This is a genomic window from Labrys okinawensis, from assembly GCF_047345005.1.
GTDB classification, from domain to species: Bacteria; Pseudomonadota; Alphaproteobacteria; order Rhizobiales; family Labraceae; genus Labrys; species Labrys okinawensis.
The window spans coordinates 506,211-560,784 of the sequence record NZ_CP178864.1; the positions used below are offsets into that span (position 1 = coordinate 506,211).

Here is a 54,574-nt window from a genome sequence, read left to right on the forward strand (position 1 = left end):
CTTCCTTGATCATCTTGTGCAGCACGTTGCAGAACAGCCGGACGGCGCCGGTGGGCAGGCGGTCCGAGCGGTAATTGTAGCGTGCGTCCTGATTGATCGACTGGAAATAAGCCCTGAAGATGAAGGACGAGCCGTCGACCAGGAAGACGTGATCGCCTTGTCCGGGTGCGCGGGGGGGCGAAGTCATGGAAGCCTCATCCTGGGTGCTGATTCTTGGATCGCGATCATACTCGCTGGAACGGAGAAGGATACTGGGAGCGCGGACATCACAGCGACGTGCAAGCGTGCCGCTGTGGTGTCCGCGCTTCCAGTGATTGCGCCCCACCTTCTGCGCGCCTACATTGACCTCATGGCAATATCTTCCGAAGAGCTGGAGCGCTATGCGCGCCACATCGTCATGCATGAGGTCGGCGGCCCTGGGCAGCAGGCGTTGATGCGGGCTCAGGTGCTGGTGATCGGTGCCGGAGGGCTCGGCGCGCCGGTGCTGCTTTATCTGGCGGCGGCGGGCATGGGCACGCTCGGCATTGTCGACGACGACGTTGTGTCCCTTTCCAATCTGCAGCGCCAGATCATCCATTCGACGCCCGATATCGGCAGGCCCAAAGTCGAGACGGCTGGTGAGGCGATCGGCCGGCTCAACCCTCATGTGAAGGTGGTGCCCCACGCGCTGCGCATCGACCCCACCAATGCGCCGGGCCTGATCGGGGACTACGATCTCGTCATTGACGGATCGGACAATTTCGACACGCGTTATGCCGTCTCCGATGCCTGCTTTCATGCACGTAGGCCCCTGATCATGGGCGCGCTCGGCGTGTTCGACGCCATGCTGACCACGCTGCGCCCTTTCGAGCGCAATGCGCAGGGGGAGCCGAACCCGACCTGGCGCTGCCTCTTCCCGCAGAAGCCGCCGCCTGGCGCCATCCCGAGCTGTTCGGAGGCGGGCGTTCTCGGGGCGCTTGCCGGCGTGCTCGGCTCGATGATGGCGCTGGAGGCGATCCGCGAGATCGTCGGGTTCGGCACCGGCCTGGTCGGCCGCCTCATCCATCTCGACGCGCGCGATATGCGCTTCGGCGAGACCCTCTATGGCTGGGATCCGGACAACCCGCTGAATGGCGAGGCGATGCAAGCAAAAGGCGCTGACACGATGGCCTTCACCGGCTGAGTGTGGCAAGCACGGTGGATGACAGAGTTCCGCCCCTACAGCCGCGTTTTCCTGCGCGCCCTCACGCTCGAAGCCCATATCGGCTACTACGCCCATGAAAAGGGCGTGACCCAGCCGCTGGTCGTCGATGTCGAGCTCACGCTCGCCGGCGAGAGCTTCGGCGATGACGATATCCATGGCACGGTCGATTACGACAGGGTGGCGAAGATCGCCCGCGAGCTTGCCGGCGAACATGTCGATCTCCTCGAAACCTTCGCCGAACGCCTCGCCACGCGCTGCCTGGCGCTTGCTCTGGTGAAGGCGGTGCGCGTGCATATCGAAAAGCCGCGCGCCGTGCCGGAGGCGATGGCGGGCGTGGAGATCGTCAGGGTGAAGTGAGCCCGGGAGCGCCGGCTTTCCAGCCGGATCTTGGAGACAGCGCGTCCGAGAAGGGGCGCACTTGGTGTACCGTTCTTCAGACCGGTATCTTCGCCACGCCGGTCCAGGGCATGCCGTTACCGCCACATCGACTGAAGTCAATGTGGCTGAAGAGACCCAGGCTTGGGATCGCAGGCATCTTGCCTGCCCCTCTTTTCTCCCAAACGGCGCTGTTCAAGGTGCAGGCATGGAAGCCTGCGATCCCAGGGTTCCAGATTACAAATTGGCAAGCACGGGTTCCCCCGCGAGCCGACGCTCTCTATTTTGCGCTCGAATCCTGATCGGGTTGGGAAGCCAAATGGAAAAATTGATCGAACGCGGGCTGGTCGCTTCGCGCTGGGTGATGGCGCCGTTCTATCTCGGCTTGGTCGTTGCGCTGTTCGTCGTGCTGCTGAAATTCTGCCAGGAACTGGTGCATTACATTGAGGGGTCATGGTTCATCTCCGACGAGGAGACGGTGACCGGCGCGCTTCAGCTTGTCGATCTGGCCCTGCTCGCCAGCCTGATCCTGATCGTGATCTTCTCCGGTTATGAGAATTTCGTGTCGCGCATCGACGGCACCGATCATGACAGCTGGCCGTCCTGGATGACCCAGGTCGATTTTTCCGGCCTCAAGCTGAAGATGCTCGCCTCCATCGTGCTGATCTCGGCCATCCAGCTCCTGAAAGGCTTCATGCAGATCGAGAAATTGAGCGATCGCGATCTCTATTGGCTGGTGGGCATCCACATCGTCTTCATGGTCTCGAGCGTCTTGCTGGCCCTATCGGACTGGCTGCAGGCCAAAGCCGGACATGGAAACAATTGAGGGTTCAGGAATGCGGCTCTTGCCTATCCTCAGCTTCAAGGATTGATAAGCGAAAGTCCGAGATGGCAGGCCTCACGGCGCTGCCAGCACCTGCCGGCAGGCTGGCGGCAGTTCGGCCATGACCATCTGGTGGGGCGGCGGCGGATTGGGGTTCAGCTTCGGGTGCAGCACCGCGTCCGAGAACCAGTAGTCGAGTTCTTTGCCGCAGCCGTCGCCAGGCCCCGGCGGGGTCTGGGGCTTGCAGGTCGGGCTGTTGGCCGGGCAGAGGATGCGCACGTGGAAATGATAGTCGTGCCCGTAGATCGGCCGCACCTTGGAAAGCCACGCGCGGTCGGCCCCAGCGTCACGGCAGAGCGCCTTCTTGATAGCCGCATTGGCAAAGATGCGTTCGACCTGCGGGTCCTGCGCGGCGGCCTTGATGATCGCCATCTGGCCCGGAGTCCAGGCCCGGGAGACGTCGAGCCTGTCGGATCGCACCATCATCACCGCGCTCATCGTTTCGCGCTCCTGTCGGGAGAGCGTGTGGTCAGGCATCGGCGTTAGCCAGATGTCGGCGTCGAGGCCGACCTGATGGGAGGCGTGGCCGGTAATCATCGGCCCGCCGCGGGGCTGGGCGATGTCGCCGATCAGGATGCCCGGCCAGCCGGCCACGCGGGGAGCCTGATTGGCGAGTTTCTGGATGAAGCGGATCATCACCGGATTGCCCCAGGCCCGGTCGCGCGAGGGGCGCATGACCTGCCAGGTCGGCCCGTTGGCAGGCAGTTCGACGCCGTTGGAAAGGCAGCCCTTGGCGTAGAAGCCGATGGAGTTGAGGCCGAGATTGGCCGGCGTCGTCTTGCGGCCGAAGAGCTGCTTGGCCGGGGTCGCCGGCGTGACGGCGGTGAGCGGGGCCAGCTTGTAGCCGGGCGGGGTGACGTCCTGCGCCAGGGCCGGCGCACTTCCCATCGCGGCCAGAAGGGAGAGAAGCGGCAGGCACCCCTTCAGGGACGGGATGGCGACGAGACGGCGCATGGAGAACCCCCGCAAGTTTGATTCGCTTGCCGATCCTAACCGGTCTTCCGGCCGGCGACAGCCTTCATGCCGTGATTCAAAATGGGACTCGCAAGCGGTGCGGGCAGCAACCAAAAATTAGCCCTCTCGATTCATGCTTTGTTCAGATCGATCGTTTCGGGATTCCGAACGCAGCCTGTGCCAAATCGCATGGCGGCGGCAGTCCAGAACGGCGAATGTCAGTGAGCCACATCGAGGAGCCCTGTCATGCCTACCCTGCGACTAATTGCCAAATACCGTTGGATTGCCGTTTTCTTCGCCCTGTTTGCGGGCACCCTTTTCCAGGCGGCGCCGGCCGCGGCGGGCGTGATCGCCAAAGTCGATATCGCCACCCAGAGCATGACCGTCATCGTGGATGGTAATGTCGAGGCGGTGTGGGCCGTTTCGACGGCGCGCAAGGGCTATTACACGCCGCGCGGCACTTACCAGCCCAAGGCTCTGCAGCGCATGCATTATTCCAAGAAGTACCACAATTCGCCGATGCCCTATTCGGTCTTCTTCAAGGGCGGCTATGCCGTGCACGGCACCTACGAGATCGGCCATCTCGGCAAGGCCGCCTCCCATGGCTGCATCCGTCTTGCCCCAAAGAACGCCGCCGCGCTCTACCAGCTGATCCGCACCCATGGGATCTCCTCGACGCAGCTGGAGATCAGCTGAGTCGGGGCGGCTCTTCGGATCCGGCCTTTCGCGAGGCGGTACGGGCAAAAGCCGGGCTTGAAGACCGGCCCCCGATACCGGCGGCCGAGCATTCGAGTGTCGCGGGATCGTGAACACTCGCCGGCTCTGACTCCAAACCGTCTGAGCGAGATGAGAGGGTTCAGAAGTCCCCTCGCCCTCGAAGTCCCCTCGCCCCGTTCTATTTTTGGACGTCTCATCTCGCCGAACCAAGATCAATTTCCACGAATTCCGCCCGTAATTCCCTCGAATCCGCATGGCAGCCGTGCACATTCGCGCGAGAGGGCCTTCCTCGTCTTGACGCCCGGCCCCGGCGTTCCTAGCTTCAGGCAACGGATATTTGCGTGGCGATTCCGCCATCCCCGCAGTGGAGAATTCTCAAATGGGTGCCAACACGATCAAGGTCACGGATGCGTCCTTTGCGGACGACGTGCTGAAGTCTTCCGAGCCGGTCGTCGTCGACTTCTGGGCCGAGTGGTGCGGGCCCTGCCGCATGATCGCGCCGGCGCTCGACGAGATCGCCACCGAAATGGCCGGCAAGGTCAAGATCGCCAAGCTCAACGTCGACGAGAATCCCCAGATCGCCTCGCAGTTCCGCGTGATGTCGATCCCGATGCTGATGGTGTTCAAGGACGGAAAGCCTGCCGCCCAGAAGCTCGGTGCCGCGCCCAAGAGCGAACTCTCGCGCTGGATCTCCGCCGCCGCGGCGGCGTAATTCCTGGGATCACCGGCATCCCGCCGGCTCTTGGAAACGATGCGCTTTGCGGCAGGGGAGAGCCGGCAGGATGCCGGCGATCCCAGAGGCGGCCTTCGTGCCGCCTTTTCTATGTCCGCAACATCGCCCGCAAATCGTCGGCCGTTCCAAGCCTCAGCCCACAGCCTTCGATGGCGCGTCGTGTCAGGGACACCATCTCGCCATTGCTCTGCGCCACGGTGCCGTCGGGACGGTAGAGATTGCTCTCAAAGCCGACCCTGGCATGCCCGCCCAGCAGGGCCGCGCTGGTGACACAGGCCGTTTCCCATCGCCCGAAGGCGCAGACGCTCCAGGGGCCGAAGACGGGCTGTCCTGGCGCCAGGAAGGGCAGCAGGTCCCTCGGGCCGGAAACCTGACCGGGCGTGTAGCGGCCCAGCACATAGAGGACCGCGATATCCTCCCACGGTAGCAGCCCCCGCTTGCGCAGTTGGTCGAGTTGCTGCGCTTCCTGCGGTGTGTAGAGGATGATCTGCGGCGTCACCTCTTCCCGCTTCAGCCAGGTGAGAAAATCGGCGAAGGCGATCTCCTCGCTCGCATCCGGCAGCAGTTCGCGCAGCGCCAGCGACACGGCTTCCGGCCGCACCGCCTGCACGACCGCCCGCTGCTCGGCCGGCGCATAGAGGCCGAGCGCCTCGCTGGTAATCTGGATGACCAGCCTGTCGCCCACCGCCGCGCGTATGGCTGCGATAGTGGTACGATAAGCCTCGGCATCGAGCAAATGCCCGCCATCGGGCTTGCGGACATGGGTGTGGATCATCGCGGCGCCGGCCTCCAGGCAGTCGGCGGCCGTGTGCACAAGCTCCAACGCTGTCATCGGGAGGGCGGGCTGGTCGGCCTTGCTACGCCGCCCGCCATTGGGGGCGACCGCCAGTATAACGGGGAGTCCTGTCGCTTGCGCTTCCATCGTGATCGATCCAATCCATGAAACATTTGTATTGAAATATTCTACAATGAAACATATGAATCGCTAGTAATCAAGCATACGCAGGCTCGCGTCATGACACATGGCCCGCTCTCGGCCCGGATCATCGAGGCATTCGACGCCATGCCGCCGCAATTGCGCAAGGCGGCGCGCTATGTGCTCGACCGGCCGCATGACGTGGCGCTGCTGTCTATGCGCGAACAGGCCCGCCGGGCGGAGGTTCCTCCCGCCACGATGACACGTCTTGCGCGCCATCTGGGATTCGCCGGCTATGAGGACGTGAGGGAGATGCACGCCCGGGCGCTGCGGGGTGACCAGCCAGGCTTTGCGGGCAAGGCGGGTGCCCAGTTCGTGCGTCAGGCATTGGAAGGCGACAGGGGGATGGCCGCTGCGATGCTGGCTTCCCTCCATCGCCAGATCGAGCATCTCGGCAGCGAGGACAGCTTCGATGCCCTGGCTGCCGTGGCGGACAGGTTGGCCGGCGCCCGCCGTATCTACAGCCTCGGGCTTAGGGCGAGCCATCCCGTGGCCTGGCAACTCCATTACATGCTGTCGCTTGTCGGGGAGCAGCCCATCTGTCTCGACGCCATCGCGGGTATGGGCGCCGACGCTCTCGCCGATGCGAGCGAGGAGGACGTGCTGCTGGCCGTCAGCGTCCAGCCTTACACGCGCCTCACCGTCGAGATTGCCGACTACGCAGCGCAGCGTGGTATCGGCGTGCTCGCCATCACCGACAGCGCCGTGGCGCCGCTGGCGCGCATTGCGCGGCAGGCCATCCTGGTCCCGACCGACAGCCCCTCCTTCTTCCACACCATGGCGCCGGCCTTTATCCTCGCCGAGATCCTGGGCACCCTCGTCGCCGGGCGTGGCGGGGAGGCGGCGCTCGCCGCACTGGCGCGCAAGGACGAACATCTGAGAGCGCTCGGCATCCATTTCAGCAAGGCAGGCAGTAGGCAGCCATGACCCATATCCTCCACCGCTCCATCCAGGCCGCGATGCCGGTCGCCGTCGGCGGCAAGGGCATCGAACTCTTCGACCGCGACGGCAAGGCTTATATCGACGCCTGCGGCGGCGCTGCCGTTTCCTGTCTCGGCCATGGCCACCCGGATGTGCTGGCGGCGCTGCACCGCCAGCTCGACATCCTCGCCTATGCCCATACCGGCTTCTTCACCAGCGCGGCCGCCGAGGCGCTGGCCGATCGCCTTGTCGAGGAAGCACCTGCCGGCCTGGATCATGTCTATCTGGTCAGCGGTGGATCGGAGGCGGTGGAGGCGGCCCTGAAGCTCGCCCGCCAATATTTCGTGGAGAGGGGCGAGCCACAGCGCCGCCACGTCATCGCGCGCCGCCAGAGCTTCCATGGCAACACGCTTGCCGCGCTGGCTGCCGGCGGCAATGAGTGGCGCCGTGCCCCCTTCAAGCCGCTGCTGATCGAGACGCACCATATCGATCCCTGCTACGCCTATCGCCTGCAGGCAACAGGGGAGAGCGACGAGGTCTATGCCGAGCGCGCCGCGGGCGCCCTCGAAGCCAAGATCCAGGAGCTGGGTGCCGACCAGGTGATTGCCTTCGTCGCCGAGACCGTGGTCGGCGCCACGGCCGGTGCGGTGCCGCCGGTCGCCGATTATCTCAAGCGGATCCGCGCCATCTGCGACCGCCACGGCGTCCTGCTCATCCTTGACGAGGTGATGTGCGGCATGGGCCGGACCGGCACGCTGCATGCCTGCGAGCAGGACGGCGTCTCGCCCGACCTGATGACCATCGCCAAGGGCCTGGGCGGAGGCTACCAGCCGATCGGAGCCGTGCTGCTCAGCGGCGAGATATTCAGGGCGATCGCCGAGGGATCGGGCTTCTTCCAGCACGGCCACACCTATATGGGCCACCCGATGGCTGCTGCCGCCGCCCTTGCCGTGCAGGACGTCATTCGCCGCGACGGCCTGCTCGCCAATGTCGCCGCCATGGGTGAAAGGCTGCAACGCCGGCTTGAGGAGCGCTTCGCCAACCACCACCATGTCGGCGACGTGAGGGGGCGCGGCCTTTTCCGAGGGGTGGAATTCGTGGCGGATCGCGCCAGCAAGCAGGTCTTCGATCCCCGCCTGAAGCTGAATGCCCGTGTCAAGCGCGAGGCGATGGCTCGCGGCCTGATGGTCTACCCAATGGGGGGCACTATCGACGGCATTCGTGGCGACCACGTCCTGCTGGCGCCCCCTTTCATCGTCTCGGAGGGCCAGGTGGACACCATCGTGGAACGCCTGGGCGAGGCGGTGGACGCGGCGGTGGCGTCGCTGGGGTAGAAGCGATACTCGCCGACGCGCGCTTGGGCGATGGGGCAGGAACTATAGCGTCTTGCGGTAGCGGCTACTAATCTCAGCCTGTCATTCCCGGCCGTATCCTCACAAGCTTTGCTTGTGAGTGCGCTCTGGAGCGCAGCGAGGGAGGGTGAGGGGAAGGGAATCCAGGGGCAATGGGAGTGACCGTTGGCCCCTGGATCCCCTTCCCTAGGCCTGCGGCCTCGCCGGGGATGACAGCGCCATTCTACGCCGATGGATCAAGGACGGAGCCGCTGATATCCCAATCGGCACGCCTTGCCTTTCAGCTCAGCGGTAGCCGGCGAAACACTCCGGGACGGTCGGGGTCGTGATATTTGTTGTAAGGGCCCTGGTCGAGGAAGAGCCGGTGCAGGCGCTGCAGCTTTTCCTGCGACAGGGTCACGCCGAGACCCGGTCCCTCGGGCACCGGCACGACATTGTTCTGGGGCCGGAACGGGCCTTCCTCGATGACGTCGAGAGGCTGCATGCGGAAGAGCGACTGGTTGGGCTCGCGGATATGCGGCATTGCCGCGCATAGATGCAGGTAGGCGGCGCTCGCAACGCCCGAATCGCCCGAATAGCACCAGAAATCGAGGCCGAGCTGCTCGCAGGCGCCGACGAAGCGCACCGTGCGGCCAAGGCCCCCATGGGTGGCGATATCAGTGACCACCGCATCGGGGACGCCGAGATCGGCGGCCTGGCGCAGATCGAGGCTGTGCACCGAGAAGGGAATCGAGGTGTGCTCGCGCAGGGCCTTGAGGTCATAGAGCGAGCCGCAGGGGTCTTCCCAGTTGCGGATGTTGAGCGGCTCGATCTCGCGGGCGATCTGGCGTGCCGTTGTGAGGGAATGCGCCATGTTGCCGTCGATGCGCAGCATGGTGCCGGGGCCCAGCGCCTCGCGCAGCATTTGCAGCATGCGCACGCTGGGTGCGATATCGGCCGTGTAGAACTTGCCTTCGAAGAAGGTGGTGCCATGCGCCTCCTTGAGGCCGAGGCAATAGTCGACCACCTCTTCCGGCGTGGTTTCTCCTCCATAGGGCCCCGCCTTCTCACGGAAGGAGAAATAATCGGTGACGGGGATGGCCCTGCGCACCGCACCGCCGAGGAGATCATGGAGCGGCCGGTTCCAGAGCTTGCCGCGCAGGTCCCACAGCGCCATCTCGATGCCCCCGAAGGCGCGCACCAGGCCGTAATCGATGTTGTTTGAGATGCCCTGCCAACTCGGCAGGCAGATCAGCTCGGCACTGGCGATGTCGATGGCGTCGCGCCCGATCAGCCGCGGGGCAAGGGTCGCATTGATGATCTCTGCATGGGCATGGGAGGGGGCTTCCCCGATGCCGGTGAGGCCCTCATCGGTCTCGATCTCGACGATCGTCTTGGAGAATCCCGCGAGCGATCCGTAGGACCATAGATAGGGCGCCTCCAGGGGGATGTTGACGGGGGTTGCCCTGACGGCGGTGATCTTCATCCAGCACTCCTATTTTGTATAGGCATAATGCGGGACGAAGAGCTTGGGAAGAGTATGCGGCTGCTTCTGCGGAGCGAGGCAATCTTGTGCCGACCTCCAGGTCGGCACAAGATTACGACGCCACAGGAAGTAATGCCGACCTGGAGGTCGGTACCCGGAACCGCATCCATGCCGAAATGGCAGGCGGCGGCCCGTTACGCCTCAGTCGGCCAGGACGCGGTCGCCGCGGCAGACATTCACATTGTCGAAGGTGGCTTCGTAGCCGTCGCTGAAGCGTACCTTGATGTCGAAGAGGCAATTCTCGCCACTCATCGTGAAGGTGCTTTCGCTCTTCGGACGGATGGCTTCCTCGACATTGGCCTCCTGCCAGGGGTCGCTCTCGCCGGCATTGGCGAACCAGACCTGCTGGATGGCACGACTGGAATTGCGATTCACCACAGTGAGGGTTCCGCCTGCCAGCGCGGGGGTGTACGGCAGCATGCCCGTCAGCGCCAACACGCTGCCGGCCAGGGCAATAAGTGTTAGTTTTCGCATCTCTCATTCTCGCTTGTGCGAAATGAATTCTACATGGAAGAGTAGCCCAGGGGGCAAGCAAGAAAGTGCCGGTTCGGTCGGCATTTGTCCAAACAAATCCACCATGACCGAAGGGAACTAATCCTTCAGAAACGGGGCTTGCAAGGAAACATTAGGCGACAGAGGTATCCCAATATTCTTTTGGTGGAGGCGTTGCTTGCTCAAGGCGTCTCTGGGCCATGCAACCTAGAGTATAGATCGTTATTAATCTCTACGCCTGCGTGCAAGTTGTGGGCTCTGGCCGCCAGCCGTCGATCGCCCGGCAGGCGCACCCCGTCCTGGGCCAGCATGGCGGTAAAGAGTTCTTCGATCCGGGCGGGGAAGCCGGCATCGAATGCCGCCGGATCCCACACCGTGAAGAACTGGCCGACGCCGGATGGCGGGCCGTCCGCCTTCGCGTAGGGCGAGGCGTCCTTGGAGAAGTTGGCGCCGGTCAGGCCGGCCGCGAAGAGGTCGATCATCAGGGCGAGGGCGCCGCCCTTGGCTCCGCCGAAGGGCAGGAGCGTGCCCGCCAGCGCCGCCTGCGGATCGGTGGTCGGCCGTCCCTCCGGATCGAGCGCCCAGCCTTCCGGCAAGACCTCGCCCGCATCGGCCCTTGCCCTGAGCGCCACCTTGGTGACCACGCTGGTCGCCTGGTCGATCACCAGCGGCGGCCCTTCGCGACGCGGAGCGGCGAAGGCCATGGGATTTGTGCCGAACAGGGGCTTGATGCCGCCCCAGGGTGCGATGTTCGGCGGCGAATTGGTGACGGCGAAGGCAACAAGGCCCAGCCCGGCTAGATCCTCGACGGGATGGCCGAGCACGCCGGCCGAATAGGAACGGGTCACCGTCATCGTGGCGGTGCCGCAGGCGCGCGCCGCGATGGCGAGGGCGGGAAAGCCCGCTTCAAACGCCGGATGGGCGAAGCCGTTGGCGGCATCGACATGCACGACGGCCGTCGCGCGCTGCGTCACCACGGGTACGGCCTTGCCGTCGACCTTGCCGGTCCTGAGGTGGGCGAGATAGGTGGGCAGGTAGCCGAGGCCGACCGAGCGGATGTCGTCAGCCTCGGCAAGGCGGATGGAGCGGGCCACCGGCCGGGCATTCGCGGGCGTGGCCCCGGCCTCGACGAGGGCCCGCAAGGCGTAGGCTTCGATGGCGTCGAGGGAAACGAGGGGCACGCGGGGAACTCGGTCGTGGAGGGGGCGGAGTCTGCCTCAGGGTGCGAGGTGGGTCAAATGGGCGGTTGGGCGGGATAGGGGGGCGACCTAAGCCTCCCCCACGAAGCTGGGGGAGGTGGCCGAACGAAGTGAGGTCGGAGGGGGTGTGGCCAGGATAAGGTGCAGGAAGCAAGATCCGAGGTTGGCAGTTTCTCTTACCCTTTTCTGCCCACACCCCCTCCGTCACAACTTCGTCGTGACACCTCCCCCAGCTTCGTGGGGGAGGCTGGCGTCGCGCTTCTTATTCATACGCTTACACCATCTACATAGCCGGCTTACTTCCATCACTCCACCGGCTTCAGATCCCGCAGGAATGCCACGAGCGCTGCATAGTCCTCGTCGTTGACATTTTTGTACCAATTGAACGCCATCAGTGGCACGATGTGGCTGCCATTAGGCCGCTGACCGGTCTTCAAGGCAGTGACCACTTGCGCATCTGTCCAACTGGCGATGCCATTTTTATTAGCCGGCGTAAGATTGGCGGAGGTGATCACCACTCCGCCCGGCATGCCGAATTCGTTGCCGCCGGCGCCGAGGCGTTTCATGTCGTTGCGACCCTGCACGAGCGGAGTGTGGCAATCCATGCAATGGCCGAGCCCGGTGGCGAGATAGGCGCCATAGGCGACCTTGTCGCCGTGCGGCACGTCGGCGACGCTCCCCACCGGCGGCCCATAAGCCTCAGGCAAGGGAGCCCTGTAGACCGATTTCTCCACCTTGTTGGAGACCGGCTTGACTTGCCGCAGATAGGCTACGACGGCCTTCACGTCGCTGTCCGACATGCCACGATAGAAGGCGATCGGCATGGGCGGCCCGATGATCGAACCGTCCGGCCGTTTGCCGTTTCGGATGGCATCGATGATCTGACCGTCTGTCCAGTTACCGATGCCGGTTTCCTTGTCCGGTGTGATGTTGGGAGCCACTGCGTGGAAGATCGGGGCATCGATGGCAAAGCCGCCCGCGAGTTCCTTGTCGGCAATCGGCATGCCGTCCGCCGCCTTGGGCGTATGGCAATTGCCGCAGGCGACGATCCCCTCCATGAGATAGCGCCCGCGGTCGAGCAACGGGTCCGCGCTTGCTTGCTGGTGCGGTGCCAGGCTTGCGGCCGCGAGGCCCATCAATGCCGCCGTGAAAAACGCCTTACGGTTCATCATGCCCTCCCGCAGCATGTAAATAGCTAAGGAGGACATACGCTATATAGTCTGTTCAGGCTACAATACTTCCAATCTGTACCTGTAATCGGTAATAATCATTTCGCATGAGGGCGAGTAGTACTAACGTAGTGAGCTATATTTCGGATAGGTTGTAGCTGCAAATACATGAATATGGACCGCCAGACGACGATCGAAGAAGAGCAGAATTTCGTTTGCACGGTTCCGATTCAAACGAGGAACCCGGCAGTAATGGATAGACTGGATGTCGTACATCCGCCTCCATGAATTGGCGAGAGCTGGGATAGTTGCTCAGGCCTGCCGTTGATCTTGCAAAGCAGCTATCTTTTGAGAAGCCTGCCCTTGCGTCCTCGACTAAGGCCTTGGGGCGCCTCAGTGCACGAAGCTGAGCGGCACACCCGTCTCGGGATGGGGTATCACACTCATGTCGATGCCGTAGATCTGCCTCAGGCAGTCCGGCGTCATGATCTCGGCCGGCGTGCCGCGCGCGATCACCCGGCCTTCCTTCAGGGCGAGGAGTTCGTCGCAATAGCGCGCCGCCATGTTCACGTCATGCAATACCACCACGATCCCCGCGCCGCGCTCCCGCGAGAGCTGCCGAACCAGGGCCAGCACCTCGATCTGATGGGCGACGTCGAGGGCGGAGATCGGTTCGTCGAGGAGCAGGCAGTTGGTGTCCTGCGCCACCAGCATCGCAAGCCAGACGCGCTGGCGCTCGCCGCCGGAAAGCGTGTCGACCATGCGATCGGCGAAGGCTTCGACATGGGCGAGGGCCATTGCCTCCGCCACCTTCTCGGTGTCTCGCGGCCCGAAGCGCCCAAGCGCGCCATGCCAGGGATATCGCCCAAAGGCGACGAGTTCCCGGGAGAGAAGACCGGTGGAGGGGGGCGTGTGCTGGGGAAGATAGGCGACGCGGCGGGCGAAGTCCCGTCCGCTCCAGGCCGACAGCGGCATGCCGCGCAAGGCGATGCATCCGCCGCTAGGCGCCTGTTGGCGCGCGAGCAGCTTGACGAGCGTCGATTTGCCCGAGCCGTTGTGGCCGATCAGCCCCACGACGCGGCCCGGCGCGAGCGAGAGCGTCAGCGGCTGCAACAGCGGGCGGCCGGGAATGGCGAAGCTGACGGAATCGAGCTGGAACATCGGCTCCGCGGCACCGAACTCGCTGAGATCCATGGAAGAGATGGCGTCCGGCATCGCGATCCTACTCGAATGGCAACGAAATATTCAGGACATGAGATCCACCCCCTGGCGGGGGAGGCAGAGACCCCATCGCCTGCATCAGGGATTTGGCTTTGGAGGCGATAGCGGGATTGGAGGACGAAGCGGATACCGATGTGATTTCGCCCGAGCCGCTTATCGCGATGGAAACATGGGCGATACCTTTAAGTCCGCCGCTGCGATTGGCGGTTGCCCGGCGTATTCTGGCATCGACGCTGCCTTTCCATGCCGCGAGTTCAGAGGCCGAAGCCTTCTGTGGCTTCGCGGGAGCCGCTTGTTGCACCTGCCGCACCTGTTGCGGTCTTGGTTGGTCAGCCTTGTCTCGCTTTTCCACTTTGCGCTGCGTGATGGGTCTCTTCTGGGTCTTCTGGGGCTTGGCGGCAGGCATGACCACCTCCGCCTGCGTGTTGTCAGACACGGTTGGAACATCCGGCAGCGGTTCGAGCGTTGCCGGCTTGACATCCTCGGGTTGCACCGGCGGCAGTTCGGGCTGCACGGGCTCAGCCTGCGCCGTGCCAGGCTCCACCGGCGGTGCCGTCTCGATCGGCGTGTCCGCCGTGATCTGTGGTTCGACTGTCTCAGCCTGCGCTGTTTGGGCCGGCAGCGGTTCGGCGGTCCCGGTCGGGGTGGCGGGCACGGCTTCGGCCCGAACCTCCGGCACTGCCTCCGCAGGAGCGGCTTCGGCGACGACGGCGACGGGCGGCAGGTCGATGATGACCGGCTCTGCCTCCTGGACAGCCATCGGCGGCTCGCCCGGCTGCCAGCCCCGGATGGCCCACCCCGCGGCGCCGTGGGCCGCCAGCATCAGCGTCGCTGCGCCGGCCCAGAGTGGCAACAGCGGCAATCCCGGCGAAGTGCCGGGCCGGGGGCCTTTGGAAAGCGGATCCGTCATGGCGCCGGTGCAGGTACGCGCGGTGCCGCGCCGGTATCTTCGAGGCCAACCAGCGCGATCTTGAGATAGCCGGCGCTGCGCAGGAGATTCATCACTCCCATCAACTCACGATAGGCCACGCCCCCATCGGCGCGCAGGAACACACGCTGGTCACGGTCTTTGCCCGTGAGCCGGTCGATGGCGGGCTGGAGTTGGTCGCGCGGCACGCCATTCTCGCCGAGCGCCAGGCTCAGGTCCTTCTTCACGGTGAGGAACACCGGCCTGTCGGGCCGTGGCTGGGCGCTGGCGTTGGAAACCGGCAGATCGACGGCGACATCGACGGTGGAGAGCGGCGCCGCCACCATGAAGATGATCAGCAGCACAAGGATCACATCGATGAAGGGCGTGACGTTGATATCAGCAACCTCGGAAAGATCGCCGTCCTGCTGGTCCTTGAGGGAAACACCCATGCCCTAGCCCGCTCCATGCGTACGCGCGATCGCGGGGGAGCGGACCGCTGCCGGCGCGGCGGCCTGCTCCTGCCGATCGAGGTCGCGCGAGACATGCTGCAGCACCTCGCCCGAGGCGTCCGACAGCAGAGCCCGATAGCCGGCGATGGTTCTAGCGAAGACGTTGTAGATGATCACCGCCGGGATGGCTGCCATGAGGCCGATGGCGGTGGCGAGCAGGGCCTCCGCAATGCCGGGCGCCACGACGGCCAGATTGGTGGTGTGCGATTGGGAGATGCCGATGAAGGAATTCATGATGCCCCATACCGTGCCGAACAGGCCGACAAAGGGGGCGGTGGCACCGATGGTGGCGAGCAGGCCCGTGCCACGCGTCATCGAACGGCCGGCGCGGGCCTCGATGCGGGCGAGGGCGATGGAAAGGCGCTCCTTGACGCCGTCGGCCGAGAGATCGCCAGAGCGCCGCTGCTCGCGCGCGGCCGCCTGCATGAGGTCGGCAACGGCTCCCCGCCGGGTCCAGCCGCTCTCGACCGCCTGACGCGCCGCTTCAAGGCTCTCGGCGCGTTCCAGCATGCGGGTAGCCGCCTGTGCCCGGCGCCTGGCGGCAAGAAGCTCGATACCTTTGGCGAGCCACACCGTCCAGGTCACGAGGGAAGCGAAGGCGAGGCCGATCATAACGCACTTCACCACGATATCGGCCTGGATGAACATGCCCCATGGGGAGAGGTCATGTGGCAGTATCGCCGAGAGTGGGGCAGCAAGGCCAGTGCCGCCATCGGCCTCCTGGGCGAAGGCGGGCGCTGGCGTCAGCACGGTGATGAGGCCGAGCGGGACACGCCATGCGCGAGCCTTGGCGGAAAAGAGCGCGCCAAACGCGGAGTGTCGATCTCCGATCGCCATCACCCTTCCCAACAGGCGTATCGTTTCCGGCAATGGCGGTCGGAGACCGCCACTCCATTTCCGCCGCCTTACCATGTGTAGCTAGCCTTGAAGGACGCAACCCGGCCCGGGCCGTAATAGCAGGAGAGTGCTCCGTTGCAGGCCGCGACGTAACGCTTGTCGAAGACGTTGTTCACGTTAACGGCCAAGTCCCAGTCCTTGTACTTGTAGTGTACGCCGGCATCGAACAGAACCACGGCGGGCACCTTGTAAACATTCTGGTTGTCCGCATAGGACGAACCGAGATAGCGGATGCCGCCCTGCAAGCCGAGATTCTTCAGGAAACCTTCCTGGAAGGTGTAGTCGGCCCACACCGATGCGGTGGTCTCAGGCACGATGCTCGGACGCTTGCCGATCACGGTGGGATCCGTGTTCTTCTCGATCGTGATCTGCGAGGTCGTGAACGCCGCCGTCATCTTGAGGGCTTCGGTGACATTGGCCTGCGCCTCGAACTCGAAGCCGCGCGAACGTACTTCGCCAAGCTGGTTCTGGAAGAACAGATGGGCGGTGTCGTTCGTCAGCACGTTCCGCTTCGTCAGATCATAGTAGGCGGCGGTGATCAGGCCGTCGAAGAAGGTCGGACGATATTTCACCCCGGCTTCATACTGGACGCCGGTCTGGGGCTTGAAGGGCTGGCCGGCGAAGTTGGAGCCGATCACTGGATCGAAGCCGCGGGCAATCGAGACATAGGGCGTGATCCCGTTGGAGAAAGCGTAGGATAGGCCAGCGCGGCCGCTGAGGGCGCCGGCGACGCCGCTGAAATTCGCCGTGCCCGAGCTTTCGGTCCAGACCCGGTCATAGCGACCGTTCAGTGTCAGCAGCCAGTTGTCGGCGAAGCTGATCTGATCCTGCAGATAGGTGCCGAACTGGTTCATCGTGTAATGCTGGCGGATGTAGGGAGCGCCTGTTGCCCCCTGTGGGGCGCCGTAGGCAGGGTCAGTCGCACTGATCGGCGTGGCGTTGAACAGGGCCTGCGACTGGTTGATGTTGTAGTATTTGTAGTCGATGCCGAACAGCACGTCGTGGGCCACCGGGCCGGTGTCGAACTTGCCTTCAAGCTGATTGTCGGCCGAGACGGTGTTCACCACGGTGTGCTGCTGGAATCCGATGCGGTAGAGCTCGTTGTCCGGCGTCAGCGGCAGAGGGTTGCCGCCGCCGAAGGCGGCAGCGGGATCGTAGTAGCCATAGGGATAGGCGTAACGCTCGCGCGTATCCAGGTAGCCGTAGCGGACGTTCTGGCGAAAGGTCCAGTTGTCGTTGAAATCGTGCCTGAACTCGTATCCGAGCAGCGCCTGCGCGCGGCGATACATGTCATCAGACGGTTCGGCCGAATAGAAACTGCGGGAGATATAGCCGAAGTTCGCCGGTTTCACCGTGCCGTTATAGGGCAGGAAGCCGCCGGTGTGGTCGAGGTCCATATTGGTATAGCTGCCGAGCAGTGTCAGGCTCGTGGCGTCATCAGGCTTGAAGGTCAGCGATGGCGCGATATAGCCCTGGATGCCCTTGGCCTTGTCGACTTCATAGCCGCCACCCGCGATCTTGCCGTTCACGCGGTAGCTCCACACACCTGCATCGTCGATCCTGCCGCCCAGATCGAAGCCCGTATAGGCATTGCCCCAGGTGTTGATGCCGGTCTCGATTTCATGAACCGGCTGATCGGTCGGCCGTTTGGAGACGAGATTGAGAATGCCGCCGAGATTGCCGCCGCCATACAGGGTCGAGGACGGGCCGCGCAGCACTTCCACGCGTTCGAGCTGGTAGGGATCGATATAGAAACTGCCGAAGGCGTATTGATAGAGCGGCAGGCCGTCCAGGAAGATGCCGGTCTGGCTGGCATCGAAGCCGCGGATGAACACCCAGTTGGTGCGGGAGTCGTAGCCATAGGGCGCGCCGGTGACTCCGGCGGTGTAGGAGAGGGCCTGGTCGAGTTTCTGCGGTTGCTGAGCCTCCAACTGCTCGTGGCCGATCACCGTGACCGATTGCGGGACCTTCTCGATAGGCGTGTTGGTCTTCGAGCCGGCAGTGGTCTGCTTGGCGACATAGCCATTGATGGGCCCCGTGGGCGATTCGCCTGTCACCGTTACCGGATTGAGCTCGATGACGCCATTGTCGGTGGCCTGCGCTTTCGCCCCCGTCGCCAGGACCAAGGCGAGCATGCTCGATGCCGCCAACGCCCCCACCCGCACACATGCTCGTAAATGTCGCTCCATAATCTCCAGTCACCCCGCTTCGCGATGATACGCTTCGTAGAGTTCACCCAACCGAAGCGCTGCGGCTGGACGTTAAGACTCAAATTATCCACATTGTAAATAAGTTTAATCTAAAACTAATCAAAACTTCTGATGTCTAAAGTTCTAAAAGTGTGCAGTTTTTAGAGGATATAAACTGCACTCTAAAATTTATACGATCTCTTGCATATACTATATTCTGAGTGCGATAAGCCTGGCGATGATGAGGCCAGCTGCACTACGGCAGATGCGGCGCCGATCCGGTACGGGACAATGCGATGCGATCGAACGCGGGAGGTGGAAAAGCGATGACGCGACGGGCCATGGCCGGACGCTTGTTGGCCGGCGCTCTCGTCGCGGCGCTGCCCGTGCCGGGACATGCCCTCGACCCACAGCCCACGGGCGTACCCCGCCGCATCGTGGCTCTCGACTGGACGGCCGCCGCCATGCTGCTGTCGCTCGGCGCGGCGCCGGCCGGAGTCGGAGATGCGGAGCTCTACCGCATCTGGGTCGCCGAGCCGGCGCTGCCGCCCGACACACCCGATCTCGGACTGCGCGACGCGCCCAATCCCGAGATCATCGCTGCGCTGAAACCCGATCTCATCCTGGTCAGTCCGCTCGGCGCCGCAACCCGGCCCTTGCTCGAGCGTATTGCGCCGACTTTCGAGGTTTCGATCGCCGGTGGGGGCGACGTGCTTGCGGAAGCTGGCACACAACTTCGCCTGCTTGGCCGGCTCTTGGAGCGCGGCCCCGAGGCCGACAAGGTCATCGCGGACAGCAACGCCCGCTTCGGCGCCCTGCGTGCCCGGCTGGGGCCAGCAGCAAGACGCAGGCCCCTGGTGGTCCAGTTTCTCGATGCCCGATTCGTGCGCGTTTATGGGCACGGCAGTATGCCCGGCGCGGCGCTGGAGCGTCTCGGCCTGACGAATGCCTGGACGCGGCCGGTCAACGACTGGGGCTTTGCCCTGGTCGGTACGGAGAAGCTGGCCGCCTTTCCCGATGCCGATATCGTGGTCGTCGATCCCCTGCCCGCGGGGGTGACGATCGCGCCGGATCCGGCGAGCCTGTGGGGCAACCTGCCGTCGGTGCGGCAGGGCCGCGTCCGCCATCTGCCGGCGGTCTGGACCTTCGGCGAGATCACCGCCGCCAACCGCTTCGCCACACTTCTCGTCGATCGGTTGGGAAGCGGCGATGCGCGGTTCTGACTGGCCCACCGAAAAGCCGACGGAGGCTCGACCTTTTGTCATGCCCGGGCTTGTCCCGGCGATCCAGAACCGCGCCGGCAGAAGGCGCGGCTGGATGCTCGGGACAAGCCCGGGCATGACAAAGTTGAGCCCGGGATAACGAAGCCATGAATTTCGATCTGCGAGCGGACATTCACCGCCTTGCCACAACGCTGGTGACGTTCGTCCTGCTGGCGGCAGGGCTGACCGCGTGGTGCTGGAATGTCCAACTGCCCTTCGCGCAATGGATACAGGCGACCTTCGATCCCAACCTCGATGATCCCCAGCAGCTCGTCTTTCACTTCTCGGCCCTGCCCCGCGGCGCCACCGCCTTCCTCGCCGGCGTGGGGCTCGGCACCGCCGGCCTCCTGCTGCAGCAGATCCTGCGCAATCCCCTGGCGTCCCCCACCACCCTGGGCCTCGAGGCCGGGGCGCAACTGGCGATGACTCTTGCCCTGGTGATGGCGCCGGCTTTGCTGGTGGCGCGGGAGGCCGTGGCGATGGCGGGCGCCCTGACAGCCCTCGGCTTCGTGATGCTCTGCGCCGCGCGCAACCGTTTCTCCTCCATCGCACTGGTGCTGGCTGGGCTGGTGACGGGCCTGTTCTGCGGCGCCTTGACGGTGGCGCTGCGCCTGATCAATCAGGAATATGTCGCCGTGCTCTTCCTGTGGGGTGGCGGTTCGCTTGCCCAGCAGGACTGGTCGGCGCCCCTGGCGCTGGCGCCTCGCCTTGCTGTCCTCCTGATGTTCGCCACCCTCGCCGCGCGTCCGCTGGCGCTGCTGTCGCTGGACGATGAATCTGCACGCGCCATCGGTCTGCCGCTCGCCTGGGTGCGCGGCCTCGGTGCGGTGCTGGCGGCTCTGCTGACCGCTGCAGTCACCGCCCAGGTGGGCGTGATCGGCTTTGTCAGCCTTGCTGCCCCACAGATCGCGGCCCTTTCCGGCGCCAGGCGCTTCGGCGCCAGGCTCGTGGCGGCGCCGCTGGTCGGCGGCCTTCTTGTGTTGGCGATGGACGGAGTCGTTGGCCTGCTGGAGCTCTCCGGCATCGTCAATCTGCCCACCGGCGCCGCCACGGCGTTGCTGGGCGCGCCGCTTCTCCTCTGGTTGCTGCCGCGCCTGCGTCGCAGCGAACCACCGGCTATCCGTGCCGCCCAGACAAGGCGCATCGGCAATCCCTCCCGCCTCCTGTGGCTGCTGGCGTTCCTGCTGCCCGTCCTGCTCGCTATCGCCCTCCTGGTCGGCCATGACGGCGACAGCTGGCATCGGACGGCGCTTTCCGATTTCGCCGCTGTCGAACCCTGGCGCTTGCCGCGCACCCTGATATCCCTTCTCTCCGGCGCTATGCTGGCGGTGGCGGGTCTCGTGCTGCAGCGCGTCTCGGGCAATCCGCTGGCGGCGCCGGAGGTGCTGGGGGTCGGCACCGGTGTTGCTTTCGGCCTGGTGGCCGCCCTGATCCTGAGCGCGGCGCCAGGCCCTGTCCAGCAGACTCTTTACGGCGCGATGGGCGGCTTCCTGGCACTGTCGCTGGTGCTGCTCGCCGGCCGCCGCAACGGCTTTGCACCCGATCACATGCTGCTTGCAGGCATCGCCCTTTCGGCCTTGCTCGATGCCCTCGTCGTCGCCTTCCTGGCACTCGGCGACCCGCGCGCCAACCAGGTGCTGGCCTGGATCGCCGGTTCGACCTACCTGGCTGACTGGCCGAGTGTGGCGCTCGCCGCCGGTTTTGCCGCGGTCCTTCTCCCGACTCTCCTGGTGCTGGTGCGCTGGCTCGACCTCATGCCGTTCGACGAGGCGTTGACACGGTCCCTGGGCCTGCCTCTGCCGGGCGTGCGTCTCGCGATGATGGGCATTGCCTCGATGCTGACCGCCGCCGCGGTGATGGCGACGGGGCCACTCACCTTCGTCGGCCTAGCCGGACCCCATATCGCCCGTCTTCTCGGCATGCGCCGGGCCGCCAGCGAGGTGCTCGCCTCCGCCCTGATCGGCGCCCTCATAATGGTCGCCGCCGATGCGCTCGCCCGCACCGCCATCGCCCCACGCCAGTTGCCCACCGGCATCATCGCCGCCTTGATCGGCCTGCCCTATCTCGTCTGGCAGCTCGGGCGCAAACCCCAATGAAGGAATGAGCCCGCATGTCCGCCGCGCGACCGATCACGGCCACCGTCCTTGCCACATGCAACCTCGCGCCAGATCTGCGCCGGCTGGTGCTCGGCGGCGGGGACCTCCGTGCCTTGCTGCCCCCGCCCGGCGCCCTTGGGCCCTATCTTAAGCTGCATCTTGCCGATGCAGAGGGTTGCGAGCGCATCCGCACTTATTCGCTGCGCCATTTCGATCTGCAGCGTGGCGAACTCCACGTCGACATCGCCCTGCATGGCGAGGATTCCGTCGGCTCGCGCTTTGCCCTGCAGGCGCGTCCCGGCGACAAGGTCGGTCTGCGCGGCCCGGGTGTGATCCCCGCCCCGCCTTGCCGCTCCTATCTGCTGGCGGGCGACCACACGGCCCTGCCGGCGATCGCCCGCACGCTCGAAACCCTGCCTGGGGACGTCGCTGTTACCGTGGTGCTGGAGACACCCAATCCGGACGCGCGCTGCCTGCTCGCCTACACCGGGCGGGACATCTGCTGCCTGCAGCGCCGCCCGGGCGAGCCGAGCCGCCTGATGGATGCCGTGTCCGAAGCCACACCGCAGAAGCGCGAGGATCTCATGGTCTGGGCCGGCGCCGAGGCCGGCATCGCCCGTGCCATCCGCAAGTACGCCCGCACGACGCTCCGTCTGCCACCGGCGCGCTGCCAGATCCTCAACTACTGGAAGGCTGGGCGGGCCGAGGGCGAATTCGACTGCATGGCATGAGAGCGGAGGAGGGGCGGTCTCTGCCACCACATCGGCTCCTGCCGGTGTGACGATACCATTCTGGGAACCGATGCACTCGCAGGAGAGGAGGATGGCAGTCGGAGACTGCCACTCCGGTGTTGACTCAGCTCTGCTTCTCGGCCTCGGCCGTTGCCGGCTTTGGCCCGCCGCGGGCGACACCCACCATTGCCGGGCGCAGCACGCGCGAGCCGATGCTATAGCCGACCTGCACGACCTGGGCGACCGTGCCGGTCGCTACGGACGTGTCGGGTACCTCGAAAATAGCCTGGTGGAAATTCGGATCGAAGCGCTCGCCCTGCGGATCGATCTTCTTTACGCCGTGCTTTTCCAGCGCGCGGAGCATGGCCTTTTCTGTCAGCTCCACGCCTTCGACCAGCGTCTTGACGGCCGGATCGCTCTCGCGAGCCTCGGCAGGCGTGTTGGCCAGCGCCCGGGCCATGTTGTCGGCGACATCGAGCATGTCGCCGGCGAACTTGGCCACGGCATACTGGCGCGTGTCGTTGACCTCGCGCTCGCCGCGGCGGCGTACATTCTCGACCTCGGCCAGGGTGCGCAGCAGCCGATCCTTGAGGTCTGCATTCTCGGCCTGGAGCTTTGTCAGCACTTCGAAGGCATTGTCGTTGGTGGCGTCCTGCTCGCCGCCGGCCTGGCCCGTGCTTTCGGCCGTCGCTTCGGCCGAAGCATTCGCTTCCGCCTCGATCGGGGTCTCGACTTCGGGTTTGGTCTTGCTCGTCATCTCACCTGTTCCAAAAAATCATTCGGGCCGGATATCAGCGCCCGAAGGCCTAAAATCAAGGGTTGATTAGTCCTTATGCCGGTTTGCGAGGAGGAGTGCGGCGGCAAAGGCGCTCTCGACATCGAGGGCGGTGGTGTCGAGTACATGCGCATCGGGTGCGGGCTTCAGCGGGGCATCGGTGCGACCGGCGTCTCGCGCGTCGCGCTTGCGGATATCAGCCAGCACCTCCTCATAAGGTGGGGCATCGCCGCGCTTCTCCAGCTCCAGATGGCGCCGCCGTGCCCGGATCTCCGGCGCGGCCGTGACAAAGATCTTCACCTCGGCGCCGGGTGCGATCACGGTGCCGATGTCGCGGCCATCGAGCACCGCCCCGCCGCGCTGGTGGGCGAATCGGCGCTGCAGGTCGAGCAGGGCCTTGCGCACCTTGGGGTGGGCGGCGACGATGGAGGCGGCTTCCCCCATCTCGCGCCCCCGCAGACGGGTTTCGTCCAGCTCGGCGACGTCGAGCAGTTCGGCGATCTCAGCGGTGGCATCGGCGTCGTCGAGCTCTAGTCCCCGGTCGAGCGCCACACGGCCCACCGCGCGGTAGAGCAAGCCGGTGTCGAGATGGGGCAAGGCGAAATGCTCGGCCAGGCGCTTGGCCAGCGTGCCTTTGCCGGATGCGGCGGGGCCATCAATCGCGATGATCATGCCAAGTCGGCTCCAAAGTCCGCTCCGAGGCTGCGCATTGTCGGGATAAAGCTGGGGAAACTGGTGGCGATGAAGGCCGTGTCGTCCACGCGCACGGGTGCGCGCGAGGCCAGGCCCATCATCAGGAAGGCCATGGCGATACGATGGTCCATGCGGGTGACGACCTCGCCGCCGCCCGGAACGGCAGCCGAACCGGCAACGACGAGGTCATCGCCCACGATGCGATGAACGATGCCATTGGCGGCGAGGCCGGCGGCGACGGCGGCCAGGCGGTCGCTCTCCTTCACCCGCAACTCGCCGAGGCCACGCATATGGGTTTCGCCTTCGGCGAAGGCGGCTGCCACCGCCAGCACCGGATATTCGTCGATCATCGAAGGTGCGCGTTCGGCGGGCACCTCCACGCCTCGGAGGGCGGAATGGCGCACGGTGAGATCGGCGACGTCCTCGCCGCCCTCGACCCGGACGTTGGTCCGGGAGATGTCGGCGCCCATTTCGCACAGGGTGGTGATCAGCCCGGTGCGCAGCGGATTCATCATCACGCCCTCGATCACGATGTCCGAACCCGGCACGATTAGCGCCGCCACCAGCGGGAAGGCGGCGGATGAGGGATCGGCGGGCACGATGACCGGCTTCGGCTCCAGTTCCGGCCGACCGCGCAGCACGATCCTGCGGCCATGCGCGCCATGCGGGGTGATGGCGACCTCCGCGCCGAAATGGCGGAGCATTCGCTCGGTATGGTCACGCGTCGCCTCGGCCTCGATCACCGTCGTCTCGCCCGGAGCGTTGATGCCTGCGAGCAGCACGGCGGACTTGACCTGCGCAGAGGCGACCGGACTCTCATAGCTGATCGGCACGGGATCGGCGGCGCCGCGCAGGGTCAACGGCAGGCGGTTGCCCTCGGCGCTGGTGACGATTTCGGCGCCCATCTTGAGCAGTGGGGTCAGCACCCGCATCATCGGCCGCTGGCGAAGCGAGGCGTCGCCGTCGAATGTGGCGGTAACGCCATGGCCGGCCACCACGCCCATCATCAGGCGCGAGCCTGTGCCGGCATTGCCGAAATCGAGCGTACCATCGGGCGAAAGCAGACCGCCGACACCGACGCCCTGGACGCGCCATGAGCCTTCGCCGATTCGCGTAATGGTCGCGCCGAGCCGACGGCAGGCTTCCGCGGTCGCCATGACGTCACCGGCCTCGAGCAGCCCCTCGATCTCGGTTTCGCCTACGCTGAGCAGGCCGAAGATGAGGGCACGATGCGAGATCGACTTGTCGCCGGGCACTCGCACCTTGCCCTTCAGGCCCGGCGAGCGGTGCGCGGAAAGGGGCTTGGTCTCGATCGGGGCGGGTTTTTGCAGGCGGGCGGGCATGACCGGGCGCTTAGCATGGATGGGGGGAGGAAGGATAGCTATGTCGAGGGGCGCAACGCGAGCCTCCCCCACGAAGCTGGTGGGCGCCCTCGCGTGGCGTTTTTTCCTGATCGAACGTGACTGCTGCCCCTTGCCAAGCCGGGAAAAGCGCCCATCTTTGCGAATCTGATTGACATCGAGGCCGGTTGTCTGTAGCGGCCTCGCACTCCATTTTTCGACATTCGACAAAGGTTTACGCCGTGGCCAGACCCGAACTTGGCACGAAGCGCGTTTGTCCGACGACAGGCCGCAAATTCTACGATCTAAACAAGGATCCGATCATCTCGCCCTACACCGGCCAGGTGGTCACCATCGCTGCGCCGGTGCTGCTGCGTGGCGCCCGTCCGGATGCCGTCGTCCCGCGCGCCGTTCCGACGGAAGAGGATACCGATCTTGATCCGGTGGCTGATGCCGAACTGATCAGCCTGGAAGAGGCCGACGACGAAGCGGGCGCCGCCAAGACCGTGGTCGGCGACGATGATATCGACGTCGAGGACGATACGACTGCCGATGACGATACCTTCCTCGAGGAAGACGAGGACGAGAGCGACGACGTCACCGACCTGATCGGCGACGGCATCGAGGACGACGAGGAAGCCTGAGACGCATCCTTGCGCTGGACGAGGCGCGGTTTTCCACAGGATCGCGCCTTTTTGACGGGGAAGTGTTTTTTCCGAAATTTCTTCGTCACATCACTTGCATCGAGCCGCCACCTGTGAGAAAGGAGCGGCCCGTCGGCGGAAACGCCGAGGAATATGAAGGCGGCGCCCAAACCGCTTTCGAGACGTGGGGTCATAGCTCAGCTGGGAGAGCGCTACAATGGCATTGTAGAGGTCGACGGTTCGATCCCGTCTGGCTCCACCAAATCTTCCCGGACTACGAAAGCCGCCTCAGGGCGGCTTTGTTGTTTCTGGGGAGCAGCGCTTCCTTTGGCAATGGCTGCGATTCCATGCCGGTCTGCAGACCGGCATCGTCCGTGGCGAGCACATCCCCATCCCACTGATCCACCGCCCGTTCCCACTCGTATCGAGGGTAACGATTCGGAGCGGTTCATGATCAAGACAGCCCTGGCCTACGCGGCCACGCTCGCCTGTTTTCTCTCGATCGATGCGATTTGGCTCACCCAGATGACAGGCTGGCTCTACCGGCCGCTGATCGGTCCGCTCCTCGCCGATTCGGTGGTGCTGGCGCCGGCCGTGCTGTTCTATCTTCTCTATGCCGCCGGAATCGTTGCCTTGGCGATCCGGCCTTCAAGCCACTGGCAAGGGGCACTCGCCCGCGGCGCCATTCTGGGCCTCACCGCCTACGGCACCTACGATCTCACCAACCACGCCACTCTGAAGGACTGGCCGCTGGCGATTACGCTGGCTGACATGGCCTGGGGCACGATGCTGACGGCGATCGGGGCCGTGGTGGGCTATGGCGCGGCGAGGGCGGTGTAGTCTTCCCGGGTGCGCGGGCTTTCTGCCCGCATCTTCTCATCGTGCGAGCGCTGCGGTTCAAGATGCGGGCAGGATGCCCGCGCACCCGGGACTCGCACGTAGCCGATAATGGCTCACGCCCCACTCCCGCCCGCCCGCATGGCCGAACAGGCCTTCCGTGGCGAGGAAGAACAGGCGCCAGCGGCGCTTCCACAGGGCGGCGTCCCGGCCATAGACGTCACGCAGGATCGCGTCGATCGCCTGGCCGTGGGCGTCGAAATTGGCAAGCCAGTCCTGGGCCGTGCGCTGGTAGTGCCGGCCGCTCCACTGCCAGGCCTCGTCGAGGGTGAAGATGTCGTCGAACTGGCGGATGAGATCGTGGCTCGGCATGATGCCGCCTGTGAAGAAATGCTGGGCGATCCAGTCCGTCTTGTCGGCATGGTCGAAGCGGTAGGGTTGGCTGCGATGGCTGAACACATGCAGGAACAGCCGGCCCTCGGGCTGGAGCCAGCCGCTGATACGGGTCAGCAGCGCGCGCCAGTTGGTCATGTGCTCGAACATCTCCACCGAGACGATGCGCACGAAGCGGCCATTGGGCGTGAAGTCATTCATGTCGGCGGTGACGACCGTGAGGTTGCGCAGCCCGCGCATGGTGGCCCCGGTCTCGATGAAGGCGCGCTGGCTGGCCGAATTCGAGACGGAGGTGATCTCGGCCTTCGGGAAGCGTTTCGCCAGGGCGAGGCTGAGGGAGCCCCAGCCGCAGCCAAGCTCAAGTATGGTCTGGCCGTCCTGCAGGTCGGCATGGGCGATGGTCTCGTCCAGCGCCAGCGTCTCGGCTTCGGCGAGAGTCTCCGTGCCCTGGGGATAGAGGCAGCACGAATATTTGCGCTGTGGGCCCAGGATGAGGGCGAAGAAAGCCGAGGGTATCTCGTAGTGCTGGGCATTGGCTTCGCTCGCATGCAGCGCAATCGCGTGCTCGCCCATCATGGCTGCAAAGGGCACATCTGTGGAAGGGCGGGTGGCCAGGCGTCGACGGGTGCGGCCCACCAGGAAGTTGACGCCCCCCCGCGTCATCCAGTCCGGCAGGGGAGTGCTCTCGATCACGTCGATGGCGGAAGCGAGCATGCTCATCGCAGGGGTTCCTTGACCGGAAAAGTGGGAAAGAAGGCGCTCACCTTGGCCTGGTAGGCGCGATAGGCCTGCCCGCGCGAGCGCAGCATATGAGCCTCGAGCGGCGGCACGCCGGAGACATGGACGAGCAGCCAATACATGAAGGCGGGACCCGACAGCGCCAGCCAGCCCCACGGATAGCCGCCACCGAAGTCGATGGCGATCAGGGGGTAGGCAAGCCAGGCCAGCCATTCGAAGAAGTAATTGGGATGGCGGGAGAGCGACCACAGGCCCTCATTGCACACACGCTTGCCATTGGCGGGATTGGCCCGGAAGCGCGAGAGCTGGAGGTCGCTGAGACCCTCGCCGGCGATGGCTGCGAGCAGGAGGGCGATCCCGGCGATATCGTTCCAGCGCAGCGGGCCGGGACGGTGGCCGGCCAGAAGCACGGAGACAGCCAGGAGAAGGGAGCAGACGGCCTGGAGCTGCAGGAACCAGAACAGGCGGCGAGGAAAGGCCTCACCCCATTCCTGCGCGAGCTGATGGTAGCGCGGGTCTTCGCCGCCACTCAGCGTGCGCTTGAGGATATGGCCGCCAAGCCGCAGGGCCCAGAGAAGGGCGAGCGACGCCACAAGGCCCTGGCGCAACGGCTCGGGTGTTCCGCCCACGGGAGCCAGCGCCAGCATGGCGCCGGCAACGCCGAGCCCTATCGTCCAGGCGACGTCGGCCCAGCCCGATTTGCCCGTACGCCGCTGCACCAGCCAGGCGCAGGCCATGGTGAGGCAGAGGAAGAGGCCTGCGCCTGCCATCCAGTAAAGGAAGGGAAGGGCTATCATCGGTTTCGCGCCTCAGATGTCGATGAAGCGCTGGATCAGCCGGCCGGTCCAATGGCTCGGACGCGTGCGGCCGTCGATGGCGATCAGGCAGATGCAGCCATGCTCCGGATCGGAATGCGGCTGGTGGCGCAGGCCAGGCTCGGCCTGGGCGCAATCGCCGACCTCGAAGCGCTGGTCCTCGTCAACAAGCGCCCCTGCGAGGAGCTGCGCGAGTTCGACACCGTCATGATCGTGATGGGGCACCGTCACGCCAGGCGCGGCCCTGAGCAGAAAACAGCGTTCCCTGGTTTTCCACAGGCCTTCGATCTTGCTGATCTCGATGCCGGGCGCCGTCCAGCGCCAGGGGCCGATGTCCTGACCGGCAAGCGACTTCGGCAGCTCGATGCCGAGCGGAAAGCTCGCGGGCGTGAGGCGCGGGGCGGGAGGCGGCGGTTCAGGTGCGTCCAGCGCCGCCAGGGCGCGAGCCAGCGCATCGGAGGCAAGCGCCACCGGCGCCTGGGCCTCCAGCATGACGCCGCCGACGGTCTCGAAGCCGGCCAGACGGGAGCGGCAGGCGGGGCAGGTCTCGAGATGGGCGCCGACCACGAGGCGATGCGCGAGGCCGAGGGTGCCCGTCGCATAGGCGAGCAGGACGCCGTCGTCCGGATGATGCGTGATGGGGCGGGTAAGCGTCATGACAAGTCGTCCAAAAGCAGGCGCAGCCGCGCAATGGCGAGGCGGATACGCGATTTGACCGTGCCGAGCGGGATGCCGAGCTCGGCGGCAACCTCCGAATGTGGCCGGTCCTGAAAGAAGGAGAGCTGAAGTATCGTATTCTGCTCCGGCGAAAGCGTGGCGAGAGCGGCTCGCAGGCGCTGCTCCCGTTCGGCTGAGAGCACGGCGGTCTCGGCACTCTCCACGGCATCCTCCTCCACCGGCTGAGCCTCGGCTCCGGGCGGTGGCCCGTCGCGGCGCAGGCGGTCGACGGCGAGGTTGCGAGCGATCGTGAAAACCCAGGTGCTGGCCGTGCCCCGTTCGGGCTGGAAGTGCGCCGCCTTGCGCCAGACCGAGAGCATCGCCTCCTGGGCGATCTCCTCGGCCAGGCTCGCATTGGCGCCGCGCCGCATCAGGAAGCCCTTCACGCGGGGGGCGAAATAGGCGAACAGCCTGGCAAAAGCCTCCCGGTCCGCGCGCTGGGCGATGGCAACCACCAGGGCATCCATCATCGCGGGTGTGTCAGGCTGGGACGCCGCGGCCTCGTTCATCGTCACGACGCTCCCTTGCCGGGACGGCGTCTGCCGGATGCGAACAACAAGCATTGGGTGTGCCAGAGAGCCATACATGCCTCTGATACGCGGGATCGGCGGATCTGGATCAGTGATCCAAGCCAGAGCCTGAAACGTATAGCCGTCATCGACTTCATTGCCAAACCGGCGGGTGCTTGCGGCGTCCGCCTCATGTCCGGGGCGCGATCATGACAAGCGATGCCGTTTGCCCATCCCTGCGGATTGCCGTCGTCGGCTCCGGCATCGCTGGCCTTTCGGCCGCATGGCTCCTGTCAAAGCGCCATGACGTCACGCTCTATGAGGCTGCCCCGCGCCCAGGGGGCCATTCAAATACTGTTACCGTAACGGGCGAGCGGGGACCGGTGCCCGTCGACACCGGCTTCATCGTCTATAATGAGGTGACCTATCCCAATCTCACGGCCTTGTTCGACCATCTGGAGGTGCCGACCAGGCCCTCCGACATGTCCTTCGCCGTTTCCCTGCGCGGTGGGCGGCTCGAATATGCCGGCACCGATCTCAAGGGCCTGTTCGCCCAGAAGCGCAATCTGATCCGCCCGCGATTCTGGTCGATGCTGCGCGAACTCCTGCGCTTCTACCGTGAGGCGCCGGGCCATCAGGCCGGTCTCGGCGATCTCACCCTCGGTGCCTATCTCGATCGCGAGGGCTATGGGCGGGCGCTGCGTGAGGACCATCTATATCCGATGGCGGCAGCGATCTGGTCGATCCCGACGCGGCAGGTGATGGACTATCCAGCCGCCGCCTTCATCCGCTTCTGCGACAATCACGGCCTGCTGAAAATCTCCAATCGCCCGGTCTGGCGCACGGTGGAGGGTGGCGCAAAGGTCTATGTGCGGGCACTGCTCGACGATTTCGCCGGTCAGCTGCATCTGGGCATGCCGGTGCAGCGCGTGTGGCGGAGCGAAGATCACGTCACCGTCGAGGCGCTCGGCGCCGCGCCGGTGCGCTACGATCACGTCGTGCTCGCCAGCCACGCCGACCAGAGCCTCGATCTGCTTGCCGATGCGATGACGGACGAAGTCCATCTGCTCGGCTGCTTTCGTTACAACCTGAACGAGGCGATCCTGCATCGCGACCCCTCGGTGATGCCGAAGCGGACAGCGGCGTGGGCGAGCTGGAACTACGCCTCCTCAGGCGGGATCGAGGCGCCGCTCTCGGTGACCTACTGGATGAACAGCCTGCAGGGCATCGACCCCGGCAATCCGCTGTTCGTGACGCTCAATCCTTGTACGGCGATCGATGAAAGCAAGTTGATCTGCCGGCAGCTCTATGAGCACCCCATCTTCGACAAGGCGGCGATTGCGGCTCAGCGCGCCCTATGGTCGCTGCAGGGCGTTCGCCGCACCTGGTTCGCCGGTGCCTATTTTGGGGCCGGATTCCATGAGGATGGCCTGCAGGCGGGTCTGGCGGTCGCCGAGGCACTCGGCGATGTGCGCCGTCCCTGGCAGGTCGAGGCCGAATCGGGCCGCATCCATATCGGCGAGATGCCACGGCCCAAACAGGAGGTGGCCGCGTGAGACGGGCTCCTTCCTTGCTGAGCGGCAATCGGGCCTCCTCCCTTTACGAAGGCTGGGTGATGCACCAGCGCCTGCGCCCTGCGGCCCATCGCCTGCGCTACCGCATCCTTTCGCTCTTCCTCGACCTCGACGAGATCGACATCCTGACGCGGACCTGCCGCCTTTTTTCCCGCAACCGCTTCAATCTCTTCAGCTTTCACGATCGCGATTATGGCTCAGGTGGCTCGGGGAGCCTGCGCAGCCAGATCGAGGCGCATCTGACCGAGGCTGGCTTGCCCATCACAGGCGGTCCCATCCGCGTGCTGACCATGCCGCGCATCCTCGGCTGTGCCTTCAACCCGCTCAGCCTGTTCTTCTGCTACCGGCCCGACGGCGGGCTAGCGGCTATCCTCTACGAGGTCAACAACACCTTCGGCCAGCGCCACGCCTATCTCATTCCGGCCGAGCCGGAGGCAGACGGCACGTTGCGCCAGGCCTGCGCCAAGGACTTCTACGTCTCGCCCTTCATGGCGATGGATCTCGCCTATGCCTTCCAGCTTTCGCCGCCGGACGAAAAACTCGCTCTGCTGATCCGCGTCAGCGACGACAAGGGCCTCCTCCTCACCGCCGCCCATTCGGCGCGGCGCGTGGCCTTCAGCGATGCCGCACTGCTGCGCGCCTTCCTTAGCCATCCCCTGCAGGTGATCCGCGTACTCGGCGGCATCCACTGGGAGGCGCTGCGCCTGTGGCTGAAGGGGTTGCGCCTCAAGCCGCGGCCGCCGCCACCGGCCCGGCCCGTCACCTCAATCTCGCCCCCCGGACACCACGACCATGGCTGACATCACCACACAAATGCAGGATCTCGGCTTCAGCGATGCCTTTCCCCAAGCCCTGGCAGGACGCGGCCTGACGGCGCTGCTCTTCCGGCGCCTCCTGGCGTGCCTGCACGAGGGCTGCCTTACCATCGTGATGCCGGACGGGCAGTTCGTGACCCGTCAGACCGGCCAGCCCGGGCCGGAGGCCGTGCTGGTCCTGCACCGCTACCGCGCCTTGCGCCGTCTCGTCTTCGGCGGCGACGTCGGTTTCGCCGAGGCCTATATCAAGGGCGAGTGGTCGAGCCCGGATCTCACCGCCCTCGTCGAGTTGGTGGCCCGCAACGGCAGCGAGATCATGGATCGCCTGAGCGGCTCGTTGCCGAGCCGGCTCATCAATTGGCTGAACCACCGCCGCAATGCCAACACCAAGGCCGGCGCCCGGCGCAACATCCAGTTCCACTACGATCTCGGCAATGAATTCTACCGGCGCTGGCTGTGCAGCCGCATGCTCTATTCCGCCGCCATCTATGAGGGCGAGAATGACACGCTCGAGGAGGCGCAGGAGCGCAAGCTCGAGGCGATCGCAGCCGCCCTCGACCTTGCTCCCGACGACCGGGTGCTGGAGATCGGTTGCGGCTGGGGCGCTCTCGCCGTCCGCCTGGCCGCCGAACATCGCGTTGCTATCACTGGCGTGACGCTCTCGCAGGCCCAGCTCATCGAGGCCTGGCGAGTGGCGCAGCAGGCAGATGTCTGGTCGAGCACCGATCTCAGGCTGCAGGATTATCGGGATATCGACGGCACCTTCGACCGCATCGTGTCTATCGAGATGATCGAGGCGGTTGGCGAACGCTTCCTGCCTTCCTATTTCCGAACGCTGGCGGAGCGTCTGGCTCGGGGCGGGCGCGTGGTCGTGCAGGCGATCACCATCGCCGAGGAGCGCTTCGAAGCCTATCGCGCCAATCCCGATTTCATCCAGCGCTACATCTTCCCGGGAGGCTTCCTACCCACCAAGGCCTTGATGCGCGAGCGCCTGGAAGAGGCGGGCCTGAGGCTTGTCGCGTCGCAGAATTTCGGCCTCAGCTATGCCCGCACTCTCCGCGATTGGCGCGAGCGCTTCGAGGCCGCCTGGCCCGAGATCGCGCGGATGGGCTACAGCGAGGCCTTCCGGCGCATGTGGACCTATTACCTATGCTATTGCGAGGCCGGTTTCCGCGCGGGGGCGCTGGATGTCGGGCTGTATTCTCTCGAACATGCCGGAGATCGCGCATGAGAAGGTTTGCTCTGTCTCTGTTCGCCCCGCCTGTGCTCGCCTTTTCCGTGCTCGCCTGGCCGGCGCTCGCACAGGCAGGGGGCGGCTTCCGCGATACACTGGGCAACTGGTCGCGTGACGACGGCAACGCCAAGGTTCGCCTCGCCCCCTGCGGCGCCGCGCTTTGCGCCACCAACACCTGGATCCGAGACCCCGCCAGCAGCGAGAAGGTGGGCGACCGGCTGGAGATGAAGCTGCAATCTTCTGGCGCGGATGTCTGGAAGGGCACCGCCTATGATCCGCAGCGCCAGCGAAGCTACGCCATGACGATGAGCCTCAAGGGTGGCAAGCTCCTCACACGCGGCTGCGTGCTGGGCGGGTGGCTGTGCAAGAGCGTGAGCTGGACGCGGATGCGTTGACGTGAACTGGGCGATCGACTGGAGAGGCGCAATCTCAGGTCTTACGCCCTCTATCCCGCGTTGAACTGCTCCGTCAGATCCGCCAGCGTCGTCTCGATATGGGTGGCGGTCTTTGCGGCGGCCGCTTTCGCATCGCCCTTGCTCCAGCTCTCCAGCAGCCCTTCGTGCTCCGCCTCCGCGCGGGCGTTGCGGCTGGAATATTCCAGATGCTTGAAGATGTAGCGCTCGGCGAGCAGGTGCAGCCGCTCGACGATCTGCAGGGTCACACGTCGCTGCCCGGGCCGGATCAGCGAGAGGTGGAACGCGCGGTTACAGGCGCCGATATCGCCGGTGTGGCCCGATATGGCGGCGTTGAGCGCATCCAGGGCCCTCCGCGCGAAGAGATGGTCGGTAGGGCCGGCGCGCTCGCAGCCAAAGGCCACGGCATCGGGCTCGATCTTCAGACGCAAGGCGAAGACGTCATAGGCATCCTCGACCGAAAGCGGCGCGACGAAGAAGCCGCGATTGGTCTGCGAGATGATCAGGCCATCCTGCTCGAGCCGCGCCAACGCCTCGCGCACCGGGATCTTGCTGACCCCGAGCTCGGCCGCCAGCAGGTCCTGGCGGATCGAGGTATCCGGCGCAAGGCTGCCGGCGATGATGCGGCTGCGCATGACATCGGCGATACGCTCGGGCAGGGCCTTTTTTTCAAGAAGAGTCATGGAGCCGCACGGTTGAAGGACAAGGGGAGGCGGGTCTTCAGACCCGCCTGTGCCGGCGCAGCCTGTGATGCAGGCGAGTCCGAAGACCCGCCCCCCGATACTCTCTAAGCAGACTTTCGATGGCAGGCCAACGCTTCGCCCGCTTAGTTCCTTGTTTGGTCGGAGATTCCCGTCGGAAAACCCCTGGGTGCTTCTCCGGAATCTGCCTGGGTCCGAACCGAGCTTTGTGCAATGAAGCGGTCGAGATCGGCAAAGCTGGAGCTGCCCTCCATCGGTCCCTGCACCGTCACCGTCCTGGCGCCCGCGGCGTTGGCGTAGCGCAGGGCCTCGGACACGCTCTTGCCGAGGCGCCGGGCGACGAGGAAGGTGGCGCCGAAGCAATCGCCCGCGCCGGTGGGATCGACCTCGGCGACGACGAAGCCCGGCATGTCGGTGCGTCCGTTGCTGTCGATATGGCTCGCGCCGGCCTCCCCGCGCTTCAGCACGATTTCCTTCACGCCTGCGTCGAGCAACGCCGCGATCGCCTTCGCTTCGTCGGCCTCGCCGGAGAACAGCGACAATTCCTCGCCCGAAGGCAGGAAGAGATCGGTGACCGACAGCACGCTGTGGAAGATCGCCTTGCCTGACTCGTCGCGCAGCATCTCGCGGCGGATATTCGGGTCGAAGGAGACGGTGCCGCCGCGCGCCTTGAGGGCCGGCAGGGTGGAGCGCACCATGCCCGCAATCGCCGGCACCGGCAGGCCGGACCCCATGACGTGGAGGTGGCCGGCGGCAGCCAGCAGCGTCTCTGCTGCGGGCGTGGCGGCGATGCGGCCCACCGCGCTGTCGCGCATGTTGTAGACGAAAGCGCGACCGCCATCCGGTCGATAGCGCACGAAAGCACTGCCGGTCGCGGCGCCGGGGTGGATGGCCACCGCCGAGACGTCGACGCCGTCCTGCTTCAGGCGCTCCAGGTTGAGTGTGCCGAAATCGTCATCCCCCACCGCAGCCACGATGCCGGCGGGATGGCCGAGCTTGCCGACCTGATCGATGAAGATGGCCGGCGCGCCGCTTGGAAAAGGACCGATCAGGGGCTGCGGCTCAAGGAAGCCGTTGCCGGTGGTGGTCGCCATGATCTCCACCAGGATTTCGCCGATGGTGACGATCTTGCCTTCGATCATGGGGACCTCTGAAGGTTAGGGGAGTGAGGCGTGGGAAGCCTCCCCCTTAGCTCTGGAACAACGTGATCGGCTGCTCGCTGGCATAGATGGCGCTTTCGTCGATCGAGAACATGCGCTGATGCATCAGGAGCGCGGCGCCGAGGGCGGGGCCCTCCAGGCCGAGCGAGGAGGCCTCGATCTTCGGCATGGGGAAGCCCTCGAGCAATTCGCGTTCCATGGCCTCTTCCACCTCCCGAGCCACATAGGGGAAGATCGGCGCGACCGAGCCGCCAAGAATGATCAGGCCGGGATTGAGCACGCTGGTCACCTGGATGAGGCCCATCGCCAGGCTCTGGCCCCAGGCATGCGCCGTCTTCAGCGCCGCTGTCTCGCCCCGCGCCAGTGCCTGCAGGAGGTGGTCGATCTGGGCGTCCGCGGGGGCGCCATTCTCGCGGTAGCGGGCGAGGACGGCGTCCTTGCCTATATAGCTCTCCAGATGCCCGGGCTTGTGGCGGCCGGCATAGAAGCCGGGACCGCCGAGCACGATCTGGCCGAACTCGCCAGCAAGCCCCGCAGAGCCGCGGAACAGCCGCCCACCGATAACGACGCCGCCACCGGCACCGTTCTCGATCAGCAGGAAGGCGACGGTTTCCGAGCGGTGGGTGGTGTCACGATAGGTCTCGGCAATGGCGAAGGCGTTGGCGTCGTTCTCGACAGAGATGTCAAAATCGAGATCGGGGAAGCGCGCCACGATGCGCTCGGCCAGCATCGCCTTGAGACGGACATTGCGCCAGCCCAGAATCAGGCCGTTGATGACCAGCCCGTCGGTGTCGAGCAAAGCAGGCAGGGCCACGCACAGGCCCTTGATTCGGGCGGGATTGGCAAGCCTGCCGATCACCTCGCTGATGAGCGCCGCCATGCGGTCGATGCCGGCCTCGGGCGTTTCTGCGAAGGTGGGGAAGGGGATGGAGATGCGCGAGATCTCCTGTGCCGCCATGTCGATCGCGACAACAGTGAGGCGGTCGACGCCGATTTCGGCGCCGAGGAAGCTTGCGCCAACTGGATCGATCTGCACCTGAATGCCGGGGCGACCGGTCTTGGCGGCCGCCTCGCCGCGCGGTGTGCTCGGCCGCTCGACGGCAAGGCCCCCCGTCATCAGGCTGGTGATGATGTTGCCGGTGGTCGAGCGGTTGAGACCGAGGGCGCGCGCAAGGTCCGCCCTGCTCATGCCCGCATTGCGGAACAGCGCGTTCAGCGCCCTGATTTCGTTGAGGTGACGGACGGTCTGCGGCGTTGCCAAGGGGAGGAGTCCGGGAAAACTATGTTTGCAGTCTATTCCACGAAGGCGAAGGGGATGCAAATGGCTGGGAGCGTGGACGTCGTGCCGGCGCTTCCCGGGTGCGCGGACATCCTGTCCGCATCTTCCTGTCCTGCACCCGCGACATTTCCAAGATGCGGACAAGATGTCCGCGCACCCGGGAAGAACCTACTCACACCGTCCGCGCCGTCTCCGCCTTGCGTTTTGCCACCGCGTAGCAATCCTCGATATAGGCCTTGGCGTGGCGAGCTACCTCGACATTGTCCTTCCAGGTGTTGCGCCAGATCGCGCAGATGATGGAGAGGTCCTCGTCCACCACTTCGGAGGAGAAGCTCTCGAAGGTAATCCAGTCGTCATAGCCGGTGGCGACCAGGCCATCGAAGATGGCTGGGAAATTGATCACGCCCGAGCCGAGGAAACCGCGATTGCTCTCGCCGATATGGAAATAGCCGAGCTTGTTCCCGGCAAGCTTGATCGCCTGCACGGGATCGGCTTCCTCGATATTCATGTGGAAGGTGTCGAGGTGCAGGAAGATGTTGTCGGCGCCGGTATCTTTGATGAAGGCGAGGCCCTGCGCGGTGGTGTTGAGCAGGTTGGTCTCGAATCGATTGACCACTTCGAGATTCAGCGTCACGCCAGCCTCCTTGGCCTTGGGAGCGATGCGCGAGAGGGCGCCGACGCTGTTGTCCCAGCCCTTCTGAGTAGGCAGGCTCTTATATTTGGTATGGGCGGAGAAGATGATGCCGCCGAGCTTCTGGCCGCCGAGGTCCCGGGTGATGGCCACGGCGTCCGACAGGATCTGCTCGCCACGCTTCACCACCGCGGTGTCCTCGCTGGAGATGTCGCCGTCAAGCGGCAGTCCCATGGTGACGGTGACCTTGAGTTCGTAATCCCCAAGGCGCTTGGCGAGCCAGGAGACGTCGAACTTCTTGGGATCGAGGCGGGGAAATTCGATCAGCTTGTAGCCGAGGCGATGCGACTTCTCCATCGCGCCCTCAAGCTCTTGCTGCGTGGTGCCGCCCGTCCAGACAAAGGAATGAATGCCCAGCTTTTCCATGTGCCGTCCCTGCCCTTTTTTCGCGCCGTCGCGGCACTTCACGTGTCCAGACGGCATCGTTGCAATTTTGCGGTTGCTTATTTGTTGTGGGTAGCAGCAAAGTGAAGTCTGTTCAAGTTGTCGGATGATTCATGGATTGTCCGAACGGCAAGAATCGCAAAGACCGCCGGGCAACGGCGGGCAGGGAGGAAGGCATGGGTTCGGGAAAAGCGGTTTCTCTTGGCGGCAAGGTGATGATCGTCACCGGGGCGAGCTCGGGCATCGGCCGGGCGGTCGCACGGCGTTTTGCTGAAGAGGGTGTCAAGCAGGTGCTGGTGGCACGTTCGGCCGACAAGCTCGCAGCGCTCGCGGCCGAGATCGGCGGGGAGACGCTGACGGTTGCCGCCGACCTGGTCGACCCCGGGGCCACCGCTGCGATGATGGAGGCGGCGGGCAAGCGCTTCGGCGCCATCGACATCCTGTTCGCCAATGCGGGCAGCTATATCGCCGGCGACGTCGCCGACGGCAATCCCGACGACTGGGACAAGCTGCTCACCCTGAATATCAACGCCGTCTTCCGCACCGTGCATGCGGTGCTCCCCGGCATGATCGCCCGGCGCAACGGCGATATCGTCGTCACCTCCTCGGTCTCCGGGCATCAGGCCATCCAGTGGGAGCCCGTCTATTCGGCCAGCAAACATGCGGTGCAGAGCTTCGTGCATGGCGTGCGCCGCCAGATCGCCCCGCACAATGTCCGCATCGGCTCGCTGGCGCCGGGCATGGTGCTGAACGAATTGTGGGGCATCACCGATCCCGCCGAGATCGAGCGCCGCGCGGCCGAGCGTGGCGGGCTGCGCTCGGAGGATGTCGCGGAAGCACTGCTCTTCATGCTGACCCGCCCGCCGAACGTAACGATCCGGGACCTCGTGATGTTGCCGCAAAACCAGGATATCTGAGGCTCGCGGCCATGAGATCTCGCTAGCCGGTCGGTCGCAAAGCAATCGAGGTTGCGAGCCCGTGCCTTTCCGGACGGCCGGCGACGATATGCAGGCCAGGCCCTCGGCGATGCGACGGCAGGCAGTCGCCCGCCGATGAGGGAGGTGCTGCCCGGAATTTTGCCGGGAACCTTTCCGCGATGACCGCATCCAATGGGTCGGAACACGGGAGCATCGTGAAAAATGGCCACGCCAAAGCTCGAACCGATCAGCGCCGGCGACCTGATCGATAGGGCGATCCTGCACGACCCCGAGGCGATCCGGGCGATCACAACGCAACATAACCAGCGGCTCTATCGCATTGCCCGTGGCATATTGCGCAGTGATTCCGAAGCCGAGGATGTGCTGCAGGCTGCCTACATGAAGGCGTTCTCCGCGCTATCGAGATTCCGCCGCGACTCCAGCCTGACGACGTGGTTGACGCGTATCGTCATGAACGAGGCCCTCGGCCGGGTGCGCGAGAGAAGGCCGGCTGTTCTTCTCGAATCCGACCGTGCGATCTTGGGAGGCCAAGTGATCCCGTTTCCCACCTTGTCGGCCGAAGCCGATCCGGAGCGAGTCATGGCGCAAAGGCAGATCCAGGCTCTCATGGAAAAGGCCATTGACGAGTTGCCCGATGCCTATCGGGTCGTCTTGGTTGCGCGAGTGATCGAGGACATGAGTCTCGAGGAGACGGCGGAACTGCTCGGTATCCGCCCGGAGACGGTGAAGACACGCCTGCATCGGGCCCGCCGTCTGTTGCGGGAGGCCCTCGAGCGGCAGTCCGGACCCTTCCTGATGAACGCTTTTCCGTTCGATGGCTGGCGTTGTGAGCGCATGACCCAGGCCGTCATCGAAAAGATCCTGTCCAAGGCCTGAAATCTGGGAACCCTCTGGTCCGGAGTGCATCCAATCTCCCGCAAAGCCTATCCAACTCGGGAGAGATTTCATGTCGATTGCCAAACTTGCGGGAGCGGCCGCCCTTTTCGCTATCCTCACCGCCGCCGCGCCGGCGCAGGCCGCCAAGCTCACCGATCCGCAAATTGCCCATATCGCCTACACAGCCGGCGTCCTTGATGTCGAAGCGGCCAAGCTGGCGCTGAAGAAATCGAAGAACAAGGAGGTGATTGCCTTCGCCACGAACATGGTGCGGGATCATGAAGCCGTGAATCAGAAGGCACTTGCCCTGGTGAAGAAGCTGAAGGTCACGCCGGAGGACAATGATGCGAGCAAAAGCCTGGTTAAGCAGGCCGATACCCAGCGGGCGACAATGGCGGCCCTCGAGGGTTCCGCCTTCGACAAGGCCTATGTGGACAACGAGGTCGCCTACCACAAGACCGTAGACGGTGCCCTCGAAACCACCCTGATCCCCAATGCCACCAATGGGGAACTCAAGAGCCTGCTCCAGACCGGCCTGAAGATCTTCCAGGGCCATGAGCAGCATGCCGAACATCTCGCGGGCATGCTGAAATGAAATGCCACGCCCTGACGGTCTGCCTTGGCATCGGAGCAGCCCTGGCGTTCGCGTCTATCGGCGCGAACGCTTTGGCGGCCACCATCAAGGTCAAGATCAACGATGTTGCCTTCGATCCAGCGGTAGTCTTCGCTCATCCGGGTGACGTCATTGAATGGCAGAACGGCGACTTCATCGACCACACTGCCACGGCACGCAACGGCCAATGGGACATCACCCTGCCAATGGGTGCGACCAGGCGCCTCAAGCTGACGCGACCAGGCGAACTTCCGTATTTTTGCAAGTTTCACCCGGGCATGAGGGGAACAATTCACGTCACCGGCCCTTGATGTCATGGGCGAGGCAGCGCCGTTGCGGGCAATCGAAAGCCTGCGAGAGAACGGGCTCCGGATCGGCCGGCTTTTCAGATCATAAGGAGGCTCCACATGAACAGGACGGTACAGTTGCACGACCTCGGCCAAAGCCTGTGGCTCGACAATATCAGCCGCCAGATTCTGGATGACGGGACCTTGCGCCGCTATATTGATGAGTTCTCGATCACGGGCCTGACCTCCAATCCGACGATCTTCCAACAGGCGCTGGCGAATACGAGCGCCTATGACTCAAGCTTGCGTGCCCAATCAGCCTCGCCGCAATCGAGCGAGGCCACCTTCATAGCGCTGGCGCTGGAAGATCTGCGCCGTGCCGCGGATCTCTTTCAGCCGATCTTCGAGGAGACGCGGGGTGTCGATGGCTGGGTGTCGATGGAGGTCTCGCCTTTGCTGGCGCGAGATACCCAGGGCAGCATCGAAGCCGCCAGGCGTATCCACCGCCAGGCGGCCAGGCCTAATCTCTATGTGAAGATTCCGGGTACGGCCGAGGGCGTGCCCGCGATCGAGCAAGCCATCATCGCGGGGGTGCCGATCAATGTCACCCTGCTGTTCTCGCCCAAGCATTATGAAGCCGCGGCCGAAGCTTATCTGCGCGGCATCGAACGTCGCATCGCTCTCGGGCTTGATCCGAAAATCCGGTCCGTTGCATCGCTATTCATCAGCCGCTGGGACAAGGCAGTGCTCGACAAGGTACCCACGGACCTGCACAACCGCCTTGGTATCGCTGTGGGTGCGCAGGCCTACAGGTCCTATCGCACGATATTGGCTTCGCCGCGCTGGAAGCGTCTCGAGACCGCCGGGGCAGTGCCACAACGCCTGCTTTGGGCCAGCACCGGCACCAAGGATCCCAGCGCTCGCGACACCCTGTATGTCGAAGCTTTCGCCGTGCCCGATACCATCGACACCATGCCCGAGAAAACCCTGCACGCCTTTGCGGATCACGGCGAGCTCGGTCGCGCCTCGGTCGAAGATATCGATGCGGCCGATGCCTTGATCGGGGAATTCGCACGTCGTGGCGTCGATGTCGACGATCTCGCTGCGGCGCTGCAAAAGGAGGGTGCGGAGGCCTTCGTCACCTCCTGGAACAAGCTTATGCAACAGATCGAGGACAAGCAGCACGCCCTCGCCGCCAGTGCTTGAAGCAGGCGGTCACACCACCTGGAAGCCCTTCCAGAATGCATCTTCCCGATCGATCCAGATCGTGTTGAAGCCGGTCGAGATCGCCGAGCCCTGGATGGAGGGGATGATCGCCGGCTGGCCGGCGAGGTTGGTCAGCGCCTCCACCTTGCCGGTGAAGCGTGAGCCTATATAGCTCTCATGCACGAAGCTGTCGCCGGGCTTGAGCCTGCCCTTGGCGGTGAGATGGGCAAGGCGGGCCGAGGTGCCGGTGCCGCAGGGCGAGCGGTCGATGGCCTTGTCGCCGTAGAACACCGCATTGCGCCCGTCGGCACCGTTGCCGCGCGGCTTGTCGGCCCACAGCACATGGCTGACGCCCCGGATCGTTGAGTCGAGCGGATGCACCGGCTCGTATTTGTCCCGCATCAGTTCGCGCACCTTGCCGCTGAGCGCAATGATGCGTGCGGCGCCGAGAGCATCGAGACCCGTATAAGGCCCCTGTGGCTCGACGATGGCATAGTAGTTGCCGCCATAGGCGACATCGACGCTGAGCGGTCCGAAATCCGGTACCTCGATCTCGATGCCGCTGGCGGCGAGATAGGAGGGCACGTTGACGATGCGCACCGAGGTGACGCGGTTGCCCTCCGCCTCATAGGCGATGTCGATGACGCCGGCGGGTACCTCGACCTTGAGCTGGCCCGGTACGCGCGGCTGGATCAGCCCGTTCTCCAGGCCGAAGGTGATGATACCGATGGTGCCGTGGCCGCACATCGGCAGGCAGCCCGAGGTCTCGATGAAGAGGATGCCGATGTCGGTGTTATCCAGCGTCGGCGGATAGAGGAAGCCGCCCGACATCATGTCATGGCCGCGCGGTTCGAAGCACAGGCCCGTGCGGATCCAGTCGAAGCGCTCGAGGAAATCCTGCCGCCGCTTCGACATGCTGGCTCCACGCAGCAGCGGCGCCCCGCCGGCGACGAGACGCACGGGATTGCCGGCGGTGTGGCCATCGATGCAGAAGAAGGTGTGACGCATGGGGAGATCTTCCGAGAAGGGCCGGACCTAGGCCTCCCCCCAGCTTCGTGGGGAAGGCCGCGCGCACATCTTGTGTGCGCTTACGCTGCGCCCTACGCCGCCTTGAGCTTCAAGCTCGGCCGCGTCGCCGCCGCCTTTTCGACCATCGCGGTCACCTCGGCCCGGCGGGCGCCGGTCAGCGGCCAGCGGGGTGGGCGGACGCGTTCGGAGCCGCGGCCCATGATCTGCTCGGCAAGCTTGATGGACTGCACCAGGTCGTGCTCGGCGTCGAGATGGAGCAACGGCATGAACCAGCGATAGATGGCGCGCGCGCCCTCCCAGTCGCCCCGGGCCGCAGCCTTGACGAGTTGCACCGATTCCTGTGGGAAGGCGCTGGTGAGGCCGGAGACCCAGCCCTTGGCGCCCAGCATCAGGCCTTCCAGCGCCACGTCGTCGAGGCCGGCGAAGATGTCGAAGCGGTCACCGAACTCGTTGATCAGGTCGGTGAAGCGGCGCGGATCGGGCGCACTTTCCTTCACGGCGACGATGTTGGGCACATCTTCCAGCGCACGGAGCACATCCGAGCCGATATTGACGCGATAGGCCGGCGGGTTGTTGTAGAGCATGATCGGCAGCGAGGTCGCTTCGGCGATCATGCGGAAATGCGCGGTCAGTTCTTCGGGCTTGGGCACATAGACCATGGCCGGCAGCACCATCAGGCCGTCGGCACCGATGCGTTCGGCATCCTCCGCATAGGCGATGGCCCGGCGGGTGTCGAATTCCGAGACGCCGGTGATCACCGGCACGCGGTTGTTCACCACCTCGACGGCAGCCTTCAGCACAGTGCGCTTTTCTTCGGGATCCAGCGAATTGTTCTCGCCGCAAGTGCCCATCACGATCAGGCCGTTGACGCCGTCCTTGACCAGCGCATCCTGCACGCCCTGTGTGGCGTCGATATCGATGGCGAGGCTGGCGTCAAACTGCGTGGTCACCGCGGGGAAGACCCCGCTCCAATTGGTTGTCATGGCTAGTCTCCGCTTGGGGTTGCCTTACGCCTTGCCGGCCGCTTTTTCTTAGCGCGAAATGGCGTGTGAGATACGCTTGAAATTGGTTACCTAAAAATCGTATACTATATACGATCGATGCAAGGCAAGGGCAAAATGGTGCGGCAGGGCGAAAAGACGCAGGCGGATCGGACAGTCGTCGTGGGCGGCGGCATCGTGGGCCTCAGCTGCGCGCTCGCCTTGCAGCGCCAGGGCGAGCCGGTGCTGCTTCTCGATCCGGCACGCAGCCCGCCGCCGGCTTCTCATGGCAATGCCGGCCATATCGCCATCGAACAGGTCGAGCCGCTTGCTTCCGTGGCGACCCTGCGGTCCCTGCCGCGACGATTGATGGCCTTTGGCGGGCCGGTGTCGCTGCCACCCACGGAGATCGGTCGCTGGCTGCCGTTCGGGCTGCGCATGATTGCCGCTGCCCGCCCTGAGCGCTTTGCTGCCGGCAAGAAGGCACTCTCCGCGTTGCTTGCCGAAGCGATGCCGGCCTGGCGCCGGCTTGCCGCAAGCCTCGAACCGCACGGTCTGCTCAAGGAGAGCGGTCACGCCGTGGTCTGGCACGGGCAGGAGGCGGCCGTGGCGGGGCTGCGGGCCTGGCAACGCACCGACACCGGGACGGCCCGCTTCCATGCCGCCTCGAAGGAGGAACTGGCCTGGCTCGCGCGCGTACTGAAGACGCCGCCGGCAGGTGGCATCCTGTTCGAGAATACCGGCCAGGTCGTCGATCCCGCCGCAGTGCTGGCGGCTCTCGGCTCGGCATTCCAGGCGGCCGGCGGCGAGCGGCGGACCAGCCTCGTGCAGGCTCTCGAGCTTGCGGACGGTGCTGCGGTGCTGGTTTTGACGGGAGGCGAGCGCATCCGGCAGCGCCGTGTGGTTGTTGCGGCGGGGGTGGACAGCGGTGCCCTGGTGGCGCCGCTCGGCCTGAAGGCGCCCATCATCGCCGAGCGCGGCTATCACATTCAGAGCACGGATCATGGCTGGCCCGATGACCTGCCGCCCATCATGTTCGAGGAACGCTCCCTGATCGTCTCGCGCTTCCGCTCCGGCGTGCGGGCATCGAGCTTCGTCGAATTCACCCGGCGCGACGCGCCCGCGGACGAACGCAAATGGCAGCGGCTCGAGGCGCATGCAGCCGCGCTTGGCCTGCCGGCGCGCGGGCCCTGGCAGCATTGGCTCGGCTCGCGGCCGACTTTGCCCGACTATCTGCCGGCCATCGGCCGGGCGGGAGCCTCCAATCTCTTCTATGCTTTCGGTCACCAGCATCTCGGTCTGACGCTCGGGCCGGTGACCGGCGAATTGGTGGCAGCCATGATTGCCGGGGGCGAGAGTGCCGTACCCCTGGCACCGTTCGATTTGGGGAGGTTCGGGTAGGAGGCGATGCATTCTGGGGGGCGGGTCTTCAGACCCGGCTCTTGTCCGCGCCCGCCGCACAGGTAGCCGGGTCAGAAGACCCGCCCCCCGAAACGCCCATTTACGGAAAAGAAAGGGCCTGCTGGAAGCTTGTCATACCCGGGAAGGTGGCCGCCACTGCAGTGACTGCCTATTTCCCATGCAACAAACGCACTTGCGCTACCTGCCCCGACCTTCTATGTAAATTACCCTAATTACGCAATTTTCTATGTAAAAATAGCCCAAGGGCATCGATGTCTCGCACCCTCTCCCCGCATCTCAAGCGGCTCGAAGCCGAGTCGATCGGCATCATCCGCGAAGTCGCGGCCGAATTCGCCAATCCGGTGATGCTCTACTCGATCGGCAAGGATTCGGGTGTGATGCTCCATCTGGCGATGAAGGCCTTCTACCCCTCCAAGCTTCCGTTCCCGCTGCTCCATGTCGATACGACGTGGAAGTTCAAGGACATGATCTCGTTCCGCGACGAGATCGCCAGGCGCTATGGGCTCGATCTCATCGTGCATATCAACCAGGACGGAATCGCGCGCGGCATCAATCCGATCACATCCGGTTCCTCGTTGCACACGCAGGTGATGAAAACCGAGGGGTTGCGACAGGCGCTCGACAAGTACAAGTTCGACGCAGCCTTCGGCGGCGCCCGGCGCGACGAGGAGAAGAGCCGCGCCAAGGAGCGCATTTTCTCCTTCCGCACCGCCAACCACACCTGGGACCCGCGCAACCAGCGCCCGGAACTCTGGTCGCTCTACAACACCAAGATCCGGCAGGGCGAATCGATCCGCGTTTTCCCGCTGTCGAACTGGACGGAGCTCGATATCTGGCAGTACATCCTCGAAGAGGATATTCCGATCGTGCCGCTCTATCTGGCCAAGGAGCGCCCGGTGGTGTTCCGCGCCGGCACCATGCTGATGGTCGACGATGACCGCCTGCCGCTGGAGCCCGGGGAGGTGCCGCAGATGCGTCAGGTCCGCTTCCGCACGCTGGGGTGCTATCCTCTCTCCGGGGCCATCGATTCCGATGCCACCTCCGTGGCCGACATCGTGCGCGAGATGCTCACCGCCCGCACCTCCGAGCGCCAGGGCCGGCTGATCGACAATGACGAAGCGGCCTCGATGGAAAAGAAGAAGCGCGAGGGCTATTTCTGATGAAATTCCCGGGATCGCAGGCATCTTGCCTGCTTCTGTTTTTCCATCATGCGTCTCGTTTCCAAAAGCAGGCAGGATGTCTGCGATCCCAGAAGGCTCCGCGATGAACGCGCCTGCTCTCCAAACCCAGCTTGCCGCCGCGCCTGCGCCCGAACTCTCCCTCGCCGAGATGCTCAAGCCTCGCGAGAAGGAACTCCTGCGCTTCCTCACCTGCGGCTCGGTGGATGACGGCAAGTCGACGCTGATCGGCCGCCTGCTCTATGATTCCAAGCTCATCTTCGAGGACCAGCTCGCCACTCTGGAGAAGGACTCCAAGCGCCATGGCACGACCGGCGAGGATATCGACTTCGCCCTCCTGGTCGACGGGTTGGAGGCCGAGCGCGAGCAGGGCATCACCATCGACGTCGCCTATCGCTTCTTCTCGACCGCCCGGCGCTCCTTCATCGTTGCCGACACGCCCGGCCACGAACAATACACCCGCAACATGGCGACCGGCGCCTCCACCGCCGATCTTGCCGTCTTGATGATCGATGCGCGCAAGGGCGTGCTGGTGCAGACCAAGCGCCATGCCACCATCTGCTCGCTGCTCGGCATCCGCCACATCGTCGTGGCGGTGAACAAGATCGACCTCACCGGCTTCGACAAGGCCGTGTTCGACAAGATCGTGCTGGATATCGCCGCCTTCACCGCCAATCTCGGCTTTGCCTCGGTGACGCCGATCCCGATGTCCGCACGGTATGGCGACAATGTTTCCAGCCGTTCGGCCCGCATCGACTGGTACGATGGACCGAGCCTTATCGAGCATCTAGAAGGCATCGACATCGCCTCCAACGCGGTGAAGAAGCCCTTCCGCTTCCCCGTGCAATGGGTGAATCGTCCCAATCTCGACTTCCGCGGTTTCTCGGGCACGCTCGCTTCCGGTTCGATCCGGCCGGGAGACTGCGTGACGGTGGCAGCCTCCGGCAAGACCTCGGTGGTGACCCGCATCGTCACCCAGGACGGCGATCTCGGCGAAGCGGTGGCGGGCGATGCCGTCACGCTCACCCTCGCCAACGAGATCGACGCGGCGCGCGGCGACGTCCTCTCGCTCGCCACCGAGCGGCCAGAGGTCGCCGACCAGTTCGCGGCCCACCTGATCTGGATGTCGGAAGACGCGCTGTTGCCCGGGCGCTCCTACATGATGCGCATCGGCACCAAATTCGTGCCGGCAGCGGTGACGTCGATCAAGCACAAGATCGACGTCAACACCCAGGAGCATCTCGCGGCCAAGACGCTCCAGCTCAACGAGATCGGCGTCGTCAACGTCTCCACCAGCGTGCCGGTGGCGCGCGACGCCTATGCCGAGATCAGGGAGACCGGCGCCTTCATCCTGATCGACCGCTCGACCAACCAGACAGCGGCGGCCGGCATGGTGGACTTTGCCCTGCGCCGGGCCACCAATATCCACCGCCAGTCGCTCACCATCGACAAGCTGGCACGCTCGTCCCTCAAGCACCAGAAATCGGCGATCGTCTGGTTCACCGGCCTGTCGGGCTCGGGCAAGTCGACCATCGCCAATCTGGTGGAGGCCGAGCTCAATCATGCCGGCCACCACACCATGCTGCTCGACGGCGACAATGTCCGTCACGGCCTCAATCGCGATCTCGGCTTCTCCGACGCCGACCGCGTGGAGAACATCCGCCGTGTCGGCGAGGTCGCCAAGCTGTTCGTCGAGAGCGGCACCATCGTGCTGTGCTCCTTCATCTCGCCCTTCGAGGCGGAGCGCGCGCTGGTGCGATCCTTGGTCGAGTCTGGCGAATTCGTCGAGATTTTCGTCGACACGCCGATCGAGGACTGCATCAAGCGCGATCCTAAGGGCCTCTATGCCAAGGCGCTGGCTGGCCAGATCAAGCACTTCACCGGCGTCACCAGCCCCTATGAGCGGCCGGAGAATGCCGAGATCGTGCTGAAGACGCCGGGGCATACCGCCGCCGAGTTGGCCCAGGCTGTGATCAAGGCTCTGCGCGAGCGCGGCCTGCTTGAGCACCAGGACGTCTGGGGGCTGTAGAAGCGGCCTCGCGCGGAAAGATTGCCAAGGCCGGGTCGCTCCCGGCCTTTTCTTTTGAACTTGGCGTGCGGGAGGGAACCCGAGCAAGGCGCGTCTGATCGCAAACGCCGCTTTGCTTTAACTCTTTGTCTCGACGCGTCCTTGCGATTCCTGCGGGTTCCATCGGATCGCAAAGTGCTTTGGCGTGAAAAGCATGCCGGTTCAGCCCGATTGTTGTATGATCCGGTTGGGATCAAGAGCGGCGCGGGGGCCTGCTTTGTCTTTAGCCGATGTCAGCGATGACGGACCAGGGCCGTGGCAAGTGCTGTTCAGTCCGAAGGGGCGCTTGCCGCGGCTCGATACGATATTCGCGTTCACTTGCGTGTTGATCGTCGCCAAAGCTCTCGCCAGCTTGTGGATCGGTTTCGCCGCGGCCTATCGGCATCGGCAGGATCTCGAAGCGCTTCTCACGCCATGGGTATGGGGGCCTGTGGTGATCATCGGTCTGGTGAGCGCATGGTCAGTTGCCTGCGTGCTCATCAAGCGCTGTCATGATCGAGACCGGTCAGCCTGGTTCGTGCTGATCGCGCTTGTTCCCCTGATCAACCTGTGGCCTTTGATCGAATTGTTCTTCCTGCCCGGCACACCCAACCTCAATCATTTCGGGCCTCCGCCGAGGGGCATGGTGCAGCAATGGCGCGAGGCCAATCGGGACCTTTGACGGGACGCCGCCTGCCTGCCATGGATGGCGGATGCATGCCCTGATCATCAAGCTCACTCTCCCTAGCCTGCTCATCCTGTTGGCGAGCCTCGTTGGCCGGCGTTGGGGCGAGGTGGTCGGTGGCTGGGTCACGGGGCTGCCGCTGACGTCCGGGCCGGTGATCGCCTTCCTGGCCCTGCAATATGGACCCGATTTCGCGGCGGTGGCGACCAACGGCTCCCTCGTCGGCGCAGCGGCGCAGGCGCTGGCTTGCATCGGTTATGCGCGGCTGGCCGATCGGGGCTGGCCTGTCGCCCTGTTCGCCGGCATTACCACATTCGCCTTGGGCGCGGCCCTTCTGCATGCAGCGGCGATGCCCCATTGGGTGCTTTTCCTAGCGGCACTCGCGGTGCTGACGGCGGCGCTGGTGGTGATCCCCTCGCGCATGGTCCGGCGCAGCATCATGGCGCCGCCCTGGTGGGATCTGCCGGCCCGCATGGTGGTCGTGAGCCTCCTGGTGGTTGGGCTGACGGCGGCGACACCCCTCCTAGGCGCTGAAGTGAGCGGCGTGCTTGCGGCATTTCCGATCTTTGCCATGACGCTGGCGATCTTCGCCCACCGCGCACAAGGGCCGGCCGCGGCCCGGCAGGTGGTGCGCGGCATGGTCATCGCGCTCTTCGGCTTCTCCTGCTTCTTCTATGTCCTCGGCCTGCTCCTGGTCTCCATGAACACGATCCTCGCCTTCATGATCTCCGCTCTCGCCGCGCTGGGGACCCAGGCTCTGCTATTCAGGCTGATGCATCCCGGCGGCCGTAGCGGGGCCGTGGCCTGAGTCGATTGCGCTGCTGCTAAAAGCCGCGTGCCATCGTCACCCGTTGATCGGGAAACGCACCACGCGGTTCGCCTCTTCCGAGCCTGTGCCCGGATCATCCGGCACGGGATGGGAGGGTACCACCGGCATGGGTGGGGGCGGGCGGCGGCCGGGCGGCGGCTTCAGGGGCTCGGGCTTGAGCACCTCGACCTTGGCGGGCTCGATCGGCACCGGCTCCGGTTCGGCGGCCTTCGGCGTCTCCTGCGCCACCGGGGCGGGTGCAGGTGCGGGCGCCTCGACGAGCTTGGGCTGTTCCGGCTCGTCGATATCGGCCAGCACATCGTCCGAATAGGACATCACGGGGGCGCCGAGGCGCTCCACCGGCGTCTTCCATTCGAAGGCGTCGATGCGGCCGGTGACGGGCGAGACCGGCAGCCAGACATCGGAAACCACGCCATCGGCCGTCCAAACCGGATCGCGTGGAGCCCGCAGGGCGCGCGAAAGCCATTCGCGCACCTTGCCGGTGGCGCCGTTCTCGGCTTCCTCGATCTCGGCCATCAGCAGGCAGACGCGCTCGGTGGCGCCGGAAGCGAGCAGCGGCGACAGCGAGGAGCGTGCCACCGTGAAGTCACGGGCCGAGAGAGCTGCGCGAGCGAGCGCAATCGAAGCCTCGGGATTGCCGGCCATCAACGCCGCCAGATGCTGGATGCGGGCATAGCGGTCGCGCGCCGAATCTCCGAGCCGGACATTCATGTAGGCCTCGGCAAGATCCGGATGCGGCTGCAGGCGCCAGGCGGTTTCGAGCACGCGCGCGGCCTTGCGGATGTCGTTGCTTTCCGCGAGCAGCTTGGCGGCGAGCACCGCCGCCGGCACCAGGCCGGGTGCGAGCTTGAGGGCCTCCAGCGCACTCGCCTTGGCGGCCGCACGGTCGCGCTCCGATTGGTCGATGGCGCGAGCGGTGAGCAGCACGGCGCGGTGACGCCTTGCCGTCTCCTTGTCGATCAGGCGATGGTCGGCATTGCGGCTGAGGGTGGCGAGCGCACCGGCCCAGTCCTTCTCCACCGATTGGAATTCGAGCAGCGCCGTGCCGGCCCAAGGCAAGCTCGGCGAGGTCTTCACCGCCTCGGCAGCGAGGAGGCGCGCGGCATGGGCATCGCCGCGGCGCCGCGCCTCGACGAAAAGGCCGCGCAGGCCAAGCGATTTGGTCTCGGCCTCGTTCAGCATGGCGCGGAAGGCCGTCTCTGCTCCGGCTCGGTCCCCCGAAAGCTGGGAGGCCTGCGCACGCAGCAGCAGGGCGAGCGGCTCGCGGCCCAGGATGCGCTCGGCATCATTGGCCTGTTTCTGCGCCCGGCGCACATCGCCCGAACCCACGGCGATCATGCCCTGCGTGACGGCGTTGAAGCCCCTGGAGCGGCGGCGGGTGCGGAAATAGCCGGTGACATTGGCAGGTGAGCGCAGGAGCCAGCGCACCAGCCCGATGATCATCATCAGGAGGGCCACGATGATGATCAGCGCCACCACGGCCCAGACCAGCTTCACGCTGTGCTGGGAATGGTTGAAGGTGAGCGAGACGGTCTCCGGCCGGTCGGCCAGGAAATAGAGGCCATAGGCCACCAGGGCGAAAATGACGACGGTGACAACAACGCGGATCATCGAGGCCTCACTGGCCGGTGAATTTTTGCAGGGCAGCGCTGGTCTGCGCCTTGATCAGGTCGAAGGCCGAGGCGGCGCCGGAGGCCTGGGACAGCCAGGCGGCACCCGCCTGCTGGGCGGCGTCGGGCATCGCCTTGAAGGCGGCGATGGCGCCGGGCAGGTCGCCCTTGTGGAGGGCATCGGCGACTTTCTGGGCCGGCCAGCCCGGATCGCCGACCGGCACCTCGCCTTCCGGCGTGGTGGTTACGATGCCGCTGAGGCTCGAGGTGAGGCGGTCGAGCATGCTGGCATCCGGTGGCGGATCGGCGGGCTTGGGCGTCAGCGCCGCCACGATCTGCGGCTTCACCGCCTCGTAGCTGACGGCGAGCATCTCCACCGAGGGCGTGCCGGTCCGGGCGAGGCTCGCCAGCGGCGCCAGCGCATCGGCATTGCCGCCCAGCGCATTGGCGGTGTTGAGTTCGGCCGTGAAAGGCTTTCCGCCGCGAATGGCCTCGCCAAGCTGCGACAGGGCAACGGCATAGGCGGCCGCTTTGTCCGGCGTGTTGGCGACCGCTGTTTTGAGATCGGCGATCTGCTGGGAAAGGCTGCCGGTGGCGGTGCCGACCTGGCGCATGGCATCGTTCAAGGTCGCGACATCCGTCTCGGCCTTGCCGAGGCGCTCCGTCAGGGCGGCGATCTCGGCGTCGCTCTTGCCCAGCCGGTCGGTGATGCCGGAAAGGTCGGGCACGGTTGCGGGAGGCGCGGCGGGAGCCTCATTGGCCGTACCGCTGGCACTGCTGGCCGCGCTCGCGGCCTTCTGCGCGTCGCCGGCGAGGTTCAGGGCGTTATTGGCGGCATCCTGCGCCGTCTTGGCGGCAACCTCGATGGTGGCGACCTTGCCGAGAGCCTGTTCGATGGCGGCCTTGTTGGAGGCGATATCCTGTTCGGCGGCGGCAAGGCGGGGAACCAGGACCTCGGCCCCGAGGCCGGTTCGGCCAAGTGGGATCAGGTCGTAGGCACCGGCGGCGAGCACGAGGCCGCCGCCGATGATGCCACCCACCACGGCGGCGAGCACCACAGGCAGGCTGGAGCGGGGCGGCGGATCGAAGGCATCGGCCTGAGGTGAAGGGATTTGGGCCGAAGGGATCTCGGACGAGGATCGGTCAGCGGCGGGCTGCTCCGGACCTGGCGGCTCGGCGGCCGCTTCCTGCGGCTTGAGCGCCTCGCCTTCCCCGCTCTGGGCGGCGGGAGGGCTTCCGTCGAGCGGAGCGGCCCCAGGCTCCGTCGGCTCCGCTGGGGTCTCCGTAGAGGAAGACTTTGATTCGGGCGCAACTTCCCTTGCGTTCAAATCCAGCGTTGCAGGCCCAAGGCCCGCGCTTTTCTGCCTTTGCGGCCTGCCTTCCGTGTCGTCTTCCCGTACCATATAGACCTCTTGGCAAACCTCAAGGAGACCCGATCCGGCCTTGCCTATAGCACGAAAAATCCCGAGCGCATCTCGTTCAAATCAGCGCAAGCAAGGCATCTTCCTCCGGCCGCGCCGCAAAGGCAACCTTTGCCGCACCGGCCTCCCGAAGGACCTCCGACACCTTGCGCGACAGGCAAAGATGCCGCACGTCCAGCCGCGCCGTCCCCGCCTCTCCGCCGGCGCAGGTGATGAAGGCGTCGGCGGTGCGGGCCGAATAATGCAGCACCGCGTCAACGGCGCCGGCTGCAAAGGCAGACTCGGTCTCCGGCCGGAAACGCGCAGCCTGATGCGCCTCATAAACCACGGTGAGCGTTACATCATGATCAAATGCGGCGAGATCTGTGGCAAGATCGCCGCTCCGGTCGGCTCCTGCGAGATAGAGCGCGCGCTTGGGCTCCCGCCAACGCTCGCGGACATGGGCGACGAGGCTGGCGACATCGCGCCCGAGCGTCTCGACCTTGGCAAAACCCATTGCTCGCGCTGTCGCGCCGGTGCGCTTGCCGACGGCGACGAGGGGCGTGGCGGTGAGAGCCTCGAGCTCCCGGCGCTGCCGGAGGGCTGCAAGCGCATTGCCGCTGGTGACGATGAGCACGTCGAAAGGGCCCACCGGCAGAGGCTCGGCCCGGAAGACGATCTCGAGCATGGGATCGATCAGTGCCTCGTGGCCGCGCCGCTCCAAGGCAAGCGCAGTATGCCGCGCTTCCTCGATCGGCCTTGTGACGAGAACGCGTGCCATGAGGTTCCCTGCAATGGGTGTGCCGACCTCCAGGTCGGCATTCTTTCTTGAAAGATCCAGGTTCCCTGCCGATCTGGAGATCGGCACACCCGGCTACCCCGCGAAAAAGTCCGGCCCGCCCGCGGCGCGCAATTCCTCACCGGCCGAACGCCCCAGCGCCTCTGCGTCGTCCAGACCGCCGCTGCGCATGGCTGCATGCATGGCGCTGCCGTCGGGCTTGAGGATCTGGCCGCGGAAGGAGATCCGTTCGCCCTCCACCCTGGCGTGTCCCGCGATAGGCGTGCGGCAGGAGCCGTCGAGCACGCCGAGAAAGGCGCGCTCCAGCGTGACGGCAAGATGCGTCGCCCGATGGTCGATGCCGGCAACGAGGCGGCTGGTCTGGCCATCGTCCGCCCGCGTCTCCAGGCCGATGGCGCCTTGCCCGATGGCGGGAAGGAAATCCTCCTCGCTCAGGATGGCGGTGGCGTGATCGATGAGGCCAAGCCGCTTCAGCCCGGCCACGGCGAGCAGCGTGGCATCGGCCTCGCCCTCGGCGATCTTGCGCAGGCGTGTCTCGACATTGCCTCGGAACAGGATGGTGTTCAGATCGGGCCTGAGATGTTTCACCTGGGCCTGGCGCCGCAGGGCCGCGGTACCGATGACGGCACCCTGCGGCAGGGCGGCGATGGAGGCAGCCTTTGGCGAGAT

Annotated in this window: 55 protein-coding genes and 1 tRNA gene (2 of these 56 only partly in view); 27 read left to right on the plus strand and 29 right to left on the minus strand. The window is 65.1% G+C overall.

The window, feature by feature from the left end; genetic code table 11:
• Positions 1-187 carry the beginning of a DNA polymerase I gene (gene polA / locus ACMDCR_RS02435; RefSeq protein ID WP_413990994.1) on the minus strand. The gene continues 2,792 nt to the left of window position 1, outside the view, so 187 of the gene's 2,979 nt are visible here — the first part of the coding sequence; it begins with the start codon at positions 185-187; its stop codon lies beyond the left edge, outside the window.
• A gap of 162 nt (positions 188-349) precedes the next feature.
• On the opposite strand from polA, the gene ACMDCR_RS02440 reads away from it, so the two are divergent.
• The 3 genes from ACMDCR_RS02440 to ACMDCR_RS02450 all read left to right on the plus strand — a co-directional run bounded on the left by ACMDCR_RS02440 (position 350) and on the right by ACMDCR_RS02450 (position 2,384).
• On the plus strand, positions 350-1,162 hold the full coding sequence (locus ACMDCR_RS02440) for a HesA/MoeB/ThiF family protein (protein ID WP_413990995.1): 813 nt from the start codon (positions 350-352) through the stop codon (positions 1,160-1,162).
• 18 nt (positions 1,163-1,180) lie between these two features.
• Complete coding sequence (folB, locus tag ACMDCR_RS02445; RefSeq protein WP_413990996.1) at positions 1,181-1,540, plus strand: dihydroneopterin aldolase; 360 nt, start codon at positions 1,181-1,183, stop codon at positions 1,538-1,540.
• A gap of 337 nt (positions 1,541-1,877) precedes the next feature.
• Positions 1,878-2,384, plus strand: coding sequence for a TIGR00645 family protein (locus tag ACMDCR_RS02450; protein ID WP_413990997.1), 507 nt, complete (start codon positions 1,878-1,880; stop codon positions 2,382-2,384).
• A 72-nt stretch (positions 2,385-2,456) separates the two neighbouring features.
• On the opposite strand, the gene mepA is transcribed toward ACMDCR_RS02450, so the two are convergent.
• Positions 2,457-3,395, minus strand: coding sequence for a penicillin-insensitive murein endopeptidase (gene mepA / locus ACMDCR_RS02455; RefSeq protein WP_413990998.1), 939 nt, complete (start codon positions 3,393-3,395; stop codon positions 2,457-2,459).
• Positions 3,396-3,641: 246 nt separating this feature from the next.
• On the opposite strand from mepA, the gene ACMDCR_RS02460 reads away from it, so the two are divergent.
• Both ACMDCR_RS02460 and trxA read left to right on the plus strand, forming a co-directional pair.
• The gene (locus ACMDCR_RS02460; RefSeq protein WP_413990999.1) at positions 3,642-4,091 is read left to right on the plus strand and encodes a L,D-transpeptidase; all 450 of its coding nucleotides are present in this window, start codon (positions 3,642-3,644) and stop codon (positions 4,089-4,091) included.
• 400 nt (positions 4,092-4,491) lie between these two features.
• Positions 4,492-4,824 (plus strand): thioredoxin, encoded by a 333-nt coding sequence (gene trxA / locus ACMDCR_RS02465; RefSeq protein ID WP_284312895.1) that lies wholly within the window; start codon positions 4,492-4,494, stop codon positions 4,822-4,824.
• A gap of 109 nt (positions 4,825-4,933) precedes the next feature.
• Here the strand turns inward: trxA and ACMDCR_RS02470 are convergent, their stop codons facing one another.
• Complete coding sequence (locus tag ACMDCR_RS02470; protein ID WP_413991000.1) at positions 4,934-5,767, minus strand: 3-keto-5-aminohexanoate cleavage protein; 834 nt, start codon at positions 5,765-5,767, stop codon at positions 4,934-4,936.
• 93 nt (positions 5,768-5,860) lie between these two features.
• Here ACMDCR_RS02470 and ACMDCR_RS02475 point away from each other — a divergent pair, with 93 nt between their 5' ends.
• Both ACMDCR_RS02475 and ACMDCR_RS02480 read left to right on the plus strand, forming a co-directional pair.
• The gene (locus tag ACMDCR_RS02475; RefSeq protein WP_413991001.1) at positions 5,861-6,748 is read left to right on the plus strand and encodes a MurR/RpiR family transcriptional regulator; all 888 of its coding nucleotides are present in this window, start codon (positions 5,861-5,863) and stop codon (positions 6,746-6,748) included.
• Positions 6,745-8,076: an aspartate aminotransferase family protein gene (locus ACMDCR_RS02480; protein WP_413991002.1), complete on the plus strand. Its 1,332-nt coding sequence runs from the start codon at positions 6,745-6,747 to the stop codon at positions 8,074-8,076. Before ACMDCR_RS02475 ends, ACMDCR_RS02480 begins: the two co-directional genes overlap by 4 nt.
• Positions 8,077-8,374: 298 nt before the next feature.
• Here the strand turns inward: ACMDCR_RS02480 and ACMDCR_RS02485 are convergent, their stop codons facing one another.
• The 9 genes from ACMDCR_RS02485 to ACMDCR_RS02525 form a co-directional block, all read right to left on the minus strand.
• The gene (locus ACMDCR_RS02485; protein WP_413991003.1) at positions 8,375-9,559 is read right to left on the minus strand and encodes a mandelate racemase/muconate lactonizing enzyme family protein; all 1,185 of its coding nucleotides are present in this window, start codon (positions 9,557-9,559) and stop codon (positions 8,375-8,377) included.
• 201 nt (positions 9,560-9,760) lie between these two features.
• Positions 9,761-10,093, minus strand: a complete 333-nt coding sequence (locus ACMDCR_RS02490; RefSeq protein WP_413991004.1) for a hypothetical protein — start codon at positions 10,091-10,093, stop codon at positions 9,761-9,763.
• Between the two features lie 200 nt (positions 10,094-10,293).
• Entirely contained in the window at positions 10,294-11,292 is a 999-nt protein-coding gene (locus ACMDCR_RS02495) for an Ldh family oxidoreductase (RefSeq protein WP_413991005.1), read from the minus strand.
• 323 nt (positions 11,293-11,615) lie between these two features.
• Positions 11,616-12,482, minus strand: coding sequence for a c-type cytochrome (locus tag ACMDCR_RS02500; protein WP_413991006.1), 867 nt, complete (start codon positions 12,480-12,482; stop codon positions 11,616-11,618).
• A gap of 390 nt (positions 12,483-12,872) precedes the next feature.
• On the minus strand, positions 12,873-13,694 hold the full coding sequence (locus tag ACMDCR_RS02505; protein ID WP_413991007.1) for an ATP-binding cassette domain-containing protein: 822 nt from the start codon (positions 13,692-13,694) through the stop codon (positions 12,873-12,875).
• 7 nt (positions 13,695-13,701) lie between these two features.
• Positions 13,702-14,610, minus strand: a complete 909-nt coding sequence (locus ACMDCR_RS02510; RefSeq protein WP_413991008.1) for a TonB C-terminal domain-containing protein — start codon at positions 14,608-14,610, stop codon at positions 13,702-13,704.
• Positions 14,607-15,059 (minus strand): TonB system transport protein ExbD, encoded by a 453-nt coding sequence (gene exbD, locus ACMDCR_RS02515; RefSeq protein ID WP_413991009.1) that lies wholly within the window; start codon positions 15,057-15,059, stop codon positions 14,607-14,609. The genes ACMDCR_RS02510 and exbD overlap by 4 nt, the downstream gene beginning before the upstream one ends.
• Before the next feature lie 3 nt (positions 15,060-15,062).
• A complete protein-coding gene (gene exbB / locus ACMDCR_RS02520; protein ID WP_413991010.1) occupies positions 15,063-15,956 on the minus strand; it encodes a tonB-system energizer ExbB in 894 nt (297 codons plus the stop codon).
• A 68-nt stretch (positions 15,957-16,024) separates the two neighbouring features.
• Positions 16,025-18,151 (minus strand): TonB-dependent siderophore receptor, encoded by a 2,127-nt coding sequence (locus ACMDCR_RS02525; protein ID WP_413991011.1) that lies wholly within the window; start codon positions 18,149-18,151, stop codon positions 16,025-16,027.
• Between the two features lie 380 nt (positions 18,152-18,531).
• Here ACMDCR_RS02525 and ACMDCR_RS02530 point away from each other — a divergent pair, with 380 nt between their 5' ends.
• From ACMDCR_RS02530 to ACMDCR_RS02540, 3 genes are all read left to right on the plus strand, one after another.
• Positions 18,532-19,428 (plus strand): iron-siderophore ABC transporter substrate-binding protein, encoded by an 897-nt coding sequence (locus tag ACMDCR_RS02530; protein ID WP_413991012.1) that lies wholly within the window; start codon positions 18,532-18,534, stop codon positions 19,426-19,428.
• A 146-nt stretch (positions 19,429-19,574) separates the two neighbouring features.
• Positions 19,575-21,563 carry a Fe(3+)-hydroxamate ABC transporter permease FhuB gene (fhuB, locus tag ACMDCR_RS02535; protein WP_413991013.1) on the plus strand — a complete coding sequence of 663 codons (1,989 nt, stop codon included), beginning with the start codon at positions 19,575-19,577 and terminating at the stop codon, positions 21,561-21,563.
• Between the two features lie 14 nt (positions 21,564-21,577).
• Entirely contained in the window at positions 21,578-22,294 is a 717-nt protein-coding gene (locus ACMDCR_RS02540; RefSeq protein ID WP_413991014.1) for a siderophore-interacting protein, read from the plus strand.
• 124 nt (positions 22,295-22,418) lie between these two features.
• Here ACMDCR_RS02540 and grpE read toward each other — a convergent pair whose 3' ends face one another.
• From grpE to aroA, 3 genes are all read right to left on the minus strand, one after another.
• Positions 22,419-23,051, minus strand: coding sequence for a nucleotide exchange factor GrpE (grpE, locus tag ACMDCR_RS02545; RefSeq protein WP_413991015.1), 633 nt, complete (start codon positions 23,049-23,051; stop codon positions 22,419-22,421).
• Positions 23,052-23,117: 66 nt separating this feature from the next.
• The gene (cmk, locus tag ACMDCR_RS02550) at positions 23,118-23,741 is read right to left on the minus strand and encodes a (d)CMP kinase (protein WP_413991016.1); all 624 of its coding nucleotides are present in this window, start codon (positions 23,739-23,741) and stop codon (positions 23,118-23,120) included.
• Positions 23,738-25,105, minus strand: a complete 1,368-nt coding sequence (gene aroA, locus ACMDCR_RS02555; RefSeq protein ID WP_413991017.1) for a 3-phosphoshikimate 1-carboxyvinyltransferase — start codon at positions 25,103-25,105, stop codon at positions 23,738-23,740. Before aroA ends, cmk begins: the two co-directional genes overlap by 4 nt.
• 239 nt (positions 25,106-25,344) lie before the next feature.
• On the opposite strand from aroA, the gene ACMDCR_RS02560 reads away from it, so the two are divergent.
• The 3 genes from ACMDCR_RS02560 (at position 25,345) to ACMDCR_RS02570 (ending at position 26,586) form a co-directional block, all read left to right on the plus strand.
• Entirely contained in the window at positions 25,345-25,746 is a 402-nt protein-coding gene (locus ACMDCR_RS02560; protein WP_413991018.1) for a TIGR02300 family protein, read from the plus strand.
• Between the two features lie 186 nt (positions 25,747-25,932).
• Positions 25,933-26,008 (plus strand) — tRNA-Ala (locus ACMDCR_RS02565).
• 188 nt (positions 26,009-26,196) lie between these two features.
• Positions 26,197-26,586, plus strand: a complete 390-nt coding sequence (locus ACMDCR_RS02570) for a DUF2177 family protein (protein WP_413991019.1) — start codon at positions 26,197-26,199, stop codon at positions 26,584-26,586.
• A gap of 57 nt (positions 26,587-26,643) precedes the next feature.
• Here ACMDCR_RS02570 and ACMDCR_RS02575 read toward each other — a convergent pair whose 3' ends face one another.
• The 4 genes from ACMDCR_RS02575 to ACMDCR_RS02590 are packed head-to-tail and all read right to left on the minus strand — an operon-like array spanning position 26,644 to position 29,755.
• Complete coding sequence (locus ACMDCR_RS02575) at positions 26,644-27,696, minus strand: SAM-dependent methyltransferase (RefSeq protein WP_413991020.1); 1,053 nt, start codon at positions 27,694-27,696, stop codon at positions 26,644-26,646.
• Positions 27,693-28,511, minus strand: a complete 819-nt coding sequence (locus ACMDCR_RS02580) for a DUF1295 domain-containing protein (RefSeq protein ID WP_413991021.1) — start codon at positions 28,509-28,511, stop codon at positions 27,693-27,695. Before ACMDCR_RS02580 ends, ACMDCR_RS02575 begins: the two co-directional genes overlap by 4 nt.
• Before the next feature lie 12 nt (positions 28,512-28,523).
• Entirely contained in the window at positions 28,524-29,186 is a 663-nt protein-coding gene (locus ACMDCR_RS02585; RefSeq protein WP_413991022.1) for a ChrR family anti-sigma-E factor, read from the minus strand.
• A complete protein-coding gene (locus ACMDCR_RS02590) occupies positions 29,183-29,755 on the minus strand; it encodes a sigma-70 family RNA polymerase sigma factor (protein ID WP_413991023.1) in 573 nt (190 codons plus the stop codon). Before ACMDCR_RS02590 ends, ACMDCR_RS02585 begins: the two co-directional genes overlap by 4 nt.
• A 209-nt stretch (positions 29,756-29,964) precedes the next feature.
• On the opposite strand from ACMDCR_RS02590, the gene ACMDCR_RS02595 reads away from it, so the two are divergent.
• From ACMDCR_RS02595 to ACMDCR_RS02610, 4 genes are read left to right on the plus strand one after another with little or no spacing between them, the layout of a single operon-like run.
• The gene (locus tag ACMDCR_RS02595) at positions 29,965-31,311 is read left to right on the plus strand and encodes an NAD(P)/FAD-dependent oxidoreductase (RefSeq protein WP_413991024.1); all 1,347 of its coding nucleotides are present in this window, start codon (positions 29,965-29,967) and stop codon (positions 31,309-31,311) included.
• A gap of 59 nt (positions 31,312-31,370) precedes the next feature.
• A complete protein-coding gene (locus tag ACMDCR_RS02600) occupies positions 31,371-32,129 on the plus strand; it encodes a DUF1365 domain-containing protein (protein ID WP_413993809.1) in 759 nt (252 codons plus the stop codon).
• Entirely contained in the window at positions 32,122-33,375 is a 1,254-nt protein-coding gene (locus ACMDCR_RS02605; protein ID WP_413991025.1) for a class I SAM-dependent methyltransferase, read from the plus strand. Before ACMDCR_RS02600 ends, ACMDCR_RS02605 begins: the two co-directional genes overlap by 8 nt.
• Positions 33,372-33,773, plus strand: a complete 402-nt coding sequence (locus ACMDCR_RS02610; RefSeq protein ID WP_413991026.1) for a DUF2147 domain-containing protein — start codon at positions 33,372-33,374, stop codon at positions 33,771-33,773. Before ACMDCR_RS02605 ends, ACMDCR_RS02610 begins: the two co-directional genes overlap by 4 nt.
• A 50-nt stretch (positions 33,774-33,823) precedes the next feature.
• On the opposite strand, the gene ACMDCR_RS02615 is transcribed toward ACMDCR_RS02610, so the two are convergent.
• The 4 genes from ACMDCR_RS02615 to ACMDCR_RS02630 all read right to left on the minus strand — a co-directional run bounded on the left by ACMDCR_RS02615 (position 33,824) and on the right by ACMDCR_RS02630 (position 37,988).
• Positions 33,824-34,474 (minus strand): GntR family transcriptional regulator, encoded by a 651-nt coding sequence (locus ACMDCR_RS02615; protein WP_413991027.1) that lies wholly within the window; start codon positions 34,472-34,474, stop codon positions 33,824-33,826.
• Positions 34,475-34,617: 143 nt separating this feature from the next.
• On the minus strand, positions 34,618-35,634 hold the full coding sequence (locus tag ACMDCR_RS02620) for a sugar kinase (RefSeq protein ID WP_413991028.1): 1,017 nt from the start codon (positions 35,632-35,634) through the stop codon (positions 34,618-34,620).
• 46 nt (positions 35,635-35,680) lie between these two features.
• Entirely contained in the window at positions 35,681-36,913 is a 1,233-nt protein-coding gene (locus ACMDCR_RS02625) for an ROK family protein (protein ID WP_413991029.1), read from the minus strand.
• 190 nt (positions 36,914-37,103) lie between these two features.
• Positions 37,104-37,988, minus strand: a complete 885-nt coding sequence (locus ACMDCR_RS02630) for a sugar phosphate isomerase/epimerase family protein (RefSeq protein ID WP_413991030.1) — start codon at positions 37,986-37,988, stop codon at positions 37,104-37,106.
• Between the two features lie 194 nt (positions 37,989-38,182).
• On the opposite strand from ACMDCR_RS02630, the gene ACMDCR_RS02635 reads away from it, so the two are divergent.
• The 5 genes from ACMDCR_RS02635 (at position 38,183) to tal (ending at position 41,926) form a co-directional block, all read left to right on the plus strand.
• Entirely contained in the window at positions 38,183-38,923 is a 741-nt protein-coding gene (locus ACMDCR_RS02635) for an SDR family oxidoreductase (protein ID WP_413991031.1), read from the plus strand.
• A 222-nt stretch (positions 38,924-39,145) separates the two neighbouring features.
• Positions 39,146-39,820, plus strand: coding sequence for an RNA polymerase sigma factor (locus ACMDCR_RS02640; RefSeq protein ID WP_413991032.1), 675 nt, complete (start codon positions 39,146-39,148; stop codon positions 39,818-39,820).
• Between the two features lie 70 nt (positions 39,821-39,890).
• On the plus strand, positions 39,891-40,415 hold the full coding sequence (locus tag ACMDCR_RS02645; protein ID WP_413991033.1) for a DUF4142 domain-containing protein: 525 nt from the start codon (positions 39,891-39,893) through the stop codon (positions 40,413-40,415).
• A complete protein-coding gene (locus ACMDCR_RS02650) occupies positions 40,412-40,744 on the plus strand; it encodes a cupredoxin domain-containing protein (protein WP_413991034.1) in 333 nt (110 codons plus the stop codon). Before ACMDCR_RS02645 ends, ACMDCR_RS02650 begins: the two co-directional genes overlap by 4 nt.
• Positions 40,745-40,840: 96 nt before the next feature.
• Positions 40,841-41,926: a transaldolase gene (gene tal, locus ACMDCR_RS02655; RefSeq protein WP_413991035.1), complete on the plus strand. Its 1,086-nt coding sequence runs from the start codon at positions 40,841-40,843 to the stop codon at positions 41,924-41,926.
• A 9-nt stretch (positions 41,927-41,935) separates the two neighbouring features.
• Here the strand turns inward: tal and ACMDCR_RS02660 are convergent, their stop codons facing one another.
• On the minus strand, positions 41,936-42,934 hold the full coding sequence (locus ACMDCR_RS02660; RefSeq protein ID WP_413991036.1) for a 4-hydroxyproline epimerase: 999 nt from the start codon (positions 42,932-42,934) through the stop codon (positions 41,936-41,938).
• 92 nt (positions 42,935-43,026) lie between these two features.
• The gene (locus tag ACMDCR_RS02665) at positions 43,027-43,938 is read right to left on the minus strand and encodes a dihydrodipicolinate synthase family protein (RefSeq protein WP_413991037.1); all 912 of its coding nucleotides are present in this window, start codon (positions 43,936-43,938) and stop codon (positions 43,027-43,029) included.
• 135 nt (positions 43,939-44,073) lie between these two features.
• Between ACMDCR_RS02665 and ACMDCR_RS02670 the strand changes: the two genes are divergently transcribed.
• From ACMDCR_RS02670 to ACMDCR_RS02690, 5 genes are all read left to right on the plus strand, one after another.
• Positions 44,074-45,336 (plus strand): NAD(P)/FAD-dependent oxidoreductase, encoded by a 1,263-nt coding sequence (locus tag ACMDCR_RS02670; RefSeq protein WP_413991038.1) that lies wholly within the window; start codon positions 44,074-44,076, stop codon positions 45,334-45,336.
• Between the two features lie 272 nt (positions 45,337-45,608).
• Positions 45,609-46,517, plus strand: coding sequence for a sulfate adenylyltransferase subunit CysD (gene cysD, locus ACMDCR_RS02675; protein WP_413991039.1), 909 nt, complete (start codon positions 45,609-45,611; stop codon positions 46,515-46,517).
• A gap of 103 nt (positions 46,518-46,620) precedes the next feature.
• Positions 46,621-48,564, plus strand: a complete 1,944-nt coding sequence (cysN, locus tag ACMDCR_RS02680; protein ID WP_413991040.1) for a sulfate adenylyltransferase subunit CysN — start codon at positions 46,621-46,623, stop codon at positions 48,562-48,564.
• A gap of 256 nt (positions 48,565-48,820) precedes the next feature.
• Complete coding sequence (locus ACMDCR_RS02685) at positions 48,821-49,264, plus strand: DUF805 domain-containing protein (RefSeq protein ID WP_413991041.1); 444 nt, start codon at positions 48,821-48,823, stop codon at positions 49,262-49,264.
• A 31-nt stretch (positions 49,265-49,295) separates the two neighbouring features.
• Positions 49,296-50,075 (plus strand): hypothetical protein, encoded by a 780-nt coding sequence (locus ACMDCR_RS02690; RefSeq protein WP_413991042.1) that lies wholly within the window; start codon positions 49,296-49,298, stop codon positions 50,073-50,075.
• Positions 50,076-50,111: 36 nt separating this feature from the next.
• Here ACMDCR_RS02690 and ACMDCR_RS02695 read toward each other — a convergent pair whose 3' ends face one another.
• The 4 genes from ACMDCR_RS02695 to hemC form a co-directional block, all read right to left on the minus strand.
• A complete protein-coding gene (locus ACMDCR_RS02695) occupies positions 50,112-51,707 on the minus strand; it encodes a heme biosynthesis protein HemY (RefSeq protein WP_413991043.1) in 1,596 nt (531 codons plus the stop codon).
• 7 nt (positions 51,708-51,714) lie between these two features.
• Positions 51,715-53,109, minus strand: a complete 1,395-nt coding sequence (locus ACMDCR_RS02700) for a hypothetical protein (RefSeq protein ID WP_413991044.1) — start codon at positions 53,107-53,109, stop codon at positions 51,715-51,717.
• Between the two features lie 76 nt (positions 53,110-53,185).
• A complete protein-coding gene (locus ACMDCR_RS02705; protein WP_413991045.1) occupies positions 53,186-53,887 on the minus strand; it encodes a uroporphyrinogen-III synthase in 702 nt (233 codons plus the stop codon).
• 93 nt (positions 53,888-53,980) lie between these two features.
• On the minus strand, positions 53,981-54,574 hold the 3' portion of the coding sequence (hemC, locus tag ACMDCR_RS02710) for a hydroxymethylbilane synthase (RefSeq protein WP_413993810.1). It continues 330 nt past the right edge of the window; 594 of the gene's 924 nt are visible here — the last part of the coding sequence; its start codon lies off the right edge, out of view; its stop codon occupies positions 53,981-53,983.

Coding starts and splice junctions, on each gene's coding strand:
- ACMDCR_RS02450 (WP_413990997.1), top strand. CDS start 1,878: ATGGAAAAATTGATCGAACGCGGGCTGGTCGCTTCGCGCTGGGTGATG.
- tal (WP_413991035.1), top strand. CDS start 40,841: ATGAACAGGACGGTACAGTTGCACGACCTCGGCCAAAGCCTGTGGCTC.
- ACMDCR_RS02665 (WP_413991037.1), bottom strand. CDS start 43,938: ATGACAACCAATTGGAGCGGGGTCTTCCCCGCGGTGACCACGCAGTTT.
- ACMDCR_RS02470 (WP_413991000.1), bottom strand. CDS start 5,767: ATGGAAGCGCAAGCGACAGGACTCCCCGTTATACTGGCGGTCGCCCCC.
- ACMDCR_RS02440 (WP_413990995.1), top strand. CDS start 350: ATGGCAATATCTTCCGAAGAGCTGGAGCGCTATGCGCGCCACATCGTC.
- ACMDCR_RS02690 (WP_413991042.1), top strand. CDS start 49,296: ATGCATGCCCTGATCATCAAGCTCACTCTCCCTAGCCTGCTCATCCTG.
- ACMDCR_RS02530 (WP_413991012.1), top strand. CDS start 18,532: ATGACGCGACGGGCCATGGCCGGACGCTTGTTGGCCGGCGCTCTCGTC.
- ACMDCR_RS02580 (WP_413991021.1), bottom strand. CDS start 28,511: ATGATAGCCCTTCCCTTCCTTTACTGGATGGCAGGCGCAGGCCTCTTC.
- exbD (WP_413991009.1), bottom strand. CDS start 15,059: ATGGGTGTTTCCCTCAAGGACCAGCAGGACGGCGATCTTTCCGAGGTT.
- cysD (WP_413991039.1), top strand. CDS start 45,609: ATGTCTCGCACCCTCTCCCCGCATCTCAAGCGGCTCGAAGCCGAGTCG.
- cmk (WP_413991016.1), bottom strand. CDS start 23,741: ATGATCATCGCGATTGATGGCCCCGCCGCATCCGGCAAAGGCACGCTG.
- ACMDCR_RS02705 (WP_413991045.1), bottom strand. CDS start 53,887: ATGGCACGCGTTCTCGTCACAAGGCCGATCGAGGAAGCGCGGCATACT.
- ACMDCR_RS02460 (WP_413990999.1), top strand. CDS start 3,642: ATGCCTACCCTGCGACTAATTGCCAAATACCGTTGGATTGCCGTTTTC.
- ACMDCR_RS02650 (WP_413991034.1), top strand. CDS start 40,412: ATGAAATGCCACGCCCTGACGGTCTGCCTTGGCATCGGAGCAGCCCTG.
- ACMDCR_RS02500 (WP_413991006.1), bottom strand. CDS start 12,482: ATGATGAACCGTAAGGCGTTTTTCACGGCGGCATTGATGGGCCTCGCG.
- ACMDCR_RS02670 (WP_413991038.1), top strand. CDS start 44,074: ATGGTGCGGCAGGGCGAAAAGACGCAGGCGGATCGGACAGTCGTCGTG.
- ACMDCR_RS02610 (WP_413991026.1), top strand. CDS start 33,372: ATGAGAAGGTTTGCTCTGTCTCTGTTCGCCCCGCCTGTGCTCGCCTTT.
- grpE (WP_413991015.1), bottom strand. CDS start 23,051: ATGACGAGCAAGACCAAACCCGAAGTCGAGACCCCGATCGAGGCGGAA.
- ACMDCR_RS02475 (WP_413991001.1), top strand. CDS start 5,861: ATGACACATGGCCCGCTCTCGGCCCGGATCATCGAGGCATTCGACGCC.
- ACMDCR_RS02605 (WP_413991025.1), top strand. CDS start 32,122: ATGGCTGACATCACCACACAAATGCAGGATCTCGGCTTCAGCGATGCC.
- ACMDCR_RS02635 (WP_413991031.1), top strand. CDS start 38,183: ATGGGTTCGGGAAAAGCGGTTTCTCTTGGCGGCAAGGTGATGATCGTC.
- ACMDCR_RS02700 (WP_413991044.1), bottom strand. CDS start 53,109: ATGGTACGGGAAGACGACACGGAAGGCAGGCCGCAAAGGCAGAAAAGC.
- ACMDCR_RS02695 (WP_413991043.1), bottom strand. CDS start 51,707: ATGATCCGCGTTGTTGTCACCGTCGTCATTTTCGCCCTGGTGGCCTAT.
- ACMDCR_RS02505 (WP_413991007.1), bottom strand. CDS start 13,694: ATGCCGGACGCCATCTCTTCCATGGATCTCAGCGAGTTCGGTGCCGCG.
- ACMDCR_RS02660 (WP_413991036.1), bottom strand. CDS start 42,934: ATGCGTCACACCTTCTTCTGCATCGATGGCCACACCGCCGGCAATCCC.
- ACMDCR_RS02615 (WP_413991027.1), bottom strand. CDS start 34,474: ATGACTCTTCTTGAAAAAAAGGCCCTGCCCGAGCGTATCGCCGATGTC.
- aroA (WP_413991017.1), bottom strand. CDS start 25,105: ATGCCCGCCCGCCTGCAAAAACCCGCCCCGATCGAGACCAAGCCCCTT.
- ACMDCR_RS02630 (WP_413991030.1), bottom strand. CDS start 37,988: ATGGAAAAGCTGGGCATTCATTCCTTTGTCTGGACGGGCGGCACCACG.
- ACMDCR_RS02570 (WP_413991019.1), top strand. CDS start 26,197: ATGATCAAGACAGCCCTGGCCTACGCGGCCACGCTCGCCTGTTTTCTC.
- ACMDCR_RS02595 (WP_413991024.1), top strand. CDS start 29,965: ATGACAAGCGATGCCGTTTGCCCATCCCTGCGGATTGCCGTCGTCGGC.
- ACMDCR_RS02575 (WP_413991020.1), bottom strand. CDS start 27,696: ATGAGCATGCTCGCTTCCGCCATCGACGTGATCGAGAGCACTCCCCTG.
- fhuB (WP_413991013.1), top strand. CDS start 19,575: ATGAATTTCGATCTGCGAGCGGACATTCACCGCCTTGCCACAACGCTG.
- folB (WP_413990996.1), top strand. CDS start 1,181: ATGACAGAGTTCCGCCCCTACAGCCGCGTTTTCCTGCGCGCCCTCACG.
- ACMDCR_RS02600 (WP_413993809.1), top strand. CDS start 31,371: ATGCACCAGCGCCTGCGCCCTGCGGCCCATCGCCTGCGCTACCGCATC.
- ACMDCR_RS02485 (WP_413991003.1), bottom strand. CDS start 9,559: ATGAAGATCACCGCCGTCAGGGCAACCCCCGTCAACATCCCCCTGGAG.
- cysN (WP_413991040.1), top strand. CDS start 46,621: ATGAACGCGCCTGCTCTCCAAACCCAGCTTGCCGCCGCGCCTGCGCCC.
- ACMDCR_RS02510 (WP_413991008.1), bottom strand. CDS start 14,610: ATGACGGATCCGCTTTCCAAAGGCCCCCGGCCCGGCACTTCGCCGGGA.
- ACMDCR_RS02620 (WP_413991028.1), bottom strand. CDS start 35,634: ATGATCGAAGGCAAGATCGTCACCATCGGCGAAATCCTGGTGGAGATC.
- ACMDCR_RS02490 (WP_413991004.1), bottom strand. CDS start 10,093: ATGCGAAAACTAACACTTATTGCCCTGGCCGGCAGCGTGTTGGCGCTG.
- mepA (WP_413990998.1), bottom strand. CDS start 3,395: ATGCGCCGTCTCGTCGCCATCCCGTCCCTGAAGGGGTGCCTGCCGCTT.
- ACMDCR_RS02585 (WP_413991022.1), bottom strand. CDS start 29,186: ATGACGCTTACCCGCCCCATCACGCATCATCCGGACGACGGCGTCCTG.
- ACMDCR_RS02645 (WP_413991033.1), top strand. CDS start 39,891: ATGTCGATTGCCAAACTTGCGGGAGCGGCCGCCCTTTTCGCTATCCTC.
- trxA (WP_284312895.1), top strand. CDS start 4,492: ATGGGTGCCAACACGATCAAGGTCACGGATGCGTCCTTTGCGGACGAC.
- exbB (WP_413991010.1), bottom strand. CDS start 15,956: ATGGCGATCGGAGATCGACACTCCGCGTTTGGCGCGCTCTTTTCCGCC.
- ACMDCR_RS02480 (WP_413991002.1), top strand. CDS start 6,745: ATGACCCATATCCTCCACCGCTCCATCCAGGCCGCGATGCCGGTCGCC.
- ACMDCR_RS02540 (WP_413991014.1), top strand. CDS start 21,578: ATGTCCGCCGCGCGACCGATCACGGCCACCGTCCTTGCCACATGCAAC.
- ACMDCR_RS02525 (WP_413991011.1), bottom strand. CDS start 18,151: ATGCTCGCCTTGGTCCTGGCGACGGGGGCGAAAGCGCAGGCCACCGAC.
- ACMDCR_RS02640 (WP_413991032.1), top strand. CDS start 39,146: ATGGCCACGCCAAAGCTCGAACCGATCAGCGCCGGCGACCTGATCGAT.
- ACMDCR_RS02590 (WP_413991023.1), bottom strand. CDS start 29,755: ATGAACGAGGCCGCGGCGTCCCAGCCTGACACACCCGCGATGATGGAT.